The organism is Brasilonema sennae CENA114, from assembly GCF_006968745.1.
GTDB lineage: Bacteria > Cyanobacteriota > Cyanobacteriia > Cyanobacteriales > Nostocaceae > Brasilonema > Brasilonema sennae.
This window is the reverse complement of sequence record NZ_CP030118.1, coordinates 1,474,680-1,532,350: the sequence shown is the minus strand read 5'-3', so window position 1 is coordinate 1,532,350 and position 57,671 is coordinate 1,474,680. Positions and strand designations below refer to the sequence as shown.

The following is a 57,671-nucleotide window of genomic DNA, read 5'->3' as shown; positions in this document are numbered from 1 at the left end:
AGTCTTAGTGAAGGAAGATTTACAGGGTTTTCTAGATTGCAGCGACTTCACTTAAACGCTTTAACTAGCGTATTCATGTTAACAGTTGCCCTGCATTATTGGCTTGCACACTATAAACTTTTGTATTCCCCTCGTGGGGTGATCTATGGTGCTAGTTACACCGATGTTAAGGTGTTGTTGCCAATTTATAGTGGGTTGAGTATTTTGGCAGTGGCGATCGCCATATATCTCCTCTTGCGAATAATTCTTTTATCTAGAACAAAGAAAACAAGTTTTAAACTCATTCTCTATCCACCTCAACTCATTTACGCACTAGGATTATATATATTTGTCGCGGCAATTTCTGGAGAAATTTTACCCTCAGCAGTACAACGCTTTGTTGTCCAACCAAATGAATTGAGTCGTGAACGCCCCTACATTGAGCGTACTATCACCCTCACCAGAGAAGCTTTTAATTTAGATGCTATAGAAGCAAAAATTTTTGATCCGCGAGGTCAACTAACTGCAACTAGTTTGCAAGAAAATGACTTGACGATTCGGAACATTCGGTTGTGGGATACACGCCCTCTTCTAGAAACTAACCGTCAGTTGCAACAAATTCGACCTTACTACAAGTTTACTGGCGCTGACATTGATCGCTACACCTTCAAACCAGATCAAACAAATCAAAAGCAACAGACAATCATCGCAGCGCGAGAACTAGACTACGGTGATGTACCAGATTTAGCACAAACTTGGGTAAACAAACATCTGATCTACACTCACGGCTACGGTTTTACACTCAGCCCCGTAAATCTTGTGGCGCCTGGCGGATTACCTGACTACTACGTCAAAGATATTGGACTTAATACAGGTAACGAGAGTTCCTTGCTGATATCAAATGAATCAGTTCGCTCAAGTATTCCTATTAATCAACCCCGCATTTACTATGGCGAAATCACCAATAATTATGTGATGACGGGGACAAAAACTCAGGAATTAGACTTTCCCAGCGAGAAAGATAACGTTTATAACGTTTACGATGGACGTGGAGGAATTTCAATTGGTGCAATATGGCGGCGCTTGGTGTTTGCGCAATATCTTAAAGATTGGCAGATGCTGTTGACGGGCAATTTTACACCGCAAACAAAGCTGCTGTTTCGTCGCAATATCAAAGAACGAGTGCAGGCGATCGCTCCTTTTTTACGCTACGACAGTGATCCTTATTTAGTTGCTGCAGATGGTGAAGGAACAGATATCAAAGGTGACAAGACTTATCTTTATTGGATGATTGATGCTTATACCACGAGCGATCGCTATCCATATTCTGATCCAGGCAAAAATAAATTTAACTATATTCGTAATTCTGTAAAAGTTGTCATTGATGCCTACAATGGCAGTGTCAATTTCTATGTCGCCGATCCAAGAGATCCAATTATTCAGACTTTAGGGGCTATTTTCCCCAAATTACTAAAACCCTTGGACAAAATGCCAGTTGCTCTTCGCAACCATATTCGGTATCCACAAGACTTTTTTAGTATTCAATCTGAGCGATTGCTAACATATCACATGAGCGATCCACAGGTTTTCTACAATCAAGAAGACTTGTGGCAAATCCCTAATGAGATTTACGGTAGCAAACAGCAGCAGGTACAGCCTTACTACCTGATTACGAAACTACCTCAAGGACAATCGGAAGAATTCATTCTACTACTACCTTTCAAGCCTGTACAACGTGCAAATTTAATTGGTTGGTTAGCAGCACGTTCCGATGGGCAAGAATACGGTAAGTTGCTGCTTTACGAGTTTCCTAAGCAGCAGTTAGTTTACGGAACAGAGCAAATTGAAGCTTTGATTAATCAAGATCCAGTGATTTCTCAGCAAATTTCTCTGTGGAATCGCCAAGGATCTAAAGCAATTCAAGGAAATTTGTTGGTGATTCCGATAGAACGTTCTCTTTTGTATGTTGAACCTCTCTATTTAGAAGCTGAACAAAATAGCTTGCCAACACTTGTAAGGGTGGTTGTTGCTTACAATAACCGGATTGTCATGGCAGAAACTTTGGAACAAGCACTTGCTGCAATATTTAAAAAAAATCAACCAACAACTCCCCCAATTGTGCGTCCCGTTCAGTAAGCAACCTGCTCCTAACGAGAGAAAACCTCACCCTCGCTTGAATCGGCGCTAAAATCTTTCCCTCTCCTTAATAAGGAGAGCCAATGCGTTGCGGTGAATCCAGCGCTGCAGGAGGGTTTCCCGACAGAGGCGACTGGTGAACCCGAAGGGGGGTTCCCAAGGACGGTGCACCTGGCGTTTTCCCTCAGCAGGCGACTGGCGAACCCGGAGGGTTCCGAACGCGAGTGCGTCTCGTAGAGAGCGAATTTTGAGTCATTCGATAACTTGTGTGTACACCGTAGCCCCTACCACAGGCGTGTATTTATATACAAGCCATAAACGCTATGCGGAGCTTATGTCTTTGGCTAAAATAAGTAGATAAGCTAGCTACCACAGTGCATCGACTCTTTAAACGACGATTCCAAGTCAAGATTCCTAGAAGATTTACAGTCAGGGGTAAATAATACCGAAGATGACAACATTCTGGAACTGAGCGTATTATCCGATACTATAGAACTTATAGAAAAAATTGTCACCCGAATTAATCAATCTGCTCAGACAGGTGCTCAAAGCGAAAATACTAAACACAAAGATAGTCTGACAATAAGATCCCTTGAGCTTAACTATACTGAAAGAGCAGAAATGGAAGAGACAATAGAGCTATTGTGCGAGCAAGTAGAAAGTTTCAAGCAACTGCTGTACCACAAAGAATTAGAACTGCAAGAGATACTGCAAGAGTTGCATCAGACAAACGAGGATTTGTTCACTGCACTTAATTCACCGTGCCTAACACTTGATGAAGCGAAAGAATTAGTTAAAGAAATTTTGGTCAGTAAAAAGCCGATAATTGGTGAAACTTTAGCAACAGTCCTTAACACTATTTATAATTCGACTGTCGAACCGCAAGAGTTAGAGCACAAAGAAAAATCAAATTCTCCAAAACTTTTGCTCAGCGCTCCAGGCAATTGTATGGAAACCAAGTATTTGGCGTATCAAACTCATATTACGGCAGTGAGAAAGCAAGCGAGTGAAATTCGGGTGAAATCTCAAATGGTGAGAAAGCAATCGAGTGAAATTCGGGCGAAATCTAGAGAGCTTCAAGCTCAGTTCATGGAACTGGGAACTACATTTATTGGCTCTCAAGCTTCATTCATGCTGCGTGAGCACAATTTTAGGCACACACAAAAGCCGAAAGCAATGGATCTGGCGGACTAACGTCCGCCAGATCCATTGCTCGATTCTGGAGATAGTTCTTGTGAGTCTACTTTTTCTGTGGTAACTAAGATGACTGAGCAGTGAGCGATCGCTTCGCTGCAGCATAGGGGCAGATCGCATCTAAGGGAAGAACGAAATCGACTTTCCCAGTGGAAATGGCAGATTTCGGCATCCCAAAACATTCGCTACTCGCGTCATCCTCGTGAAGTTGAAGCGAAATCTAGACAGCTCAAAGCTCAGTTCATGGAACTGGGAACTAAATTTATTGGCTCTCAAGCTTTATTCATGCTACGTCAGCCTCGTAATTTTATGCACAAACAAAAGCCAAAAGCAATTCATCTGGCGGACGTTAGTCCGCCAGATGAATTGCTCCATTTTGGAGGTAGTTCTTGTGAGACGACTTCTTGTGTCATGGCTAGGCTGACTAAACACTGAGCGATCGCATCTAAAGGAAGAACGAAATCAACTTTCCCAGTGGAAATGGCAGATTTAGGCATACTGAAAGATTCGCTACTCGCCTCATCCTGAACAATCACCGTACCGCCAAACTTTTTGATAGCTAGCACACCCAAAACTCCATCCCCGTCTCCACCAGTGAGGACAACTCCTATCGCTCGACTTTTAAAAGTAGCTGCTGCTGACGCCAACAGTTTATCACCTGCGGGGCGGACAAAGTTTATCTTTGGCCCATCTGAGAGAGAAAGGGTACCATCCGGGTTAACCAGCAGGTGCTTGTTAGGGACAGCAATGTATACTGTCCCTGGACGTAACAATTCGCCTTCCTCTGCCTCCTTCACGTGCAAAGCCGTACGGTGGCTGAGGATTTCTGCCATCTGGCTGGGGTGCTTGGGAGACAAATGCTGTACCAATAGAATGGCTGCTGGAAAGTCGGGTGGTAATGTCGAAAGAATTTGGCTAATGGCTTTTAGCCCACCTCTAGAAGCTGCGATCGCCACTACATTATAAGCAACATTCGGGAAGTGGGAGATAACTCTGTGTCCCAGGTGCGAAATCACGTTTTTCTCTTCTGGTTGATGATTTTGCAAAGTATTTCTTGTACCCTCCCCGAGTATGGGGGGCGACTAGAAGGCTTATGTACGTTAGGTTACAAACAATATTTTACTGTATTTTCTTGAAAATATGTGCGCACGCGTACATAACTTCTTTACAAAGAGTTCATCTTTCGCCAGACGACTTCGACCGATGCCGTGAGTTATCTCATTGAGATACGACTGGCTCAAAGAGGTTCTCTATGTCCGCATCCCAAAACCATCCTAAACAAATTGAAAATCGGCTGTTGGCTTCCCTCCCCAAGGAAGAACAAGAACGCCTCCAGCCTCACCTAGAGCTAATCCCCCTAGTAGAATTCAAGCAATTCCTCTACACACCCAACGAACCGATCCAGTACATCTATTTCCCCAACTCTGGCGTCATCTCTCTAATCACCATTATGCAAAATGGCGATGCGGTGGAAGTGGCTACGATAGGCAATGAAGGAATGGTTGGTCTTCCCATATTGGGAGTCAATACAATTCCTGGTCAGGCTTTGGTGCAGGTTCCAGGCGAAGCTTTAAGAATGAAGGCAGATGTATTCCAACGCGAAGTCACTCCAAAAAGTCCACTTTACAAGCTGCTGCAACGCTATACGCAAGCCCTGTTTAATTCAATCGCCCAACTGGCTGCTTGCAACCGCCTGCACTCCATAGAAGAGCGATTTTGCCGGTGGGTACTCATGAGTCAAGACCGAGTCGGAAAAAACGAGTTTCCCCTCACTCAGGAGTTCTTAGGGCAAATGCTGGGCGTACGTCGCGCCAGTGTGAGTGTGGTTGCCGCTATTATTCATAAGGCAGGGTTCATCATCTATAAACGTGGAAAAATGACGATTCTCGACCGAGAAGGTCTACAGGACGTCACCTGTGAGTGTTATCAAATGATCAAAGACGAGTTTGAAAGCTTGCTGCCCGACAATTAAGCATAATAATGCCAATAATTTCCAACTGAAGCTTGGGAAACCAAAGTACTCAAAACCTATTTTGAAGGTAACCGCCTTAGCTTCTTCGCCGTAAGCCCCCCAAAGCCTCGTGTACTGTCATCATTTTTACTTTTTTATACTCAAAACAGTATTTTTAAGGAGTTAGAAGAGTAAGCATACAAAAAATTCATAAAAAACCTGTATACTTTATCAACAATTTATAAACAAACGATCATAAAATTTACTAATTTTGGATGAGAAAGTAAGTATAATCCGTATCCCTTTGTTGCCTAGATTTCGGATTTTGAAATTTTTTTAGGTAGCAGGTACAGCCTTTGAGCATGGCTACGGGTTTTTGATTAAGTTGTTTTGACACGTTGATACCAGTAGGCTTTCGTTATGCTTAAAAAAATCTTACTCCCGACCGTAGTGATATCAGGCACGCTTTTTGCCTCTTTTATGTTACTTTTAGCCCTGCAAGGGTCTAAGCCTGTGAAAGTCCAACTAGAAGAGCAAGAACTTTTCTATGGGGAACTAAAGGATTTTGTTTCTCCAGGAGTGGGAGCTGCATTCAGTTTTGGACTAGGACTTACGGGTGCTGTATTGTGGACATGGCAAAAATCTTTACGTCAATCTTCTGAGTTAGAAAACCAATTGTCCAATCTCCAAAAGCAAATTTCGGAAAAAGACTCTCAAATTCACACGCTTAAAGTTTCACCATCCAGTCCGATGCTTTCTCAACTGAGATGGTTTCTAGACGAAGACGAGAGTAAAGTTCAAACAGCAGTATCTACTGCAAATACAAGTCCTAAACAGGCTGCGCCAGCGATTTCCACAAAAAATCCAGAGGAAGGTACATTTTCTCAAGCCGTTACCAAACCGTTGGTGATTACTAGCACGGAGTATGAGACTCAACCAATAACAGTGAGTCAATTAACTGCACAAACAGCGACTTCTACATTACCCTCTGCTCAATCTGCTTTGGGATTCACTCAAAGGTATGGTAAGCGCGTTGATGCTTGAAGAATCACAGTGATTCAAGGCACAAGCTGACGAGTTACACACGGAAACGCAAAAAAGTTTCTGTGTGTAATACCATTTGTAGCAACCTGAGAATTAAGTAGTATTAATTAATACAAATAATGTAGAGACGTAGCATGCTACGTCTCTACATTATTCCCGTCTTGATAACGGTTTTGGTCTTACACCAACCGGAGTATGGTATAAATAACGTCTAAATTATGCGTATCCAAACTCTAGCCTGAGAACGATCGCACTTTGCTACTTAATTCAAGTTGCTATGCTGACTTGCCTAGATAAGCCTCCAAAACCTTTGGATGATTCTGAATTTCTTGCGCTGTTCCGTCAGCGAGATTTTGTCCTTCGGCTAGCACCCAAACGCGATCGCACAACGACATGATCACATCCATATTGTGCTCAATGATCAAAAAAGTCATGCCACTGTTGTTCCAGCCGGTAATGCGATCGCATATCTCATCAATCAGTCTCGGATTGACCCCTGCAGCTGGTTCATCCAATAAGATTAACTTAGGCTCAGTCATCAGCGCTCTTCCCATTTCCAGCAACTTACGCTGTCCGCCAGATAACCCTCCAGCGTAATCATATGCTTTGTGTGCCAATCCTACGGACTCTAATAGGAAAAGTGCTCGTTCTTGGAATTCTTTTTGTTCCTTAGCAATTTTGGGTTGTTGGAATTGGACTTGCCAAAATTTCTCGCCTGTTTGTTTTTGTCCTGCTAGCAGCATATTTTCTAGCACCGACAACCGCGAGAGAGTTCGGGCTACCTGAAAGGTGCGAACCATTCCTTTCTGGGCAATTTTGTATGGCTGCAAGCTCTGTATTGGTTCGCCGTCAAACGTGACTCGTCCTTTGTCTGGACGGATGAAACTTGAGAGTAAGTTAAATAATGTCGTTTTACCTGCACCGTTAGGACCAATCAATCCAGTGATACTACCACTTGGTACTTGAATTTCGGCGTTTTCTACAGCCTTAATACCACCAAAGTTTTTACAAAGTCCAGTTGCAGCCAACAGAGGAATTTGGGATGACTCGTTATTTGCCAAGGGTGAGTTCCTCCTTTTTCCCTAAGATACCTTGAGGACGCCAAATCATCAGTACCATCAAGATAAGACCGATGATCATAATCCGCAATGCACTTAAACGGTCTGAATCAAGAGGGATAATTTTATCCAAGTTGCGCGTACCTTCATAGTACATAAAGTAAAGCACTGCACCCAATATTGTACCGAGATTGTTACCAGAACCACCTAAAATGACGATAATCCAAGCAGTGAAAGTTTCTATTGGTTCAAAGTTATTTGGGTAAATTGCGCTAAGTTGCCATGCGATGAAAGCACCTGCAATTCCTGCGATCGCACCTCCAAGCATCAGTGATTGTAGTTTATACCAAAAGACGTTTTTTCCTAATGCTTTGGGAATCTCTTCATCTTCGCGGATAGCTTTGAGAACTCGACCCCAGGGCGATCGCACTAAAATTTCCAACCGCCAGAATACAAAAGCCAATACGATAAGTGATACCAACATCAAACCCGCTGTGGCGCTGTAGTCATACAAGCCAATAACACCAGATATATAAATTGCCACTGTTAACAGTGCTAAAAAAACTCCTATAACGAGGTGTGATATAAATTCTTGCTTACTTACGACTTTCTTGTGTGAATGAGCTGAAGTAGACACTCTAGAAATACCAATCCACCGCCATAACTGCCATAAAGTAATACCAGCAAGTAGCGTTAACAGCCCAATCAACAAAAGTTTGGTGAAGAGATTCGGCGCAAGAGTTGCCAATGGTATAGGATAACTTTGAACACCAAATGCTCCAGGTTTCCACTCATTACCAACTGGTAAATCCTGGTTATTCACCACCAGACGAATCAGTTCACCAACGCCAATAGTCACAATTCCTAGGTAGTCTTCTCGCAAGCGCAAGGTCGAGAAACCAATTATCAATCCTAATAATGCAGCAATCACTGCCCCAATGATTGCTGACAACACCAAAGGAACTCCTTTTAAGGTTAACAATACAGTGGTGTACGCGCCCAGCGTCATAAAGGCAACATGACCAAAGTTAATCAAACCCGTAAAGCCCCACTGTAAGTTCAGGCCCAAACCAAACAATGCAAAAATTGAAGTCGAAATCGTTAAGAAAATGAGATATTGAGCCATACGTCAACCCCTTTGCTTAATTCAAAATTCAAAATCACCGAAGATTTGAGTCTCCTCCGGAGACGCTGCGCGTTCGCCTTGGCGTGCGCTTTGCGCTTACGGAGGAAACCTCCCGCAGTCGCCACAACGGTCAAAGCTCGCCGCTTGGGTTGCTTCCCCCGGCAGACTTTGGGGGAACCCCAACGCCAGATCCCTCTGTCGGGAAACCCTCCTGCAGGACTGGCTCCGCAAGGCGCTGCTCTCCGCTCAAACTTCTCTCAAAATTCAAAATGGAAGACCCCACTGATGAATCCGGGGGCTTGAATAATGTTGCTAAGCTTTTTTCTGTCCATGAGGAAATTCAGGGGCTTGTATCGTTTTGTTGTTCGGTCATGAGTCATAAGTCATTAATCATTAGTTGACATTATGCATTGATAAATGTATAATTACACAATATTTATCTCTACAGAAATTTGTCAAAGTAAGCGTAGCAATATTTTCACGAGCTTAAGAGTGTAAAATAAAATACGTTTCATGGCACTACTAAATGGTTAAGCTTGTTACAATCAACATCTTGTACGACATGGCAGACTGGGAGCAACGGCGAACTCTGTTAGTTGATGGACTTCAGGCAGAACAAGCTGATGTGATTGCTTTACAGGAAGTTAAGCTACCAGAAAACACAGCTGCTTGGCTTGCAAGTGAACTTGGTATGCCATACGTGCATCTAATTCCAGACAGTCGTTCAACAGGTATCAACGACATGGGGGTGGGAAATGCGATTCTTAGTCGTCACCCATTTGTGGAAGAAGCAGTTCTCGATTTACAAACTCAGGGACGAGTTGCTCAATATGTGCAAGTTAATTTGGATAATCAGCCATTGGTGTTTTGCAACGGACATTATTACTGGTATCCCGGTGATCATCCAGAACGTACAAAACAAGTCCAGTTACTCATTGACTGGTTAGGTAAGTTTCCATCGTCCATACCAATCGTCGCAGTGGGTGATTTTAATGGCACACCCCAAACTCCAGCTATCACGCTGATGAAACAACATTTTACATCAGCTTATGTTGAGTACCACGGACAAGAACCAGAATACACCTGCCCTACACCTCTTGCTCGCCGTAGCTGGAAAAAGGCATTGCGCCAACTGATACGGGACTTAATATCTAACCGCACTTTACGACCCTGGCGCGGTACCTTAGACTACATCTTCATCAATCAACATTTGCGGGTACGTTCGTGCAAAGTCATTCTTAACCAGCCTGCACGGGAAAGCCGCACTTTGTACCCTTCCGACCACTTTGGGATTGCTGCTGATTTAGAATTAGTTTAAAAAAACTCTGGGTAGGCAAGAATTATCGGGAACAATCACAATGGTGAAATCAGCGCCCAAACTTTTAACAGTTGATGAATTTATTACCTACTACGGCGATAGCGATAGCTATGAGTTAATTGATGGTGAATTAATCGAGATGGAAGCAACTGGATCACACGAACAGGTATCCGCCTTCATTGGGCGAAAACTGAATGTAGAAATTGACCGCCAGCATGCAAACTATTTTATTCCCCATCGATGCTTGATTAAATTGTTAGGGACAGATACCGCATTTCGTCCCGATCTCATTGTGTTAGACCAAACTCGACTGATCAATGAGCCGTTGTGGCAAAAAGAACCTGTTATTACATTAGGAAATTCAATTAAACTCATTGCTGAAGTCGTGAGTACAAACTGGCAAAACGACTATGCCCGTAAAGTTGAAGATTACGCCACACTAGGGGTACCTGAGTATTGGATAGTCGATTATCTGGGCATTGGTGGTAAGGAATATATTGGTAAACCTAAGCAGCCAACGGTGACAATTTGTACCCTAGTAGAGGATGAGTATAAAAAACAGCTATTTCAAAATAATGACCAACTAGTTTCCTCAACTTTTCCCAACTTACAACTCACGGCAAAACAAGTCTTTGCAGCAGGACAATCTGTTGTTATGTAGTTTATTTGGCAATTAGCCCCTTCTCCTCATCTAAGTTTGTCTGATGAGAAAATTCTGGCGAAGTCATACCTATGCCAGATGTTTAAGATAAAAAATTAAGCCAACACTTAAAACTGTATAAGGTAGACAGGGATTGTTAGCACCTTGGCTTAAACTTGTTTTTGAAAATCACTTTACCTGAGATTCCCCTATGGACGCTACGGCACTTTGGCAACGATACCAGAAATGGTTATATTTCCATAAAGGATTGGGACTATACCTAGATGTGAGCCGGATGCGGTTTGACGACGCCTTTGTAGAGAAGTTGCAGCCAAAGTTTGAAAAAGCTTTTGCAGATATGGCGGAACTTGAGAAGGGGGCGATCGCCAATCCAGATGAAGACCGCATGGTTGGACACTACTGGCTGCGAAATCCTGATTTAGCCCCTACGCCAGAACTCACACAAGAAATCGTAGACAGCATAGAGCAAATCGAAGTATTTGCCGAAAAAGTCCACACGGGTGGAATTCATCCTCCAAAAGCGCCTCGCTTCACTGATATTATCTCTATTGGTATTGGTGGTTCTGCTTTAGGTCCCCAATTTGTTGCGGAAGCGTTAGCCTCAGACTTTCCCTCGCTGGGACTTCACTTCATTGACAATTCCGATCCAGCAGGAATTGACCGTGTTATAAATCATTTGAGAAACCGTCTTGCCAGCACTTTGGTATTGGTGATTTCTAAATCTGGGGGAACGCCAGAACCGCGTAATGGCATGATTGAAGTTAAAAAGGCTTACGCTCGACAGAATTTGGACTTTGCTAATTATGCGATCGCCATAACTATGGCAGGTAGTAAGCTCGACGAACAAGCAAAATCCGAAAATTGGCTGGCAAGATTTCCCATGTTTGACTGGGTGGGAGGACGTACCTCAGAATTGTCTGCTGTCGGGTTATTACCAGCGGCGTTGCAAGGCATTGATATCATCGCCATGCTAGAAGGTGCAAAACAGATGGATGACGCCACTCGCGTCCCCGATATCAAACAGAATCCAGCTGCATTGTTAGCTTTATCTTGGTACTATGCTGGCAATGGACGTGGCGAAAAAGACATGGTTGTCCTACCCTACAAAGACAGCTTACTTCTTTTCAGTCGGTATTTGCAACAGCTGGTGATGGAATCCTTGGGTAAGGAGAAAGACTTAGAAGGCAACGTCGTTCACCAAGGTATCGCCGTTTATGGCAACAAAGGCTCAACCGACCAACACGCTTATGTTCAGCAGTTGCGTGAGGGTGTGCCGAATTTCTTTGCCACATTCATTGAAGTTTTAGAAGACCGCAACGGACCATCTTCAGAACTTGAACCTGGAGTTACAATGGGCGACTATCTGTCTGGTTTTTTGCAAGGAACCCGACAAGCGCTTTATGAAAACCAGCGCGACTCGATTACTGTGACCATTCCCCAAGTGAATGCCCGGATCGTGGGTGCGCTCATTGCTTTATATGATCGCGCTGTAGGCTTATATGCCAGCTTAGTGAATATCAACGCCTACCATCAACCAGGCGTAGAAGCTGGTAAAAAAGCTGCGGCTGAAATTCTGGACTTGCAAAAACAAGTCGTCAAAGTTTTGCAAACAGAAAAAACAGCCCTTTCTATAGAGGAAATTGCTCAAAAAGCAGGTGCAACAGACAAAATCGAGGCAATCTACAAAATTGTGCGTCATTTATACGCAAATCAGCGCGGATTGGTGTTGCAAGGAGACCTAGCACAACCCAGCAGTTTGAAGATTTCTGTTAGCTGATTAAAACAGTGAACAGTGAACAGTAAACAGTGAACAAGGGGTGGACGAGTCTGTTTCCTACCTGATAACTGATAACTGATAACTGATGACTGGTAACTGGTAACTGATGTAATCACATATCATATTTCGTGCAATTTTGTTGCCGAAGTAACAATTTCTTATAATAGAGCATCTAAGATTGAAGGTAAAGCTTCAATTATTACGATGCTCTTTTGGAATACTGATATGAGTAAAACTAAATTCAGGGGAATTGAAATCCGTAGGCTGGAATCCATTAAGGGAGGGATGGTAGAGTTCTTTACAGCTCAAGCCAGTCATGAAACAATGCTGGTACAAATTCCACCCAACACAATAGATGATTTATTTGTTCACAAAACACATACAGATCAATTGCTAGTTGTTAAAGGACAGTTTGTCCTTGCGACATTGCTGGATAAGCAGTACGAGTATATTCCTTTGAGTGAAAACCATTCTGTAGTCGTGACAATTCCGCCGGGAGTTTTGCACGGGGCGATTAATTTGAGTTCAGAACCGTGTGTTTTGGTGAATGCAGTGCTGCGTCACAAACCACCTCAACCACGGGATTACATTCCCCATAAACGACCATTTCCTTATAACTTAGAAGCAGCCCAAGCGGCGTTGAAGAATTTGGAAATCACAAATCAAGTCAAGAATTATGGGGCGACTCCAGTATAGGTTGTTTGAGTCAAGTTGCATTGAGGGTGGGTTAAGTAGCCCACCTTAATTTTTTTGTGTTTTTCTAAATTTGATACTAACTTTGGGATAAGAAATTTTAAGAGAAACGAACCGCCAAGACGCCAAGAACGCAGAGGAAAGAAAGAAAGAAAGAAAGAAAGAAAGAAAGAAAGAAAGAAAGAAAGAAAGAAAGAAAAGAGCTATATTTGAGGAGTTGGTAAGTCGCGCAGGAAGTAAAAGCGATCGCGTCTCCAATCTTCTCCTTTTATTCGCCCGACATAACCTGTTAATGGTGATGAAAGTTCAATCAGGAAATCATTAACTGCTGTATCAGTTAGTTTAGGATTCTGAGTGGCATTATAATGAGCGCGAATCTCTGTTACTGTAAAATTTTGATTGCTAGCTTCTAAACTTTCGTTATCTTGCTCAAAAAGTTGTTTGACTGCTTGGACAATTTGGAAACGCAACTGGATTTGTCTTTTAACTGTTTGAATATACTCATCAATTTTATAATTAATCTCCCCTGGTTCAAGATATTTTTTTAGTTCAATTAAGTCAACAGAACCAGGATATTTTGCTTGTAGTTCAACTAGTTTCTGTAAAGTCATAGCATTGATGATACTGATTTTAGATATTGCAGCCGATTCTTGAAGTTGTTTTGTCGGTTTACCAGGACCAATAATTAACCGAACAGCGTTGATATAATTTTCTTTAAGATGTCTCTTGCCAATTCTGTCTAATTCCTCAACTGTACGATCAGGAATACTTTTACCTGCCTTACATTCGCAAACTAAGGAATACGGTTTTGAACAAAATAAATCTAAGCCTCCAGCACCACCTTTGTAATCAGATTCAACCTTAAATCCTAAAAACTCAAGGCTGCGGCGTGCTATATCTTCAAAGTCTGTACCAGCTTGGTAGTTGCTTTTGCCTTTATCTTGTTCTATGCTGCGATCGCCTAATGCTGCAATGTTGTTTATCCAAGCTAAATCTGGATCGCTTTGCTGGATAAGTTGCTTAGTAGTCCAACCTAAAAATGCTTTGATATCTTGATCTAATTGTTTAGCGGCTGGGTTGGTAATGGCAAGGTAGGCTAAAGCACTTTGCAAATCTTCTAATTCTGGGTGCAGTGGCGGTTGACGTGTTTCTAGTTGGTGTTTGCGGATGGTAAAGATGCGATCGCTCAACACGGGGTTTGCTTGAGAAACTGTCAACTGCTGAGGCAAAGGTACAAAATGACGCTCTTGAGTATACACTGGAACCTCAAGAGGTTCAGGTAGCCGATAGACGCGCAAGTAAGCCAAAAAAATATGAGTTCGTTGCCCAAGTACTTGCTGTAATCCTTCTTTTGTCCAAATGGTTAATTGTGACAAAGCCTCGAATGATTCAGGAATATGCATTTTGCAACCTTCACATCTCGCCCAACCTTTAATTACAACTGTTTTAGAATCTAAGTTGTCTATAACCTGTTGGGCAATTGACAAAAAGCTTGAGCGGTAATGACGCTTAGGAGGTAGAGTGTTAACTGAGGGGTTGGCTGGATAGAGAGCAAATTTCTGCCCCGGATTAATGAATTTCCGAGGCGTTGCGGCAATCATTCGCCCTTGAATTAACGCTTCAACGTCAGGAACTGGTAGACAAAGGGCATTGTAAATCAAAACTGATTCGCTCATGCTTAATTAAACAACTCAGCTAAATCATCCGAGTCATCTGTGTCCTCTATACTCGAGGGGTTAAGGAAGTCGTTTAATAGTTCGTCTCCTTCAATAGTCTCTTCATCTATTTCACCAGAAGGATCGCTCAATATTTCTCGCAACAAAGCATTTTCGGCAGTTAGCGGCTTTGAAAACTCTATAACTTGGTGCTCATTTAGCTGATAAAGCTCGCGCTTGTGATAAACCGAATACAGGTTAATCAGAGATCTGATTTCTTCAGCTTTCAGATACACCCATTCTCCGCCCAGTTCTTGCACAAGTTTATTGAGATATCCGAATGAATCCCAATTCTTACGAATTGTTTTTTCCTTAGACCGAACTAAACAACCTCGCGTTATATCGAATTTTTTGTAGTCAATTAAACGCCACATTCCTGCTCCTACTGACAGTCCATGAGAGTGCTGGAGAACCGCAACGCCTATTTTGAAAATTTTGTCTTTTTCTTTACCAATAACTTTAAAGTTTATCCATCCTTGATTTTTTGATTTTGGCTCAACTTCAGTAACATCTTCGACTTTTACTTCTTTCAAAGTCTCACCTGTCTCTGTCTCTCCCTCTAATGTCTGACCTTTCAATGTCTGAAAGCCAAAACGCAAAGCATCAACAATTAGAGAATTATGCTTTTCATCAAGATAATCTCCAAGCTCTAACTCACTCTCCTTCTTAAAAGCCAGTTCAAATCGCTCAAATGGGTCTTTGGGTAATGTATCTTCATCAATCTTAAAGTTCTCTGCACACCATTTCAAAGCTTCCCTGACAGTTAGTTTGTTTTTACCGTATTTTCTCAGTTCACTTTCTTCAAATGGGTAAAGAGGATGAGGAGGAGTTAAATTTCTTGTATCATAAAACTCTTTCAGCCAAAGGCTGACTAATTCAACTATAGAATCGCCACTAAGAGGTTTTAAATCTATGGGTTTGCGTTGCGTATATTTTGAAATTCGATCTGGTGTTCCACCTGGTATTATATTTACTTTATCTTCCCAGGTATCGGGCATCATTACTGTGAGAATAACAACACCTCGACCGAGTTCAGAGTTTTCGAGAGTATCGTGCAGAATTTTGACTAGGTTAGCAATTACTAATTCTGTTGGCAACCCATCATCTGTAGAGTTGTTTTTAACATCTATTTCGTCAAAACAAATGACGACGGGGTTGTAGTAACTGACTAAATTTAATATTTGCTGAATATTCTTTAGTGCTTCAGCTTCTCTGTCTTGACTAGTTTTGATAGGATTGGGTAATCCTAGAATATCAGCATTAGAGTTTGCTAGCTCATGTCCAGATAACCATTGTCTTGCAAAAGATGCTTGAGTTTCTGAAAGTGTCCACAAAATAGCCCGTAAAATATAGGGATCTACATTTGATTTTGTTCTCAGAAATTGCTTGGTGAGCGTGTTCATCAAACTCTTGTTTTTAGCCGACCAACTAGCAGATACTTTGTCAAATCTGTTGACAAGTTCCTGAGGAGAAAGGGTTGGTGCATTGGGATTAATGGCTTTGAAGCCTTCGTTCGCCATCGCAGCTGCTACTTCTTGCCACTGCATAACCCCTTGACTACCAGTTTTACTCAAACTATCTGCCAAAGTTTGCTGGAATTGGTATTTAACTAGGTTTAAGTCTGTATAGTTATTGACGCCTGCATAGACGAAGAAAGCCCCGCCTTCACGTTCCAGCCGATGGCGAATACGGCTGAGGAGATGAGTTTTACCTACTCCGTATTGAGCAGTTATAGCAATTGATGTCACTTTATCTTGACTGGATGGACTATTACGCACCAGTTCAATTGCCTGAAAAACTGTATCAGAAGCGTAAGCATTTAGGGTAGGAACGTCGGGGAATCCCTTGCCCCAAATATCCTGTTCTTTGACAATCCCAGCGTTAGTAAATGGATTGTGAGTTTGAATGGCGGTGTTGATGTCTTCTATCGGAGAAATAGGAGGATTTTCCATAGTGATTCGGTGTGAGGTAACAAACTACAACGGGGAATTCACGGCAATATTATTAACTCAAGCGCTTGGCGTAGTAGCGCAATCCACCTCCGGGGATGGTGATTGAGTCTTCACGTTTATCCGGCGTAATGTCTGGCATTTCTCCCGCCATTAGCTGAAAAACGTCGTTCTCCTGGATTTCCAACAGCCAATCACTGAAATCAGAACGACTTACGCGATCGCCCACTTCCCTCCTGATCCGATAAATTGGCACCAAATCATTCAGGTTATAGTCCCGGTTCAATTTGTCGTAAACTTCCAACGCGACTTGTTTAAACTCGTCGTAAGATTTAACCTCACTGTTGACCCCATTCGCCGATACAGATGCAGCTACCGCACCATTCATCTGACTGATCCACTTCAGCAGTGCATTAGCTGCCCAAGTTCCGATAATACTTCCTTCAAACCTAAACTCTGGACTTGTCAAACCCTCACCCAGTACTTCTAAACCCACAGGAGATACCAGAGAGTAGCCTTTTTTGGAGATGGCGATCGCCCCTTGTTTCTCCAATTCCTTAAAAATGCCCTCATAATCTGATACCTTCTTATCCTTAGTAACAATTCGCTTACTAAGATCACCTTTCTTCACTTCCTGCTTTGTTCCTCCTAAATCCCACAAAGCCAGAAGAAGACGAGTTTTCAGTTGAGTCTCAATCATATGTAATTTTTCTGACATTACTTTCACGGTTTTTCTCTATAGAATGACTAGTATCATTGTGGCTTAAATATCTGAAAATACGTAAAACTACGGTAAAGTTTCCAGCTCGTATTTGAAGCTCACCTGAACTGAATGTCTTAAACTTTTCCTTGCACGTAGATGTTTCTAGTCAGGTTTCCACCTGCTGTGATACTCTCTCTATAAAATACCCGTATAACTCTAATAAATTTCTTTTCAGTCGAGACATATTTTGGTAATCTATATTTCATCCAAAATAAGCTTCGTTAACGGCTTTACTCGTAAACCAGCGTATAAGTCTGGCATTGCGTGTGCCAGAAAAATCTGGAATTTTACGGTGTAGCCCATATCCTCACTGATAGTACAGTTGGACTAATTGATTCAACTGACATTTTGCAGCATTATCAAGAACGCAACCACGCGATAAGGCGGAGACTGATCGCATGTACGTATCGCCTAAAACTGAAGCTCTTCGCTTATAGCCCAAGTCCATTAAAATGGACTAAAAGCCTTGCTCAGTAAGTATTTAGTCTGATGCGCGAAGACTTTAACTATTAGCCATAGGTTTCTAATCTATGGCAGTTGTTGGCAGGAGTGCAAAATATGAGTTCAAGCAATTCGGTGACTTTGTTTTTTGTTAACGTTCCATCACAAAACACTTGTTAAGGGAGAGTTAACTTTTCTTAGTTTGGTAGCTTAACTATAACCTGAACATTTTTTCAGTCGAGAGTCTCCAGTCCCCCACTTCCATAAGTGGAAGATACAAGATGAAGTTTAAATCCCCATCTTGTGATAACCCTTCGGGTATCTCCTGCGGAGACGCTACGCGTAAGTCCCAAAGGGACACGCTTACGCGTATCTCCGTAGGAGACGCTGCGCGAACGCTCTTAGCGTGCGCTTGCGCTTACGCAGTCGCCTAGGTCGGGAGACCCTCCTACAGCGCTGGCTCACTGATAACTGATAACTGTTTTAACCGTTTCCAACCTCGCACAACTTTATTATTCGTTGTTGAATGTATGAAGTCTTATTTAGCCGCCGCGATTCAAATGACAAGTGTGTCCAATTTACAAAAAAACTTGACACAGGCAGAGGAATTGATTGATTTAGCCGTGCGTCAAGGTGCTGAATTAATTGGTTTGCCAGAAAACTTTGCCTTTATGGGTGAGGAAAATGAAAAAATGGCTCAAGCTGGTGCGATCGCCCAAGAAACAGAAAAGTTTCTCAAAACAATGGCGCAGCGTTTTCAAATCACTATCTTGGGCGGCGGCTTTCCAGTTCCTGTAGATGACACCAGCACTAGAGTCTACAACACTGCCTTGCTTCTTGAGCCTAATGGTCAAGAAGTTGCACGTTACCAAAAGGTACACCTGTTTGATGTGAACGTCCCAGATGGCAACACTTATCGAGAATCCACAACAGTTATGGCAGGTAAGGAATTACCTGCTGTCCATTTCTCGCAAGAACTTGGTAATATAGCACTCTCGGTTTGCTATGATGTTCGCTTTCCCGAACTTTACCGATACATGGCTCACAAAGGTGCAGATGTCATCTTTGTGCCTGCTGCATTTACTGCCTTTACTGGCAAAGATCATTGGCAAGTCCTTTTGCAAGCACGTGCTATTGAAAATACTTCCTATGTGATAGCTCCAGCACAAACTGGCATCAACTACGCTCGTCGTCAGACACACGGACACGCCATGATTATAGATCCTTGGGGAGTGATTTTAGCGGATGCAGGTGAGCAGCCAGGAGTTGCGATCGCCGAAATCAACCCAGCCAGACTAGAACAAGTTCGTCGGCAAATGCCCAGCTTACAACACCGTGTCTTTGTGTAATTTCACTTTTGGCTTCACTAAAATTTTTCCCTCTCCTTTATAAGGAGAGGGATGCCCCACAGGGCAGGGTGAGGTATCGTGTCTTTGTGTAATTTCACTTTTGGCTTCGCTAAAATTTTTCCCTCTCCTTTATAAGGAGAGGGATGCCCCACAGGGCAGGGTGAGGTATCGAGTTTTGAGTCATTCGATGATTTGTGTGTGAAAGTGCCTTTATATGGGGGAAGGTGCCGTTTGCCGTTCGGCGATCGCCGTGGCCGTACCCACTGGGCATAGGCGCATAGGGATAAACCAGGAACTTCACTGGCATCAAAATCAGTCTAATCAACAGAAAAGTTTCGATCTTGACTGAGCTTAAAGCTTAATCAGTCCTTATATTTTTATTAATATTTCTTTATATTTTTATCTCTTATCTTTATAACGAATAGGGAATAAAGTGTAAGCGTTACTCGAACCGACGCCAACGCAGCCCTTACAGAACCCAGGTATTCTAAAAATTAAGTATGAAGCTCATTCCTAATAATCCTATTCTGAATTACATATTTTTTAATTCCCGTTCCCGAAGTATATTTCATACCCTTATTTGTGGATTACTTGCAGTCTCAATCTTTTTACCGCAACTGGCTGTTGCTCGTCGTCGTCCTGTTTCAAAACCTGCTGAGCCTGAGAATGCTCCCACAACAACTGAAGCTTGTAGTAACAATAATAACAATGATATTAGTTTAAATAGTCAAGTTTCTCGTGTAGCGAGCAATTTTGTTTTGGCATCTAGTTGGATGACCAAGCCTAATTGGGGATTAGACAATATTGTAGAAACTGTTGGTCCTTATGTTTATGCTTTCCTCAATCGGACTTCCTGGCCCAACATTAACGAAGTGGCAAAACAGGCAAGAGTGCCCATTCTCATGTATCATGACATTTTGCCAGAAAAACAAGTCTTTTTTGATGTCACCCCAGAAGAATTAGAACAACATTTCCAAACCCTCAAAGAGAATGGCATCACTCCCATTAGTCTTGACCAGCTGATGACTCATTTGCAAACAGGAATGCCACTCCCAGAAAAACCTGTTGTCTTGACATTTGATGATGGTTACGGGGGACATTATCAGTATGTTTATCCATTGCTGAAAAAATACGGTTATCCTGCTGTATTTTCTATTTACACCAAAGGTGTTGGCAACAATGTTGGTCGAACTCATGTCAGTTGGGAACAACTCAAGGAGATGGTGGCTAATCCCTTGGTGACAATTGCATCTCATAGCGTCACTCACCCAGCTGATTTAACAGTTTTGCCACCAGAACAAATTCAAAAAGAAGTTGTTGAGTCTAAGGCAACTTTAGAGGCAAACTTAGGAATTCCTATTCGCTACTTCACCTATCCTGCGGGAAAATATAACGAGCAAGTTGCAAGTTCGGTGCAAGCCGCCGGATATGATCTTGCACTGACAATGAATGATGTGGATGAACGCTTTGCAGGTGCATCAGAGAGTTTATTAGCAATTTCCCGCTTTGGTCAATCTAGGCTACAAGATGTGATAAAGCAAGCTTGGGGAGGTGCCAAATTACCAAGTTGGAAAACAGGCTTTGACTTTGCAAGTCCAGTTCAAAGAACTGACATGACGATCGATAAAATTCCTCTGATCCTAGTTTCGGGTGGTAAACCGATCACTATCCACGCTGATAGTCGTTATACGGTCAAGGAAATTGTAGCTAGAAGTAATACAAATGCTGTTGCTGCTGTAGACGGAGGTTTCTTCTCGCTGAAACTGTTAAATTCTAATGTGATGATTGGACCAGTATACAGCCAGGTGACAAAACAATTCATTCCTGGTAGCACTTGGGACATCCAGAAAATTGCTGCACGTCCTCTGGTATTGATTAGTCCTCATGAAGTGCGCTTCATTCCCTTCGATCCACTCAAGCACAACACTTTAGAGGGAATACAAGCTGAAATGCCTGAGGTGACTGATGCTTTTGTGGCGGCGGCTTGGTTAGTCAAAGATGGTCAACCTCGTGAACCAAGCAGCTTTAACGGGTTGTATGGTTTTGACATAGCACGTTATCGGGCTTTTTGGGGCATTAACAAGAAGAAACAAGCCACCGTAGGCGTTTCTCTAGAATCTGTTGACTCTATATCTTTGGGAAAGGCGCTGGTTAAGGCTGGGTTACAAGATGTTGTGATGGTTGATTCCGGTCAAAGTACTTCTTTAGTTTATCAAGGAGAATCTCTTGTACGTTACCAACCTCGTCCTGTCCCTCATGCAGTTGCACTTTTAGGATCTCCAGCCACGAACACCCCACCCTGTGTTTTGGTGCAAAATAAAACAAAACAGCGAAAAACTTAAATTCTTGACGCACCCAGTTTCTGAACCTTGTACTCTTGCGCTTATAGAATGCATTTTTTTACTTTGAAGAAAACCGTCAAATCCTTTGCCTCATTCTCTGACTCCCTTCGCCCTTCACTCTGTATAGTGCAATTTGTAAGCCTAACAGCTTATTTTATGTACTGATATTTGTCTTCCTATTGCCTGTTCCCTGTTCCCTCAAAATAAAAACCGGGGAACCAAAACATTACCCGGCAAAGTCTCAGCAGCTTATAAATCCTCTGTAATATAGGGACACAGCATTGCTGTATCCCTATTTATTTGTTCTCAAACTTAGACAGCTGCAGCTTTCTTAATCACAGCGTTGAGTTCGCCCTTAGCATACCTAGCGGCAAAGTCTTCGAGTGAAATCTGCTTGATCTTGCTACCATTACCAGCAGTACCAAATTGCTGATAGCGATCAACACAAACCTTCTGCATGTATTTAATAGAAGGCTTGAGGAAGTGACGGGGGTCAAATTCTTTGGGATTTGCAGCCAAAGCTTCACGCACAGCGGCGGTAATAGCCAAACGGTTGTCGGTGTCAATATTTACCTTACGCACACCGCACTTGATACCTTTTTGGATTTCTTCCACAGGTACACCGTAGGTTTCAGGAATAGCACCGCCATACTGGTTAATCAGGGCGAGTAAATCTTCGGGTACAGAGGAGGAACCGTGCATCACCAAGTGAGTGTTAGGCAAACGGCGGTGAATTTCTTCAATGCGGCTGATTGCCAAGATTTCCCCAGTTGGCTTGCGGGTAAACTTGTAAGCACCGTGGCTGGTACCGATCGCAACTGCCAAAGCGTCTACTTGGGTTTGTTCCACAAAGTCCACTGCTTGATCTGGGTCAGTCAGCAGTTGGTCGTGGGAAAGAACGCCTTCCGCACCGTGACCATCTTCTGCTTCACCCATACCAGTTTCCAGAGAACCCAAGCAACCTAGTTCGCCTTCAACGCTGACACCCAAGGAGTGAGCTACTTTCACAACTTCGCGGGTTGTGTCAACGTTGTACTCGTAGCTAGCGGGAGTCTTAGCATCAGCTTCCAGCGAACCATCCATCATCACGCTGGTAAAGCCGTTTTTAATTGCTGAATAGCAGGTAGCAGGTTCATTACCATGATCTTGGTGCATGGTAATGGGAATATTGGGGTAGGTTTCTACCGCTGCCAAAATTAGGTGACGCAGGAAGTTTTCACCAGCATACTTACGAGCGCCACGAGAAGCTTGTAAAATCACGGGGCTATCTGTTTCCTGGGCAGCCTGAACAATAGCTTGAATCTGCTCCAAGTTATTAACGTTGAAAGCAGGGATGCCGTAACCGTTTTCTGCTGCGTGATCCAACAGCAGCCGCAAAGGTACGAGCGCCATAAGTAGTCCTCCTAATATGGTTGTCGGCTAGTCGATGTGAGACAAGCGTAATGGGTACGCTATTCTTAATATTATTTTAAGCTTATAGGAAATTATAACTACTCTTGTGTCCTTTATGTCGAAAAACTTTAAGCAAAGTAAGGTGGACACTACCAACCTTACTCTATCATTCCAATCTGTGAGTTTTGTACCTTGAATTACGAAGCTAAATATAGCCGCGAGTCTCAGTTACAGTTGGGGTTGAAATCCCCAACTCTAGCTACCTTTCATTTGGAATTTTGTTCGCCTTTGGCGTGCCCTTGAGCCATATTTTGAACTTTGAATTGTAAAATGGGTCGCCCGGGATTCGAACCCGGAACTAATCGGTTAAAAGCCGAGTACTCTACCGTTGAGTTAGCGACCCGTTCTTTGAATTTGCAAAACCTAATCAATCATAGCATAACTTCAGAAAGATTTGTAAAGGGGTTTAGAAAAAATTTGCCGTCAAGCGTATAGTTGCTGCATGGGTAGCTTCTGGTTCTAACACACTCAGGTGTTCACCTGTGTTGATAGCATTACGAGCAGCGCTCCAGGGTTCCAAGCAGTAATAGTCTTTGCCTTTAACCGTCCAAAAGACGAGGGTAGAATATGTATCATCGTATTCCAGCGTTAATTTCAACTTGCGGGCATAATCTGTAACTGTAGCTGATTTAGCGCTTAGTTGCTTAAAAGCGACATCAATTTCATCGCGGTTATAGTCAAAATCACCGTTAAATGAGTGAGTTTCCTTGGTGATTTGGTCTTGGTACTCTTGCGAGGGTATTTCAACCTTGAGTTGATTTTTATCCACTGTTAAAAAGTAAGGATGAAAGCCTGTAGAAAAAGGCATTGGTTCAGTGGAAAGATTAGTGTACTTTTGTCTGATTTCTAATGTATTGCCCTGTATTTGATAAGTAAAAGCGACTTGAAAGTCAAAAGGATAAACTGCGCGTGTTTGCTCGTTACTGTTTAAGACCAAAGTCAAGCTGGCTGTTTCTGAAGTTACGTAATCATCTGTAAATTTCCAAGGCAAATCACGGGCAAAGCCGTGTTGTTTGAGAGTGTACTGCTTGTTGTTAAGAGTGTAAGTGTTATTAGGTAAGTTACCGCAGATAGGAAACAAAATTGGAATTCCACCTCTAACACTCAACTCAGGATTAGCAAAACGTTCCTGATCCAGATAAAGAATTTCTTGACCTTGTACGCGCCAGCTTGTGATAATGCCACCTCTTTCTGGTACAACCTCAAGCTGGGACTGATTTGTTTGAATGTGGAGTTTACTCATTGTATTGGTATGATTGGAGTCCGTTTGCAAACAGGTTTTTAGTCCGGAGTATTCAAGTGGTGAGTCTTTTCTTTCCACTTCAATATTCCGGACTGGTGCAGTTTTTATTCGTCTTCCGCAAACACAAAGCGATACAACTCGCTGGCGTTGGGTTCGGGGCTACTTTCAGCGAATTTCACTGCTTCGTCGATTTCTTGCTGGATTTCTCGATCTATTGACTTAAGTTCTTCACTAGAAGCCAAGTTTTGCTCAATCAGATAAGCAGCAAATTTCTTAATTGGATCACGAGCAAACCAAAACTCTTTCTCAGGCTTGGTTCGTAGTTCATCTGGATCAGCCAGAGAGTGACCTCGGAAACGGTAAGTTAGTGCTTCAATTAAGGTAGGACCTTCCCCAGCACGCGCACGGGCTACGGCTTCCTGGGCGACTGCTCGCACCGCCAAGATATCCATACCGTCTACTTCCACACCTGCCATGTTAAAAACACTGGCTTTTCGATAAATCTCTGGTTGGGAAGTCGCCCGTTCGTGAGCCATGCCGATCGCCCACTTGTTATTTTCTACAACAAAGATAATCGGTAGTTTCCACAGCGCTGCCATATTCAACGTCTCGAAAAACTGACCGTTATTTGCAGCACCATCACCAAAAAAACAAGCGCTCACTTGGTCAGCGTTTTGATCGCCTAACGCTTCGCGGCGGTATTTCGTTTGAAATGCTGCACCAGCAGCAACGGGGATACCCTCAGCCACAAAAGCATAACCACCTAGCATCCGATGTTCGCTAGAGAACATATGCATTGAGCCACCACGCCCTTTGCTGCACCCTGTGGCTTTACCAAATAACTCTGCCATCACCTCTTTTGCAGGAACTCCTGCGCTCAGAGCATGAACGTGGTCGCGGTAAGTGCTGGACACGAAATCTTCACCTGGTCGCATCGCTCCCTTAATCACACCGCTAGATACGGCTTCCTGACCGTTGTATAAATGGACAAAACCAAACATTTTGCCCCTGTAGTACATTTCGGCACACTTGTCTTCAAAGGTGCGCCCTAGTACCATGTCCTCGTACAACAGCAATCCTTCTTCTTTGGTTATTTGTACGGTAGCCGCATCAAATTTGGGTAATGTGCGTTCTTGAACCATCTGTTTCTAAGTATTCCTGTTGTAAAACTTAAAGTTACGATTTGAGATCAGTTGCGCTCATGCAGCTTAAATAAAAAGATAGCGTTTAAAGGAGTCAATAATCAAATTCACCTCAACTGCTGTCGTTGATTTTGTTCGACAGCAATTGGTAGTATGCCAACCTTGGTTTATAGATTAGCTACCAAAATAACAAGCTTTCTGCATATTTATTAACAATTTCGGCTCTTATTCCCGAAATTAAGTATTTTTATGTAGATTATTGTACTCAAAGAAGAATTTGTGATAAGCTGTAGGTCGCTGTATACTAGCAAACCTTAAAAGTGGCGCTTTTCTCATCATGTGGTGGGAATGGATCCTCTAAAATCAATTGCAGGGAACATCATGCCATATATCCCATAAACAGAAGGAAAAAATATTCCTGCAAAGAGACGATCATGTATGCTGTTATCCAAAATACTATAGTCAATTGTTTGTTTGTCAAAAAGGTTGGAATTTAGAAAAGCTTAAGAAGAATAGAAATATTCTTAAAAAATTGGATACTTATCAAAATCGACAAAAGACTAATACCATAACAAGATTATACCATAATAATGTGAAAACACGCTCCAAGTTGTAACAAAACATACTTGTAGTCTGAAATTAATAAGTTATTGTTATGGCAGTTTTTTACAAGCCTGGAATGCTTTAGGAAAATTATGTTGATCGTGCTGCAGGGGAAATGAGCCGTGCGAATTCCGCTAGATTACTACAGAATTTTAGGGACACCAATGGCGGCAAGTGAGGAACAGTTGCGGCAGGCATATGGCGATCGCGTTGTGCAATTGCCACGCCGTGAGTATTCCCAAGCAGCAATTACATCTCGAAAAAACTTAATAGAAAAAGCTTACATTGTTCTGTCTAATCCAAAACAGCGTAAAACATACGACCAGCTTTATCTTGCTCATGCTTATGGTTCTGATAGCACTGAAGGTGGGGGAGTCGCTGTTGAAAGTCGTAACCAAGGTCATATTGGTGAGCTTGATTCTCAAGCCCTTAGTATCGATATTTCCCAAGATGAATTCGTTGGTGCTTTATTGATTTTGCAGGAACTTGGGGAATATGAACTTGTTCTAAAACTGGGTCGTCCACACCTAGTAAATAGAAATGGTATAAGCAGTATTCAAAGCGATAGAGACAATATAGAGGAAGTTCCTTTTTCTAGTGAACGTCCAGACGTAGTACTTACGGTTTCCCTGGCTTGTTTAGAACTTGGTCGCGAGGCATGGCAGCAAGCTCACTACGAAAATGCCGCGATTTCCTTAGAAACTGGAGAGGAATTTCTTGCACATGAAGGGTTATTCCCCAGCGTTCGCTCTGAAATTCAGTTTGACTTGTATAGATTGCGACCCTATCGTATTTTGGAATTACTGGCCCTACCTGAAGAACAGACTACCGAACGAAAACAAGGGTTGCAATTATTGCATGAGATTTTAGATGAGCGTGGTGGCATAGATGGTACAGGAAACGACAAATCTGGTCTGAGTACAGATGATTTTCTGAGATTTATTCAGCAACTGCGTAACTACCTGACAGTTACTGAGCAGCACCAACTGTTTGAAGTAGAAAGCAAGCGCCCCTCAGCAGTCGCCACCTATTTAGCAGTCTATGCTTTGATCGCACGCGGGTTCGCTCAACGTCAACCCGCATTAATTCGTCAAGCCAAGCAAATGTTGCTCCGTCTGGGTAGACGTCAAGATGTCCATCTAGAACAGTCGCTGTGTGCGCTTCTGCTGGGGCAAACAGAAGAAGCAAGTCGTGCATTAGAACTCTCACAGGAGTACGAGGCTCTAGCTTTTATTCGCGAAAGTTCTCAAGACTCTCCAGACCTCTTACCAGGACTGTGTTTATACGAGGAACGCTGGTTGGAAAATGAAGTGTTTCCAAACTTTCGAGATTTGGTAGACAAGCCCGCTTCCTTGAAAGATTATTTTGCTAATCAACAAGTGCAAGCTTATTTAGAAGCTTTGTCCACAGAAGTAGAACCCACAGATTCAGCAACTGGAATCAACAGACAGTCTTTCCAAACACACCAAATCACTCGTGAGAGTCGCCGCAATAATTCCCCAAATAATTCCAAAGTGGTTGAGGGGAAATTTGCAACTCAAAATACTCTCAATTCAGAAACACCACCTACATCAACCTTTTCCTCTTCCTCACCCAGTTATACAACATCGTCTTCTTCATCAAGTACTTGGAGTTCACAATCCGAAATACCTGTAGCACCTGTAGCACCTGTAGCACCTGTTAACAGCATAGACGCCACTCCCAGAGGAACTTACCACAACTCGAATCGGCGATCCAAACATCCCACCGCACCCCCTCAAGGACAAACCCAAAGAAAGCGCAAACGCACTGTATCTGCTGCTTCTACTTATCCTCAGCGAATTTTTGCCCGTATTTCTCCAGCACAAATGCGGTTGGTGCGGATTGTGTTTGTTTCGTCCGTGAGTCTATTGGTGCTCTGGTTTTTGATCACAGGAACTTTCGGATTGTTGAAAAATTTGTTTTTCCCTGGACCTTCGTTGAAAGGAGAACAGGTATCAGTTGAGCTAAATCAGCCCCTAGTCTCAATTCCTGACCAAAACAGTAAACCACAATTACCACTAGGAAAACTCACTGAAGCGACAGCAGAGGAAATGATTCAGGCTTGGCTAGACACTAAAGCCGCAGCTTTTGGACCTAACCACGAGATTGATGGTTTGAAGTATATTTTAATGGGTTCAACCTTGACAAAATGGCAGCGATGGGCGCAACAGGAAAAAACTGATAACCAGTATCGAAAATACGAACATAGCGTGAAGGTTGAATCTTTAGAGGCAAATACATCTGATCAGTATCACGCTGCGATAGAAGCTTCAGTGAGTGAAGCTACACAGTATTATACGAATGGTCAGATGAAAAAATCTGGGAAAGAAAAATTACGAGTTAGATATCAACTGGTTCGCGTAGAGGGTTCATGGCGCATCCAGGATATGTCAGTTCTCAACAAAATAGGTATGATTTTTTAGATCGTAATTTTTACCGGTTCTGGATAGCACTAGAGATTTTTGGTTGTCAGGAATAAGCTTTTGTTATCCTTTTACGAAAGTCTTCATACATTTCACTCAACAACTCCTCCCGATAATTCCTTTGTGGATTTTAGTCTTTGCTGAAAGGTTGATCCCAACCCTTCGGCATAGAAAGCAGCGTGTCCAGAGGACATAAGACATAGGACATACCCAGAGGTCTCTCCCGTTAGGCACCGCAGTTTTTCAGTACGAGTGATGAAGCAAATCTAACTTAGTACAGAGTCAAAGATTATGTCATCAAATTTTGACATAATCACGATTAATCAGATGTATAACCTGCTTTTAACAAGCTAAAATGTCATAGAATGATAACTTTATGATCCCCAAAGGCTGATAAATACGTGAAAAGCTGAAAAATGTGTCTGTAACCCCCTTGATCCCAACGCAGGATTATTAGTTAATATTTATTAACAAAGACTCCTCTGCTCCCCAAAAGAAAATGCTGCCACATTGGCATCACAGGGAATCGAGAGGGAGTGATTTGCAATTAAAAAACACATTAAAAAACACAAAACTCGGCAGAACCAGGAGTCAGGAATAAGAAGTTTTTCTGGAGGTCTACGGCTATTTATCAGCCATTTAATAACCAGGGGACATCATGAACCTTTCAAACTACTGGAGGCCAAACTTATGGCAAAAGAACGCCCACCTTTAGAAGAGATGACATTGCGGCAACTACGTAAAGTAGCTAGTGAATATAGCATCTCTCGTTACAGTAGAATGCGTAAATCGCAACTATTGGAATCTGTTCAACAAGCTCAACGCAGCAAAGTTTCTCTCACCCAATCTCGTTCAATGGAGGCACAGGAAACCGTGGAAGCAGCAAAATTTGAGTTGGGTCAAATTGATCGTACTGGCGGTACTCTCGCTGATGTTGATGAAGGACTAGCGGATCTGCCTCAAGGCTATGGAGAAAGCCGTATTGTTCTTATGCCTCGCGACCCTCAGTGGGCTTATACCTACTGGGATGTTTCTAAGGAGCATAAAGAAGAACTACGCCGTCTTGGGGGACAACAGCTGGCACTGCGTATTTATGATGTCACCGACATCAATTTAGAGTACCAAAGCCCCCACAGCATTCAAGAATACCCCTGTGATGAACTTGCACGGGAATGGTATTTGCCAGTTCCAGTGAGCGATCGCGATTATGTCATCGACATTGGTTACCGTTGTGCTGATGGTCGCTGGTTAGTATTAGCTCGTTCTGCACCCGTCCACGTTCCTCCTGTCTATCCTTCCGACTGGATTGAAGATGTCTTCATCACCGTGAATTTTGATGAAGATTTGCGTGAGAAAACTGTTTATGAACTGGTTCCTCCCGCCAAGAAAGTGGCTCCTACTGCTACTGCTACTCCTATTCCTGGTGCTGCTGCCAACGGTAATGCCATCTACGACCAAATCTTTGGTTTGGCAGAATCTGCCGAAGTCATGCGCGTTGCAGGTTCTGTGTTCGGTTCCATGCACCAGGTTCCTGGTTTCGTCACTCCAGAACAAGCCATCAGCTCTTACGTCTTCCCCTCTGGTGTAGGTATGTGGGCAGTTCCAACTACCTCTGGTTTGAACATGTCTGGCGTAGGTATGTCTGGCGCTGGCTTCTCTGGTAACGTGCCAATGCGTCCGCGTAAGTTCTGGTTAATTGCTGATGCTGAGTTGATTGTTTATGGTGCAACAGAACCTGATGCGACTGTCACAATTGGCGGTCGTCCAATTAAACTCAATCCAGACGGTACCTTCCGTTTCCAAATGTCCTTCCAGGATGGTTTGATTGACTATCCAATTATGGCTGTTGCTGCTGATGGTGAACAAACACGGTCAATTCAGATGAAGTTTAATCGTGAGACACCATCTCGGAATACCAATACCAAGGAAGAAGCTGTTTTAGAATGGTTCTCTTAATCTAAAATTTTGAATTTTTGATTTTGGATTAAGCTGATAAACCTCCGTCACAAGATAGCTGTGGCGGAGGTTTTGTTTGTTGGAAAAATTTTGCTTTTGATAAACTTATCCAGACTGTTATATCAAGCCTGTAAGTGGCGAGCGCGAGTTAATAGTTCCAAAAAATACAGACAAATATTTCATGCCTAGATTTTCTGTTTGTAAGGTTTGACCCTTACTGGCTGAACGAGAACATTTCTAAATTTCTCTAGATTTTATTGAGCGGTGAGTCCTGCGCTGCGGGAGGGTATCCCTCGTGCCGGCTCTGGCGAACCCGGAGGGTACAGATCTATAGAAGGGAGACAGAGTGCAGGGAAATAAAACTTTTCGCTTCACCTGTCACCTGTCACCTGTCACCTGTCACCTGTCAACTACTCCTTATCTAGTAGATGAGAGAGTGCGGCGCTTGGTCACCATCTGGAATGCTTCGATGATGTCACCTTCTGCCCAGTCATTGTATTTGTCAATGCCGACACCGCATTCGTAACCTGCGTTAACTTCGCGGGCGTCTTCTTTCATTCGCTTGAGCGAGTCAAGAGGAGCTTCATTATTGATCACCTTACCGTTACGACGCACGCGCACTTTGCAGTTACGCATGAGTTTGCCAGACTGGACGTAACAACCTGCAACGGAACCACGACCAACGGGGAAGACAGCACGCACTTCGGCTTGACCCAAGTGTTCTTCCACCAACTCTGGCTCCAGTAGACCTTCCAAGGCTCCTTGGATGTCTTCTATGAGTTTGTAGATGATGTTGTATTCCCGTACATCTACACCAGCTTCATCAGCAGCTTGTCTTGCGCCACTGGCGTAAGTAGTGTTGAACCCAACGATAACTGCTCCACTGGCTGCGGCTAAGTCGATATCTGTCTGGGTAATTTCACCAGCAGCTGATAACAACAACCGAATCTGTACTTCGTTTTGCGGAATTTGCCTGAGCGATCCCACAATAGCTTCCACTGAACCTTGGACATCTCCTTTCAATATCAGGTTGAGTTCTTTCAACTCGCCTTCCTGAGCCTGAGCCGAGATACTGGTCAGGGTAACACGTCCCTGCATCAGACGCGATTGACGGAGTTTTTCAGCGCGTCCGGCTGCAATTGAGCGTGCTTGTTTTTCGTTGCTAAAGACATCAAACTCGTCGCCTGCTGCTGGTACATCACTTAAACCCAGGACTTCAACGGCGAAGGAAGGAGTCGCTGCTTCGACTCTTCTACCTCTGTCATCCACCATTGCTCGGACTTTACCGAAGGCTGAGCCAGCTACTAACAAATCGCCTATGTGCAGACTACCGTTTTGAATCAGCAAGGTTGCAACTGGTCCCTTTGCTTTGTCCAAGTGAGCTTCAATAACGGTTCCTTTCGCAAGTCGATCTGGGTTAGCAGAAAGTTCTTCTATTTCTGCTACCAAGAGAATCATCTCTAGGAGTGTATCCAGATTTTCGCCCTTTATCGCGCTGACAGGAACCATAATCGTGTCACCGCCCCACTCTTCTGGCACCAAAGCATATTCTGTTAATTCTTGCTTAACACGATCAGGTTGTGCTTCTGGTTTATCGACTTTGTTGATGGCTACTATCATCGGAACTTCAGCGGCTTTAGCATGGCTAATCGCTTCAACGGTCTGAGGACGAACGCCATCATCTGCAGCGACCACCAAAATAGCGATGTCGGTCACTCGCGCTCCCCGCGCGCGCATAGCTGTAAAGGCTTCGTGACCGGGGGTATCAAGGAATACCACTTGCTGCTCTTTACCATCATGTTCTACATCTACGTGGTAAGCACCGATATGCTGCGTAATGCCTCCTGCTTCGCCAGATGCCACTTTTGTTTTGCGGATCGAGTCAAGCAGGGTAGTTTTACCGTGGTCTACGTGACCCATAATTGTCACAACTGGCGGACGCCGATGCAGGTTTTCCAGATCTGCCGCCTCTATCATTTCCGTGACTTTGCGGGCTTCTGCTTCTGGTTCGACGGTTTCAACTGGTATTTCCAACTCGTTGGCTACCAGTGTAATTGTGGGAATATCCAAATTTTGGGTGATACTCACCGCCATGCCTTTCATGAACAGAATTTTCACAATTTCTGTATCAGCCACTACCAAAGCCTCAGACAGTTCTTGCACTGTCATCGGACCTGTGACTTCCAGTATTTCTGGACGATCCGGCTTTTGTTCGGTTTCTTGGCGACGGTTTTGCTCACGAGAGGAAGCAGGTTTTTTCCCTTTCGCAACTGGCGCAACAGCGGTGGGTACTGCTGTTTGTGTCGGCTTGGAAGCCTTAGGTTTCGGTGGACGGGCAATAGAGAGACTGACTTGGATAGTGGCAGGTATTTCCAGTCCCTCTTCATCTAAGAGATCTTCGTCTTCAAACTCATCAACTATTGGCTTGACACGTTTGCCTTTAACAGCTCCCTTTCCGGGCTTAGCAGACTCTTTGATTTCCTCTATCTCTTCTTCCTGCCACTTTTTACCGCCTTTGACTTGACGTGGCGGGGTTGGGCGCTTTAGTTCGATGACCTCTTCAGTCGTTGTTGGTGCATCATCCTCATCTTCTTGCCCAACCTGCGGTTTTGTCAGTGAGACTCGCATTGGTTTTGGAGGCGTAGCGACTGGTAGCGCACCTCCTGGTTGTTCAGCAGGACGTACTATTGGTCTGCTGGGTCGTTGCGACTCTCCGACTTGTACAGGTGCAGAAGGCCTATTTCCTCTTTGCTCAGGTTTTACTGGTGAGGGGGTAGTAGAACGCACAGGTTTTTCAGTTTTTTGCGGCAAAGCAGCCTGTGCTGTTTCCCCTGTTGCCGTTTTATTGACTCTTTGCTGCTTGAGTTGGTCGCGTTCGCCCGCAAAGGTTGGGCTGCCTTCGGGAGCATCGCGTTTTTGAGGTGGGCGCTGTGTGCCATCGCCTGCAAGAGGTCGGCTACCAACGGATGCATCGCGTTTTTGGTCGCGATCGCGTTTGAGAATTATAATCGGTTTCTCGCTCACACTCGGTTCGGCAGCGTCTGTTGGAGAGCTTGGTTGCTCCCCAGCTGGTCTGGTGGGCGGGGCTGCCAGTTGTGGTTTTGGCTGTCTTTCCGGTTTTGATCTTGGTGCAGATGCTTTTTCCGGTTTTTGGGCTGCTACTTTTTCAACCGGCTGGTTTGTATTGGGTACTATGCTTTTATCCGCGTCTGTCACTGCTGGTTGTTCAGGTGTGGTCTCAGACTGATTCCGGGGTACAGATCGAATTGGTGCCGTCGGCTTCATGGGTGAGACAGGGGGAGCGATGGACTTAGGGGGTGAAGGAGGATTGACTTCAGAAGCAACTATATTGGTAGCAACCGACGCCTCTGGGGCGTTAGAGATGGGGTTTTTCAAAACTGTAGGTTTGCGAATCTCCAAAATTTGTTGTTTATTAGGTGCAGCAGGTCGGTTACGTCCACCATCTTGTGGTGAATTTGGTCTATGGCTGTTAATGCCATTTCCTATTCTCGGCGTCACACTTGTCTGAGCTACTTTTTCTGCTTGAACCCGAATGCGTTGGGCTTCGGATTCTGTAATTGTGCTGCTATGGCTTTTGACCGCAATATTGAGCTGGTCGCAAATTGCTAATAGCTCTTTGTTATCCAAATTCAATTCCTTTGATAATTCGTAAATTCTAACTTTGCCGTTGTTCATCCACTCTTCCCCTTTAATTTACAGTTTTAGCGGATGGTTGCCTGGTTGGCGACATCTCCACCCTTCGATTACTGTGTTAGGTTGCCACTGCTAATGAATGCCGGTGCCTCCATTCAGGAAAGAGAGATGTTTCGGTTTATTGCTGGCATCCCCACTAGGATTGATGGTTGACGCCGAACTGCGCTTGGGCGCTACCAGGTTGCCATTCTGTACTGTTTTGTTTTGTTGATTCTGAGTCTTCCACGACACATCGAGTAAAACTTATTAGGAGTCTTGCTTCGCCCCTTTGGATAACCAAGAGCTACGCTAATGACACCCTTTTACTATTTTGGCACTACATGAGCGATAAAACAGACTGTGTTGATAGCACAAATAATTCGGCTGTCACCACAATTTCTTTGGGAATTACCGCCACAACGTAGTTTTGATTAAGTTTGTTTTTGGTTATTCCTTTATTGTAGACGCTGCCATAATGTGTGGTACAGTGCTTCTGGCACTGATGCACGTAGGGCTCGCCCTAATCTATTTTTTTTCTGAGCTGCCAAAAGACAGTTCTGCTGCGGACAAATATAGGCAGAACGCCCCATGCCCTCATCTAATTGTACCTGTCCTGAAGGAAACACGCGGACAATTCGCCAGAACTCTTGTTTTAATCTTGTTTTTCGACAACTAATACAACGCCGATAATTTGGTTTCATAGGCGCGCTCGTTCGTTACTCAGGACGATGTTTACTGATAACTTTACTCTTAGTCGTCATCATTTTCGTCAAAAATTTCATCCTCAAAAAACTCTTCCTGATTTTTATCTTCTAAGTCCTCCTCGTCAGAGTCATCTACTTCTGGTATGTATTTTGCTCTCACATCTGCAAACTTGGCATCTTCTCCTGCGTGGTCATACTTTGCTTTATCTTTAATATCAATTTTCCAACCAGTCAGACGAGCCGCCAAACGAACATTTTGTCCTTCCTTGCCGATCGCCAGACTCAATTGGTCTTCCGCCACCAGTACATGAGTTTGTCTTGTTTCTGGATCCATCAGACGAACCTCATCTACCCGTGCGGGACTCAAAGCGTTGGCAATATAGGTAGCAGGATCTGGAGACCAGCGAATCACATCTATTTTTTCGCCGCGCAGTTCGTTGACGACAACTTGAATTCGTGATCCCCGCGCTCCAATACAAGCACCTACTGGATCTACATCACGATCAAGAGTATCAACAGCAATTTTCGTCCGAGGTCCTACATGACGAGAAGGTGGATTTGCCTCTCGCGCTACAGCGACAATCCGCACGACTTCATCTTCGATTTCTGGCACTTCGTTGGCGAACAAATAAACCACCAAACCTGCATCAGAACGTGAAACCAGTAACTGAGGTCCTCGTTGCTGACCTTGAGAAACTTTTTTCAGATAGACCTTAAACGTGGCATTTGCCCGATAATTATCATTAGGTAATTGTTCACGCTTGGGCAATTCGGCATCCACCTCTGGCTGACCAAAACCACTGCTGACAGCCATAATCACCGATTGTCTTTCAAACCGCAGAACTCTTGCTTGTAGAACCGTTCCTTCTAAGTCTTGGAACTCCTCTTGCACCATCTGGCGTTGTTGATCCCGCAGTTTTTGCGCCAAGACTTGCTTAGTTTGCATTGCTGCCATGCGACCAAATTCTCCTTGGTCGGGGGTAACATCCAGCACAACTTCTTGTCCTAATTGCGCTTCGTCCCCTCCCATGTCTTGAACTTGTTGAAGCGCAATTTCATGATCAGAGTTGGTCACAGCTTCAACGATAGTTTTGGTTGCAACAACGCGGAAGCCTTCATCTTCAACGTCTAGTTGCACATCAAAATTCTCAAAGTAATCTTCATCGAACTGTCTTCGCTCTAAGTTTTGAGCACGACGATAACGTTCGTAACCTTTGAGTAATGCTTCTCTGATCGCTGCTTGAACTGCAACACGAGGTAAATTACGCTCACGACTTATATTTTCGATTAAATCTTTTAATCCAGGTAAAGTTACCATTGACATAAACAATCTCCTTATATAGCTATGCAAAAAATGGTCAGCAGAAAAACAGTGCTAATTGCTGAGTTAGTGATTTGTGGAATTGTTTAAAACCTGACTCAGCAGCGCCGCTTGCTTTGAGCAATAAACCTCACAAGGGACGCTGTCGCTCCTCTAAACTTCGGTACTCACAACTGTTGAATGCTGATAGTTTTTCTATCTGCCCTCATCGAGATCTACCTTAGTAATTGAGGAGCGAGGAATTTGAACAACACGACCTTTTTGATTTAAATAAACTGTTGTCTCATCCCGGCGAATCAACTGACCAATCCACTGTTGCTGTCCTTCATAGGATGGAGCAGTCTGGACAATAACAGGAAATCCTTTGAAGGAAATAAATTCTCGGTCGGTTGTCAGCTGTCGCGAAATACCAGGACTGGATACTTCCAATACATAAGCATCTGGAATTATTTCCACTACATCTAAAGTAGCTTCAAAGGCACGACTCATTCGCTCACAGTCATCTAACCCAGTGTCCTGTTGAGGATTGCGAATGTCTAAGCGTAAAACCGGTGGATTTTGATTGGTGTGAAAAACCACGCCAACAACTTCCAATCCCAGCTTTTCTGCCACTGGTGTCGCCAATTCAATAATCTGTGGAACGAGAGGGTGAGTCATGCGGCTATTCCAACAAAAAAAGTGGGTCATTACCCACTTCCTGCGATAGGGATATCTTCCAAGAAGTCTTCGGGCGAACCTAACAGGTTCGCCTGATTATCTAAGTTTAGCGTATTTTTTTGGGAGCGAGAAGCAAAAACTCGCTTGAATATGGGTATAAGGGTGTAAGGGTGTAAGGAAAAATCTTTCTGCCTTGAAAATAATAGGGGTGTAGGGGAAAGCCAGATTTTCATGGCAAGGTTTGTGGGATTTTCCCGTGATTGGCTGATTTGAAATCAGGCATTATGAGACGTCGTACCACAGAGGAAAATTCCTCCCCTTGTCTTGTTGTCTCCTTGTCTATTTTCCACTGCTGTTACAAATTCACATCAATTTCCTTCTCTACGCACCAGCATAGTAGAGCTTTTATCTTCCACTGGTTGAACTGATGGCTGTGTTCGTAGCTGCTTGGTTTGCTCGATAATTTTCCACATATCTTCTTTTGACAAGCGTTGGACATAATTAAGCTTGACTTCTTCTAAAAAGTCAATAAGTAAGTTCTGAATTTCTGAAAAAACCTGTTTTTTCTGGATTTCTGTCCCCAAAGCTTCGCTAAAGCTTTGCACAAGTTGACTAGAAAGTTTTGCTCCAACTGGATCTTCTGCTGCGCTGACAACTGCATTATAAAGGTTCGTTGTGATTTGGGTTGCGAGTTGCTCACTCAATTGAGTTTGCATCGCATCCAGTCCAGGTAATATTTGTAGGTTGTGATAAATCGGAACTTCTTTAATAGTGCTTTCAATGTTGTGCCGCAAAATCGCTATAATTTCAGGCTGAATTTTTGGCAGTACTTGGTAAAGAATTGTTTTTACCAAAATGGCTCCAATTGCTTCTACTTCATTAATATTATTGATATCTATGTAGGAGTGAGTTTGTTCTTTTTGTGGTAGCCAACGCCTTAGTTCACCCCGTTGAATTGATCCCTGAATTTGGTTAATAACCCGAATAACAACAATTTCTGTCAGTTCTTCGGCAAAATTCGCCACGACTCCTCGATGAATTTGTTGACGTATTGGATTTAGACTCAGCATTCGTGCATGGTCTAGGCGAATAGAAACAGGTATAATTCGCAACCAGCGCCAAAATGGTAGTAAGAAAAACAAATCATACCAGTGCGTAAAAATCGCATTGAAAAAACTCAAACTAGGATACTGACGTTTGATATAGAAGCTGCCTGCTAATAACTCCACACCAAATAAAATGACAAATGGTAAGTCAATTCTCCAAAAATCATCAATGAATTCGCCATTTTCTCCAATATTTCGGTAATAGTTGACAATAATTAAACGGCGAATTTGGTTGTTGAAAAAATCAATTTCTTGCTTCCAACCACCTTTTGATAAATAAGCCTGACTCCAGAATGTAGAAAAGGCTTCCTTGGAAGATTTAACGGCTACGCGATCGCGCATCCGATTTTTGATTTTTTCCAAGGTACCACTTTTATTCACCGCTTCAAACGGATTGCTATCAATCATCTCGCTACTAAGACGGCTAAGTTCCTCAAGTTTTTTTTCCACCTGAGGTGATTGCAACCCTGTTTGACTGACCTGTTCTATAAGTTCGTCTACTGTGTCCAAATAGTTTTCTGTATCTCGATGGGATTCAATCCCTTTAACTGGATCGTATATCTGAGTGATTATGGGGAGATTTCTTTTGTAAAAATCTCGCCAAGGAATATAGCTTAAATCAAATAAAACCAGCCCTAGATTAACAGAGGCAATAATTGCCATCAACCGCTCAAACCATATGTTTCGCTTTGTTAAGGTTTTCACGTTAGTCATTGGCTTTTTAATAAGTAAAGTACAGATTTTGGATACAACATCTCTAAATTACGTGGTTTTAAGTCTTGTCTACCTATACCTGCTGCTTTCAAGCAATATATCTATAGGAATCCGGTTTGGTTTATGTTAGCTTGCGTGGCGGAGCCATACGAACTCGTTGAAGTAGGGAATGCTTAATGCTTAACGCTTAACATACACGCTAACGAAGCTTCGCAAAAATCTGTGGAGGAATCCTATATAGCGAGCTTAGATTATTTCTAATAAAATACTGTAAGAAATCGATAACTAAGTTAAAATTTTACAGTATTTTTTACTAAATTTTAAGTATTTTAGCCATTAGAGCAATTTATACTTAGCCAAAAAAGCACTTTAATTTACTTCAAGATTCTCTCACAGATGATTCCGGATTGCTATATCTAAGATAGATGACATTAGTTTATGAATCTTAACATCCATGTACGATAACTTTAAGTTATCAATAATCATTAATAAAGCGACCAAAAGACTTTACAGAAACTTAAAATGCATCTATCTGTCAACGTCAATATCCGGTTGATTTGACCAAGAGGAGTTTTACTTATGTGGTGTGGGTTTGGAAAATCAAACATTACCGTTGCGACTGCCTGTTTGATCACAGCTAGTGTAGTAATTTCAGATGTCGCTTTTGCTGCACGAACTTATACCCCACGGCAATTTCGCGCTGTGTTACGGGGACTAGGTTACAGCGTCAAGGTATCAGATGCACCTTTGACCACAGCGGATACTAAAAACGCAATTCAAGAATTTCAAAAAGGGCACAAACTAAAACCTGCTGATGGAATAGTAGGACCAAAAACTCAAGATGTTGCTGCAAAAATAGTTGAAACTTTGCAAGCTAATTTAAACTTGGTAGCTAAGCCCAATCCTCTGTTGCCCAGTAATCAATATTATGGTTCTCAAACAGAAGCAGCAGTTAAGCTATATCAGAAAAAACTGGGTTTACAACAAACAGGAATTGCTGACTTAGCATTGAGGCAAAAACTCACCCAACAAGCAAAGAACATCAAGAAAGAACCAACATCCACGCCAACAACAAAGCCACGAAAACCAACAACCTCACCGACTACCCAGCCAACACCAACAGCAAAACCAACTAAAACCCCTACTTCTACACCTAGAACTACGCCAACAGCAAAACCAACCACAACGCCTACTTCTACACCAGAGGCGTTACCCACAGCTACACCTACTTCTACACCAGAAGCGTTGCCGACAGGGAGTCCTACGTCCACACCAGGAGTCTCACCGACAGCAACGCCTACACCAACACCGACAAGATAATAACTTGGCTTAACTCATCTAAGTTGGACCAGGTTCTTCTAATGGTCTACCTTTAGGAGTTGGTAAAATGGGGCGGCGGTCATCGTAGGGCATGGGAATATACTGTACACTGGGCCGTCCGCCTTGTGGTTGTGGATACAAATCCATAAGATCGTAAATAACATTGGGTAGTCCGACTGTTACGGGTAGCCCCATTTCTGTTGCTTCTTCAACAGTGATTGGGTAGTCGTGAGTCACGCGCCCAGTCGTTAGGGCATCGATTATACTCTCAATGTTTTCTGGCTTCACTTTCTGTGTAGGTACTGTATCTTTCAGCAGGGTTCGTACAAAGCGCTGCACTTGCTCGATCGCTTTGCGTGATAGATCAGCCATAATCAAAGTCTGGTCGTCAACTTCACCAATAGGTTTGTGTTCAACAACTTTCAAGATGCTAGCTGCAGGGAAATTACCCAGTTGTGGATCAACAGGTCCAAGAACAGCGTTAGCATCCATGACAATTTCATCAGAAGCTAAGGCAAGCATTGTACCACCACTCATGGCGTAGTGAGGGACAAAGACAGTTACTTTGGAAGGATGGCGAATTAATGCTCTCGCTATTTGTTCTGTTGCTAAAACCAAACCACCAGGAGTATGTAAAATCAAGTCAATGGGAACCTCTGGCGGGGTAAGCCGAATTGCCCGCAGTATCTGTTCTGAGTCTTCGATGGTGATATATCGCGAGACAGGAATTCCCAAAAAGCTGATAGACTCTTGGCGGTGAATGAGCAAAATCACTCGGCTTTTGCGTTGTTGCTGAAATTCCTGTAGGGCGCGGATACGCCGATATTCTACCTGACGTTTCTGCCATAGGGGTTGCAGGGAAGAAAGCAGGAGGAAAATCCAGAATAAATCTCCAATACCAAAGCCCATATGCAATTCCAAATGAAAACACAATAACAATTAATTTCCTAACTCAGGCAAGCATCTGATCTGTGTGCTTTGTGTAAAAGCGTCTCAGCTAAGATAGATTGCCAAAATTAAGGTTACCCTGATTATTGTTTCAATTTTTGGAAAATATCGAGTCTATCTAGAGAGTTAGAAGAATTTAACCGCATGAAGTTATGGTTTAGTGTCAAGGTAATTTTACATTTGCTCATAGGCAGCTAAAAATTCCTCTCGCGAGATACTTGCTTGAGTACATATGGATCTCAACGTTGAACCCTTAATATAAGAGTGGTTAGGCATAGTTAATGGAGTTCGCGTTCCATCATTATTTTGTCGTACCATGACAATATGCTCCCTTTCCCGGATAATGCTAAATCCAAGTAATTCCAATGTTTTAATAACTCTGGCTTTGGACGCATCTACAGGAAACTTAGCCATTAGACGGAAACCTCAGCTTCAGCGACAAAGGCTTCTAAAACAGGTGATTCCTCTTCTAAAACGTCTTGACCAAATATCTCAATATGGCAGCGAATAGCAGATTTCACATCAGCTAAAGCTTCTTCATAACTGTCTCCCTGACCAACAACAACCCCTTTAATACCAAGGGGATAAGCAACATAACCATCGGAATGTTTTTCTACTATAAGTTTGATGTGTTTCATGAGTTTCTTGAGTAGCAGATATTTTTGTAAGCAACAATCAATACATTAATAGTAAGTGCATTACCAAAATTAGGAATAGCATCGCCAAATTTTGATCGTATCGTCATCACTACCACTTACAATAGTCTGTCCATCTGGACTAAAGGCAACAGATCTGACGTAATTAGAATGACCATGAAGAGTGTAAATTTCACTACCTGTCCTTATCTGCCAGATTTTAATAGTTTTGTCCCAACTACCGCTAACAAGAAGCTGTGCATTCGGGCTAAAAGTGACTGAACACACCGCATCGGAATGACCTGTAAAAGTGTGAATTTTTTTCCCTGTACTGACTTGCCAAAGTTTAATAGTGCCATCAGCACTGGCACTTACCAAAAGTCGCCCATCTGGGCTGAAGGTAACAAAATTAACAAAGAAGGAATGACCTCTAAAAGTGTGAATTTCTCTACCTGTACTTACTTGCCAAAGCTTGATTGTACTATCAGCGCTACCACTAGCTAGAAGTTCTCCATCCGGACTGAAAGCAACTGACCATACTGAGTCCGAATGACCTGTGAAAGTGCTAATTTCTATGCCTGTACTTACTATCCATAACTTAACAGTGCTATCAGCGCCACCACTCGCTAAAATCCACCTTCCCATGTAAGTTTCTTCTTGTTGATAAGAAAATTTCAGAGGTATTGGATTAAAGGCTACAGAATTGATCCAGCTGCCATGAGTGGTTAATGTACGAATTTCTTTTCCTCTACTGACTTGCCACAACTTAATAGTTTCATCCCAGCTTCCACTAGCAACTAACTGTCCATCGGGACTAAAAGCGACAGTATGAACAATGCTGGAATGACCAGAAAACCAACCACCAAGGCTACGCAAAAGTTTACCAGTTTCTAGTTGCCAGAGTTTAATTGTATGATCATTGCTAGCACTAGCGATCGCCTGTCCATCTGAGCTGATAGCAACAGCAAGAACCATGCTGGAATGACCTCTGAGGGTATGTACGCATTGCCAGTTTCCAGAAGTGCCAACAGATGGTATGATTCGCTGTTGATTTTGGGGTGGAGACTGATTATTCGGAAGTACTGGGCGGTGTACGATTACCTGTGTGGGCGGTTCCTCGCGAATCTCAACATCCAATAAATCCACCCACTCCTGTACGGACTGCGGGCGGAGACTGGGTTGCAAATCCATCCCCCTGATGATAGCTTGATTGACCTTGTCACTAATATTACGATTGAAGTGTTTTGGTGGTTCTAGAGGAATGTTATGTCGTCTGTCATCAGCGTTCCTTGGTGTCACTCCAGTGATTAAACTATACAAGGTGGCAGCTAGTGCATAGACATCAATATATTCTCCCCGTGGTGCTTCCAATTCATACTGTTCTGGGGGGGCAAAACCTGGTGTACGATACACTGTATGCCTTTGGATAACATTGGGAATAAATTCTCTGGCAATACCAAAATCAATCAGCACAGCTTCTGATTTGCCCGCGCGAAGCATGATGTTACGTGGTTTGATATCCCTATGCAGCAAACCTCTACTGTGAATCACCTTTAAAGCATCGCCAATTTGCCGGATGTACAAAAGCGCTTCAGCTTCTGGTAAGACTTTCATTCGCCGAAGGCGGTTGCCTAAGTCTTCACCATCGATGTACTCTATCACCATGCAAGGCAAATCGCCTTCATCAAAAATATTTTCTATTTGCACTATATGAGGATGGCGACACAAGGCAAGCCGAACAGCTTCATCGCGGAAGTCTTGCTTTAATTTGCTTTGATGCGGTTTCCAGGTATCCTCATTAAGGATGTCAACTCTTAGAGTTTTAATGACCCGCAGTTCATTTCGTTCATTTCCGACGAGATAGGTGATACCAATTCCACCTTCGCCTAATTTTCTTTCAATGATGTAGCGTCCCCCAAGCAACGCCTGTCCTGGATTCCAGACCATTATATTAGTAACTCTCCCCATGCTATTTATTTTGGCACGGTATTAAAGCTGGGTAAGGATTCAGGGGAAAATTTTGAAATTCTAAATTTGTGTCTCCTACACGGGAGTTGCACGCTAAGCTTAACGTGTAAGGTATATTTGGAACTAAGTTATCTCTTAGTCTTATTCTGGCACTGTCAACAGTCTAGGACTCAACTTAACAAACAGGCTATTAGCAAATGAGTAGTATCTTAATATTTTTTTAAAATTTTTAGTTTCAGGCTGTTATGCTCTATTTTCTAAATTAGGAGATATTTTTTTGAAAAACCGGAATTTGATCAATGTAGTATTTTTTCAAAAAATGACTTCTAAGATTTATTCATGAACTTAATCATGAAGTAAAAATTGATATTCATCTATTTTTTGACAAATTCGTGTACGTAATCCGGAATACGACAAAGTTATTTTGTAATCATCTACATTGTCAGTTATTTATGCTTAGTCTGTCCATATAATGGTTAAGACATGCCTTTAATTATTTGCTCATTGTAGTATTATCTTCACATGATATAAAATGATGTTAAAAAACTTAAAATTGAGACAAAAATTTACAATTTTGCTAGTCGTCATTCTTGTAGTCGGTCTAAGCTTTAGTGGATTGGCTCTTTCTGCTTTGCTAAGACAGAATGCTGAAAATGAAATTGCCTCACGAGCTTTAACACTCATCGATACAATGACTTCTGTTCGTGAGTACACACTTACCCAAATCTATCCAGAACTTGCTGATAAACTGGAAGAAAAGTTTTTGCCACAAGTGGTATCTGCATATTCAGCACGAGAAATCTTTGAAATTTTCAGAAAAAAACCAGAATATCGAGATTTATTTTATAAAGAAGCAGCAACTAATCCCACTAATCTTCGGGATAAGGCTGACAGTTTTGAGACGGGAATTTTAGAGGGTTTCCAAAAAGATAAAAATTTAAAAGAGGTGAGGGGATTTCGCTCGGTTCCGGGAGGCGATATATTTTATATTGCTCGTCCGCTAACCATTAGCAAAGAAAGTTGTCTGACATGTCATAGCACGCCTGAAGTCGCACCAAAAACTATGATTGAGCGTTTCGGTGCAGTTAATGGATTTAATTGGCAGTTGAATCAAATTGTGGCGGCTCAATTTATTTCACTACCGGCGAGTAAAGTGATTGAAAAAGCTAATCAATCTTCTTTGAAGATAATAGGACTTGTATCTACTGTTTTTATAGTGGTTATTCTTTTAGTGAATGTCTTTTTGCATCGACAAGTTATTATTCCCCTCAAGCGGATAACTCGTGTCGCGGAAGAAGTTAGCACAGGGCATTTAGAAGTTGATTTTGATCAGATTTCTAATGATGAAATTGGTAATCTTGCCAAAGCTTTTAAACGGATGAAATTAAGTTTAGAAATGGCAATGAAAAGAATTAGACGTACTCATGGAGGAAATACTGGAGGAACAGCAGGAAATTAAGCTGCAACTCAAATAAGTCACAACTATATTTTTGACCAAGAAAGAATTCAGAACTCAGAACTCAGAACTCAGAATATTAAACGCGTTTTCTCGTTATGAGTTAAGAGTTCTGGTTCGGTGAGAACTGGTTCCAAGAAAGCGGATTTCTCCGTGGAGAAAAAGAAAGTTTTTCGCACTGAAATTCCCCGGATTCTATCCGTGGGGATATTCTGATTACTGCGTTCTGTGTTCTGCGTTCTTCTTAAAGTTTCTCTTTTCAAAGAAGGCACTTGGATGAGTTGGTTCCCCCGAAACACTCATGAAAATAGGTGTTTTCTAAATTCAACACCTGCTGATGCATCAGGAATTTCCCTGGCTAAAAATTCAATAAATTGGTAAGGCGAAATTTGAGGAGTTTGCTCTAGAATCTCTTCCACAACTAGACTTGCTATTGGTCCAATGTAGTAAGCTAGTTCTTGCTGACAGCGTTGTATGAAAGCTGGATTGAGTGAAGATTGTTGCGGTTGTGGTTGTGGTTGTGGCTCAATAACAGGGTATTGCTGCTGACTATATGAACTTCTAGCCGAACTTGCTGTAGTCTGTGGATATTGGTAGTGTGGCTGTCGTGTGGTGAATGTAGGTTGAGATTTCTGTTCTATAACTGTGCTAGGGAAATCAAGAACAGTTGATGATCCCATTACTTGAAACTGTCCAAGACGTTCTAAATCTGTGAGAACTTCCTTTGAGGATTGGTATCGCTGCTTTGGTGTATCTGCTAGCAATTTTTCAAGTACTCTGGCAAAATCATTGGTGACCTTGGTGTAAGAACGCCATCTCCACTCCAAAGAGTACTGATCCATAAGAAAAGATGGATCTCTACCTGTTAGTAAGACAACTGCAGTCACGCCCAAGGCATAAAGATCACTGGAGGGAGAACACAACCCCAAGCTAATTTGCTCACGAGGAGCATATCCCACTTTCCCCACAAGGGACATTTTACCAACAAAACTCATGTGGTCAGGAGTGGTGTTTTCATTCAGGTTAGCTATCTGTTTTCCCACACCAAAATCAATCAGCACTGGTAAATTTTCGCCATCAGGTAACATGATGTTGTCAGGAGAAATATCTCGATGGATGATGTTGTGCTGATGAATATATCCCAATACAGGTAACAAACTTTTTAGCCACTGTATAACTTCAATTTCCGAAAAAGTTTCTTCCAAATCTTGCCGTTCTCGCAACACAAATGAATAGGTTTTACCATCCACAAACTCTTGTACTAAAAACAGCCGACCATCTCCTTCAAAACAAGCCAAGAAACGAGGAATTTGAGGGTGTGCCAACTGGTGAAGAATTCTTGCTTCTCTTTTAAATAAATTGCGACATTTTTCTAAAGCATTCTCCCCTGAACCCGTGGGTGCAAATTCTTTCAGGACGCATGCTTCGTTAAACCGACGAGTATCATACGCCAAGTATGTTCTTCCTAAGCCCCCCTGTCCCAAAAGTTTTTGAATAATATAACGATTATCAATCATCGTCCCAGAGGGAATTTCTGCTTTTATTATGTAAGACTGAGACATAAGGTGACACTCCTAGCTCTGTAAGCTCTTTTCTTTATAAGTAATTTGGTATTTTTCAAAACAAAGTCTATAAACCCAAGTTGCTAGTTATCAAAAAGTGCCTAATTTTAAGTACAAAGTCTCAAATTATAGTACTTAGCAATACTAAAAAAGTCATTTATTGTATTCTTTAATACCGTTTATACACACTAACTAGCAACTTACGTTATTAGGTAAAAATTTTAATAGATTTATCCTATCAGGGTTGTCTATGATAACTACAGCATCAAACACAGTATTTTCAGCAAAAAAATCTGTTTGGTAGATAACTCATATTATACTAAGTTGATTACTCCTCACTCTAACCGGATCAGAGCTTAATTAAGTATCGGCAGATTTTTCCAAAAAAAACGCGAAACAATGATTAACTTTTATGAATTTTTCTGAAGTAGTCTTTTGTTAATCACTTGTCCATTAACCCTCTATTACGTCATAGTGGAAGTAAAACACCATTCAAAATCAGTGAAAAGCTTGTGGTATATTCATTTGGAATGTGTTAGCAGCGTCAGGTAGCGAATTTCTCATTCTGCGAATTCCCCGTTGCAAGACCGCAGTGGCTCCGCTTGTGACGAGGGCGGTACTATGGAGTGGTAGATTTTTGATTGAGTAAAACGGCGGGTGTTTTCTTGACTTGCTCTTCTAAAGGTTTGACTTTATCTACTAATTTTATAAATTGATCGTAGCTAGGTACTTTGGCTACAGGGACGTAACCTGCATCTGCTACGATATCCCCAGGTGCTTGGTTCATTGCTTTTTGAATCTGCTGCTGTTGATTCCGTTCTACAGTTGGTGCTAGTAAAACAACCGCAGGAGGAATTGATCGGCTAGTGTGTAAAATCCGAAACTTGGTTGTACTAAATTCTCGCTGATGAAGCTCAAAATCTGTTTGAGATAGTGCGCCAGCATCAACGCTACCTTCACTGATCCACTGCAATACTGTTTTGGGAGTAGGAGCGAAACGGATTTTAGCAAGGGTTAAACCGTACAAATCGTACAGAGGAACATAATAGCCAGCTGCAGAACCTGCTGTTTCCAAAGCAACAGTTTTATTCGCCAGGTCTGCTATTGTTTTTATTGGTTTATCATCTCGAACTATCAGTAAAGAGCGTTGTCTACCACGTGTTCCCTCCATCGAGAACAAAGGAATATAAAGTTCCTTGCTGATCGCTATTGCTGCTAAACCAGGAGGCGCAAAAACAATTTTCCAATTTTGGCGTTGAATTTGCTCTAAAGCTTGCAATTCGTTGTAAGCTGGTTCCAGTTCTACAATTGATTGAGTTTGTTTTGCTATGTAGTCTTTGAAGCGCTCGTATTTTTCTAAAGAAACAGTTCCTTCGCCGTAGCTGACCACACCGACAGTTAGTTTTTCCGAGTTGATGTCTTGTTGTTTATCATCGCATCCAGTTGCTAGTAATCCTATAAGTATCAGGAGATTAATCAACAAAAAATATCGTGAAATAATGGTTTTCATTCTTCAATGACAATTTCCGGAAAATTATCTAACATGGAGACATATTGATTATCGCTATTTCAAGTACAACATAATAGCAATTAATCTCAAAAATTAATTTTTCCTAAAACTTGTGTTGCTATTTGAAAATATGAGCGGGCAAACAAATATTGTTTCCTCCATCCTTAGAAACAACAGCTAGTTAAATAATTTGATGAATGGCAGATTTGAACAAGCCACGCTTGCCGCTTCTCAACGTTAAATAGAATTCCATAAATGGGCGATACTGGATTTGAACCAGTGACCCCTTCCGTGTGAAGGAAGTGCGCTACCACTGTGCTAATCGCCCAATTTAGTCTATAATAGCACAAATGGCAGTAAGTTCCAAAGTTCAAAAATGGAATGAAGACATTAGTGTTTTAGAATTTACAGTGGCACGAGCGTACCTACAAAGCTTCTCAAAGTCCTTTGGCACAAAGTCCAAAAGCTCAAAAAAGTAGTAATGGGTTTAAGTTGTTATATCTTGTGTATCACTCTACATGTTCACGATTACAAAGCACAAGACCCGCTGAACACCGCTATGCTAGTAAGTTTGAAACGCAATGATTTAGGGCTATGCTCCGTTCGCGTAGCGTGTCCGGAGGACACAGGGAGCCGCCCCTTTGGGGCGATTGCCTACGGCAGAGCTACGCATAACGCCTGAATGCGAAACTGTTGCTGTTAATGAATTGCTAATAATTGAGGATTACACCAACCTTATCCACCTTGTCAGCAACATCAAAGGTAGCTTAAAATCTGATTGTAGCGTGCTTGAGTTGATTCGAGCCATGTTCCTTTGTTGGCACGTTCACAGGTTGTCCTAAAGTCCGCTGGCTCAAAATGATTGAAGAACTAGAACCAATGCGCTGTAGTTTGTTCTTCTGTAATTTAGAGCTATTCAGTAATGAACGGCAATCTGCATGGACAAAGGGGAAAACTTTCGTATGCGCTGCACGCACTTCGTGTTAGTATATGCTGCATTCTAACAGAGGCAAGCTACGTACAAAGTAGGGTATAGTTTGGAGTCTTCTATGTCCTTAAGGACACACTAAGTGCGATTCGTAAGCTTCTCCACAAGAGCCACGCGCTCCAGCGCAAGCCCCTGCTGCTACTTATGTTGGCCAGGTGCTGCTTGCTCTTAACTTTGGGGTTTTTGGGATTTTTAGCAAAAATTTTGACGAAATGCGTCCTTTGTCGTCAAAATGTTTCTCTTCAACTGCAAAAATATATATATTCATCCCTTAGTATTAAATGAACTTAGACAACTCGGAAACTTACATCAATCATCCAACTTGGGGTTTGCTCTATAGGATTTGTATGGTAGACGAGAACCAAGAGTTGTTCACAACACTGTATGCCCAACGCTTATTCTTCATAGTAACAACTGATGTCAAAGGTATGAAGTTTCAGCCCACTGGACGCACTGAGGCTAGAATGATGATTGAAAATCGCTTGCGTAGTCTGCGTCGTACAGGGCAATCTCAGGAGTACGATCAACTTCAGACTGTTTTCCAACGTACTTTCCAATGAGCAGTTCGATTAGCGAACGTATTATTACCCTTGGTTCCTCTCTACCAGATTCAGTCCGGTTGATTGCTGTTAGCAAGCAAGTCTCTGCTGAAATCATACGCTGTGCTTACGCCGCAGGAATTCGAGATTTTGGCGAGAGTCGCATCCAAGAAGCAGCGAGCAAACAAGCTGTGTTGCAAGACTTAAGCGACATAACTTGGCACTTTATTGGACATTTGCAAAATAACAAAGCCAAAAAAGCCATTGAACAATTTCAGTGGATTCACTCCGTAGATAATTTAAAGCTTGCCCAACGCTTAAATCAACTGGCACAAGAGTTAAAAATCAGTCCTCAGATTTGTCTGCAAGTCAAAATACGACCCGATCCAAACAAGTCAGGTTGGAGTCCATCACAACTATTGGCTGACTTAGCTGCTCTAGATCAATGTGAAAATTTACAAATTCAGGGCTTAATGACAATTCCACCTTTGGGATTAAATGATTCTGAAGCTCTCAACGTATTCAATAGTACCAGTAAATTAGCAAAAGAAATTCAAGAACAAAACTGGTCTAATGTTCAAATGCATCATCTTTCAATGGGAATGTCAGGGGATTACAAATTGGCAGTGCAAGCAGGCGCAACAATGGTAAGGTTAGGAACTATCTTGTTTGGAGAACGTCCTGTTTAATATTGGTTTTCAAAGTATAATCACGGAATAACAAGGTATTTAATCGTACGATTAAATACCTTGTTTCAGTATATTTTGTGCTCCGACACTCTTTATAAAACTTTGTTGGTAAAAACTTCATGAAACACTGGTTCAATCGGTGACAAAAGATATAGTATTGACAAAAGCAAAAGTTAATATAATATCAGATGAAAATCACTTCCCTAAACCGACCGGTTAAGATATAATCTTGACTCATTGTTACCTAAAAAACATATACAGACTTTCTATTCGCGTTTGTTCAAACAAAAACCCCTAGTGGGTAGAACAAATATGAATAGAACAGCGCAAAAATCTCCCCTTTACAAGGGTAAAAATTGATTTCATCATCAGTTTTTGGCATATCCTTACGAGTGAATAGCCCTAGGAGCGTAAACCATGAATAATATATTTTCCAAACTTAGAGACTTCGTCGGTTTAAACGAGCAAGTAGAATATGAGTACTATGAAGAAGAACCAGAAACAGAAAGTTACCGAAATCTGTATCAGGAACAAAATGCTCAACAACCAGTAGCACAAGAACCTCCAGAGCCAAATCGACGCTGGCGGGAACCCGTGCCTACAATGGGAGATGTAAGTGCCGCAGGATCAAAGCCGATGAGCAATGTGATTGGTATGCCTGGAGTAATTAATGGAATATCAGAAGTCTTGGTGCTAGAACCACGCACCTTTGAAGAAATGCCTCAAGCAATTCAAGCATTGCGAGAACGGAAGTCAATAGTATTAAATTTAACAATAATGGATCCCGATCAAGCGCAACGGGCAGTAGATTTTGTCGCTGGTGGTACCTACGCGCTTGATGGGCATCAAGAACGGATAGGCGAAAGTATATTTTTGTTCACTCCAAGCTGTGTGCAAGTCAGTACCCAGTCAGGAATTATTCATGAAGTACCTCAACCTGCAGTACGTCCCTCACGTTCCACTGGACCTAACCCAGCTTGGGGAAACGAAGTTAACAGAATGGCACAATAAACGTAAAATGAGTGATTAGTCCAAAGTCCTTTGTCGAAAGTTCTTTGTCTAAATACTAATGAGTCATAAGTCATGACTCATGACTTATGACTAATGAAAAATGATTATTAAATTCGGCTTAATTGGTGGCGGGGTAATGGGAGAGGCCCTGTTATCCCGCCTTATTGCTCGTAAAATTTATCAACGCTCAGAAGTCCTAGTTAGCGAACCACAAACCTCACGCCAAGGTTTTCTAGAAGACGAATATGGTGTTAATGTGACAGCCGATAATCGTCTGGTTTTCACACCAACAACAGAAGTCGTATTTTTGGCAATAAAACCTCAAGTGTTTAGTGCGATCGCCCAAGAATTGGCAGATGTGATCGATACAGTTTCAAAACCACTGGTGATATCCATCTTGGCAGGCGTGACATTAAATCAGTTGGAAGCAGCTTTTCCCCAGTTGCCAGTCATTCGAGCAATGCCTAATACTCCAGCAACTGTGGGAGCAGGAATCACCGCCATATGTCCAGGGGCGTACACCAACGCAAACCACCACGAAACCGCCAAGAAACTTTTTTCAGCGGTGGGAGAAGTCGTAGAAATTTCAGAAAACCTGATGGATGCCGTGACAGGACTATCAGGATCGGGTCCGGCATACGTAGCACTTGCTATAGAAGCACTTGCTGATGGAGGAGTCGCAGCAGGTTTACCAAGGACAATTGCCAATCAACTTGCCTTGCAAACTGTCTTTGGAACAGCCAAGCTTTTAAATGAAACAAAAATACACCCGGCAGAACTCAAAGACCGCGTCACCAGTCCAGGTGGTACTACAATTGCTGGTATAGCTCAGTTAGAACGAGCTGGGTTTCGCTCAGCTTTAATTGAAGCAGTCAAAGCAGCAACAGCCCGTTCACAAGAATTGGGAAAATAGTTGTTTGTTTTTTATTCAAAACTAATGACTAATGACCGATGACTAATGACTCATAACTAAGTTGACAAAAGAGTCGTTACCATAGTAAACAGTTTTGGTTGCAAATGTGATTGAGTGAATTACCCTGCGCTGTCTCCAGAACTTGAACCAAGTTCGATATTTCCATTTGAATTGGATCAGTTCCAAAAGGATGCAATCGCTTCCTTGAATGCCGGACGTTCCGTTGTTGTATGTGCGCCCACAGGTTCGGGCAAAACATTGGTGGGGGAATACGCTATATATCGCGCCCTATCGCGTGGAAAAAGAGTATTTTATACCACTCCCCTAAAAGCGCTCTCCAATCAGAAACTACGTGACTTTCGGGAAAAATTCGGCTTTGACCATGTTGGACTGTTAACTGGAGATGCCTCCATTAACCGAGATGCCTCGATTCTGGTGATGACCACAGAAATTTTCCGGAATATGCTCTATGGCACACCCATCGGGCAAATTGGCATTTCATTAGTAGACGTAGAGGCTATGGTGCTGGATGAGTGCCACTACATGAATGATCGCCAACGGGGAACAGTTTGGGAAGAATCGATCATCTACTGCCCCCGTGAAATTCAACTCGTAGCGCTCTCAGCAACTGTTGCTAATAGTGATGAACTGACCGACTGGTTAAATCAAGTTCATGGTCCGACTGACCTCATATACTCCGATCATCGCCCAGTTCCTTTGGAATTTCACTTTGGTAACATCAAAGGGTTATTCCCCCTACTGAATGATGACAAAACCCAAATTAACCAGCGCCTGCTAAGAAAGAAGAAAAAAGGAGAGAAAAACAAAAGCAAAGCTAATGTCAGAGCTGAAGCCCCCAGCATGATTCAAGTTCTGGGCGAGCTACACGAACGAGATATGCTGCCAGCAATTTACTTCATCTTCAGTCGTCGGGGATGTGATAAGGCGGTGGCGGAGGTGGGCAGCGATATGTGGTTAGTGGATCAGGAAGAAGCGCAGCAATTGCGCTGGCAGATTGACGAATTTTTAAGCCGTAATCCGGAAGCTGGACGTTCCGGACACGTTGGACCGCTTTACCGAGGAATAGCCGCACACCATGCTGGAATTTTACCTGCGTGGAAAGTCCTTGTTGAAGAGCTTTTTCAGCAGGGGTTAATTAAAGTTGTCTTTGCCACCGAAACCTTGGCAGCTGGAATTAATATGCCAGCCCGGACAACGGTGATTTCTACTCTTTCTAAGCGTACTGATAGTGGACATCGGCTGTTGAATGCCTCCGAATTTCTGCAAATGGCAGGTCGGGCAGGTCGCCGGGGAATGGATGAACGGGGTCACGTTGTGACGTTACAAACTCCCTTTGAGGGAGCCAAAGAAGCAGCGTACTTGGCAACATCCCAAAGCGACCCTCTAGTGAGTCAATTTACACCAAGTTACGGCATGGTGCTGAACTTGCTGCAAACTCATACTTTGGAAGAAGCCAAGGAATTGGTAGAACGCAGCTTTGGGCAGTACTCGGCAAACTTGCACCTGCGACCGCAACACGAATACATCACCCACTTACAAACAGAACTTGCTCAACTTCAAGCACAAATCGCTGCTATTGACGAAGCAGAACTGGCTGTTTATGAAAAATTGCGGCAACGCTTGCGAGTAGAACGCTTAAACTTGAAAATGCTGCAAGAGCAAGCGCAGGAAGCCCGACAACAGGAATTGGGGATGATGTTGGACTTTGCAGTGTCGGGAACACTGTTGAGTCTCAAAAGTAAAAACTTCACAATGCCTGCGCCCATAACAGCAGTGTTAGTAGGGAAAACACTAGGTTCGAGTCAAACTTGTTACTTGGTATGCTTGGGGCGAGATAACCGCTGGTATGTAGCGACAGCCTCTGATGTTATAGATTTGTTTGCAGAACTACCGCGAATTGACATACCTGCTGAGTTGCTACCACCACCAGAAATGCCATTGAAACGGGGACAGTCGCTTGTTGGTGATGAGCAAACCGCAATCATAACTCAACAAATTCCTGAGCCAAGCGAAGCTGTATTTATGCCTCCAGAAGTCCTAGAACAACTTCGTCGCGTCACTGCTGTGCAAGAGCAATTAGAGGCTCATCCCTTACATCAATCAGGCGACGCTGTCAGTGTTTTCAAACGCAGAACACAGGTTGTTGAACTTGAAGCTGAAATTGAATTAATGCAGGGACAAATACAGCAACAATCTCAGCGTCATTGGGAAGAGTTTCTCAATCTTATTGAGATTTTGCAGCAGTTTCAATGTCTGGAGAATCTAGTTCCCACAAGGTTAGGACAAATGGCTGCAGCCATTCGAGGAGAAAATGAGTTGTGGCTGGGCTTAGCACTTGAGGGTGGAGAATTGGACAACTTAGATCCACACCACTTAGCAGCAGCGATCGCAGCTTTGGTGACAGAAACCCCACGTCCAGATAGCATGGTTCGCTTTGACTTGAGTGAAGCAGTGGCAGAAGCTTTATCAAAATTGCGAGGGATTCGTCGCAAGATCTTCCAACTGCAACGTCGTTATAATGTAGCCTTACCAATATGGTTAGAGTTTGAGTTAATAGCCCTTGTGGAGCAGTGGGCGCTTGGTATGGAGTGGATAGAACTTTGTGAAAATACGAGTTTGGATGAAGGTGATGTGGTGCGAATTTTACGTCGTACGTTAGATCTATTATCGCAAATTCCCCACGTACCCTATTTGTCACAATCCTTGCAGCGCAATGCCCATCGTGCTATGCAGCTTATTGATAGGTTCCCAGTTAACGAGGTAGGGGGATAAGTTAGGAGTTAGGAATTGGGAGTTTGAAGTCCTAAGTCCTAAGTCCTAATATACTGAACTCTCACTCAAAAGTTGCACTCCTCGCGAAATAGGAAAGTCTTAATACGTGAGGTTCCCAGTCCCCTGCAAGTTGCGTAAAGAGTTTATACAAGCTGGACAGTCACAGCCAAATAACTGAATCGCACGATCACTTTCTTCTTCTGTAAATGCAACCGTTGCAATATTCTTAGCAGCCTGCCCTGTAGTCACGCTTGATGTCGGTGTAGAAGGAGATTGTTGCTTCCTCTGTGAATCCTTGATACACACTAACTTGTTGACAGCGTGAGGACTGGCTATACAGGTCTGATCATTTTTGTGGATTAATCCCTGCTTAGCAGCAGCGTGTGCGGGATAAATGGCTCCCAAAGTAGACATCAGCGAGACAAAAATAGAGGAACTAGACAATAAATTAAGTATAAGTTTTTTGTTCATGGGTTTTTCTAACCAATTTTGCTGACTGCTAAGATAATCTAATTACTTGTTACAGGTCAATAGAGTTTTTATCAGGAATACCAAGAATTTTTTATATTTGTTTTTACCCAAGAAATCTTTATGAAATAGCACAAAACAAGCTAGATTTTTTGCTAAACTTTTGTCAGGTGAAAAGTAACAAAATAATCATAACCATAATTTTTTTTGCTTTTCATCTTTAGTGCTTATAAAGCACTCTTAAAAAAGTGATTCTTTATCCCCAAAAGCCAGCAATATAACAATCCTAAATTATAAGTCCTATGGGCACCCTACGCAGGAACGTGAAGAATAAGATTCTTGACTTCGAGCGAGAAGTTAGGAATCTGAACCAATAGATTGTCAGCCAATTTTGGATTTTGGATTTTGGATTTTAGATTGACTCCACCCTAAAGGTGAGGAGCTTAAAAACTGGAGTTTAGACTAAAGGCAGGCGATCGGTAAACAAAGGAAAGCATGTGTTGTTGGTATAAAATTTTGGGAAAGGCAGTCTGTGATTAACACAGACCCCCTTGGGCAGAAGATGAGAGAAGAACCACCAACTCTCACCTGCCAATATGAAACTTGTCAAACTTCAAGAATTTCGTCAAGCCGCTTACAAGCTTTTAGGCAAAGCCCATGATGCTACCTTTGAATTGACTGATGCAATACTACTGACCCGTAATGCCTACAGCTTGGCGGGGGTCTAACACGTAAAAAAATCAGGCAGCCTTTGTTTGGTTAATTAGTGTTCCAAGACGAGTACTCGTAGTAGTAAGGCTGCCTGATTTTTTAGGGGACAATGGGTCGGCAGATTTATCTGTGTCTCCAATTTTTCGACGCAAGTGGCCAAGTATTTACGTTCGCGTAAGCGCAAGCGCACGCCCAGAGGGCGAACGCGCAGCGTGTCGCCTTGCGACTCAGCGTGTCCCCTTGGGACTCAGCGTTACAAGACAGTAGACCACAGCGACAGAAATTGATGCAGTTATATATCAAACAGATGCCGATTGTTGGTCGTCCTTTGCTTGCTGGTGACCACACTGCTTGGTCTCGTCCTGATGCTGTAACTCTACAGGAAAGGACAATTGAGCATAGCAGCACTGCTGTACGAGGAAATAAACCAATTACCATTGGTCAGGGATATAGTACTATTGCTTGGGTGCCAGAATCGAATGGCAGTTGGGCATTACCCTTGAGGCATGAGCGAATCACTAGGCAGGGATTGCCCCATAGAGAAAGCAGCTTGGCAACTACAACAAGTGTGTGAGCATTTATCCACTAGACCAATTTCGGTTTGGGATAGTGAGTATGGGTGTGCCCCTTTTATGTTGAAGACTGCCAACATTCGAGCAGATATTCTTGTCCGTTTGCGTTCAAATCTTTGTTTGTGGGGCGCACCTCCACTATACTCTGGCAAAGGTCGTCCCAGAAAACATGGTGATAAGTTCAAGCTCAATGAACCTTCTACTTGGGGTGAAGCCACTCAAAGTTTGGAGATGAACGATCTCAAACTGGGGCGGGTAAGGGTTAGCTTATGGAAAAATTTAGACTTCCGTAAAACGGCTACGCGCCCAATGTCATTAATCAGGGTTGAGCGTCTTGACCAAAAAGGTTGCGCTAGAGTGTCAAAACCCTTATGGTTGGCTTGGGTAGGAGAAGAAATGCCTCCACTATCGGAAGTTTGGCTACTTTATTTGCGTCGCTTTACCGTTGACCACTGGTATCGTTTTTTGAAGCAACGCCTGCACTGGACACTTCCTAAACTAAGTACCCCAAAACAGTGTGAGCGCTGGAGTGATTTGATGCCAATGATTACTTGGGAGTTATGGTTAGCCCGTGATAAAGTTGGCTGATAATCCCCTACCTTGGCAAAAGTCAATGGACAAATTGACTCCTGGAAGAGTTGCTCAAGCTATGGGAGGAATTTTAGCGGTTCGCAGCGCGTTGCGGTGAGACCAGTGCTGCAGGAGGGTTTCCCTCCGTAGGCATCTGGCGAACCCGAAGGGGGGTTCCCCCCGTTGTAGCGACTGCGAACCCGAAGGGCGATTAGTACTCCTGCACGATCCCCTCAACCACGCGGAAAGTCGCCAGGCTGGAAACCAGCACAACCTCGACAACGTAGAATTCGCTATCCTATCGTCACAAAAAGCACAATAAGCCTCGCAAAGAACAACCCAAATCGGCTTAATATCAAAGATTTTCTTGCTTAAAGCTTGTGTTTTATCAACTCATATCATGTCCGGCTAATTAGTTGTGATTACAAAATCTGTGCAAAAACCGGGAAATCCTCTTTCTCCCTGCTAAGAGCCCCCTGCTAAGAGC

Annotated in this window: 45 protein-coding genes and 2 tRNA genes (1 of these 47 only partly in view); 23 read left to right on the top strand and 24 right to left on the bottom strand. The window is 42.8% G+C overall.

Annotated elements, in window-relative coordinates:
- Together DP114_RS06550 and DP114_RS06545 are read left to right on the top strand one after the other, a co-directional pair.
- Positions 1–2,115 carry the 3' portion of a UPF0182 family protein gene (locus tag DP114_RS06550; RefSeq protein WP_171975735.1) on the top strand. It extends 852 nt beyond the left edge of the window, so the window shows 2,115 of its 2,967 coding nt (coding positions 853–2,967); the start codon falls outside the window, past its left edge; its stop codon occupies positions 2,113–2,115.
- A 621-nt stretch (positions 2,116–2,736) separates the two neighbouring features.
- Positions 2,737–3,309 (top strand): hypothetical protein, encoded by a 573-nt coding sequence (locus tag DP114_RS06545; protein ID WP_171975734.1) that lies wholly within the window; start codon positions 2,737–2,739, stop codon positions 3,307–3,309.
- A 64-nt stretch (positions 3,310–3,373) separates the two neighbouring features.
- Here the strand turns inward: DP114_RS06545 and DP114_RS34780 are convergent, their stop codons facing one another.
- Both DP114_RS34780 and DP114_RS06535 read right to left on the bottom strand, forming a co-directional pair.
- The gene (locus tag DP114_RS34780; RefSeq protein WP_171978129.1) at positions 3,374–3,529 is read right to left on the bottom strand and encodes a chemotaxis protein CheB; all 156 of its coding nucleotides are present in this window, start codon (positions 3,527–3,529) and stop codon (positions 3,374–3,376) included.
- Between the two features lie 115 nt (positions 3,530–3,644).
- A complete protein-coding gene (locus tag DP114_RS06535) occupies positions 3,645–4,313 on the bottom strand; it encodes a chemotaxis protein CheB (RefSeq protein WP_169268759.1) in 669 nt (222 codons plus the stop codon).
- Between the two features lie 248 nt (positions 4,314–4,561).
- Between DP114_RS06535 and DP114_RS06530 the strand changes: the two genes are divergently transcribed.
- Together DP114_RS06530 and DP114_RS06525 are read left to right on the top strand one after the other, a co-directional pair.
- Entirely contained in the window at positions 4,562–5,281 is a 720-nt protein-coding gene (locus DP114_RS06530) for a Crp/Fnr family transcriptional regulator (protein WP_169268757.1), read from the top strand.
- A 459-nt stretch (positions 5,282–5,740) separates the two neighbouring features.
- On the top strand, positions 5,741–6,304 hold the full coding sequence (locus tag DP114_RS06525; RefSeq protein ID WP_169268756.1) for a hypothetical protein: 564 nt from the start codon (positions 5,741–5,743) through the stop codon (positions 6,302–6,304).
- A 275-nt stretch (positions 6,305–6,579) separates the two neighbouring features.
- Here the strand turns inward: DP114_RS06525 and DP114_RS06520 are convergent, their stop codons facing one another.
- Both DP114_RS06520 and DP114_RS06515 read right to left on the bottom strand, forming a co-directional pair.
- On the bottom strand, positions 6,580–7,365 hold the full coding sequence (locus DP114_RS06520) for an ABC transporter ATP-binding protein (RefSeq protein ID WP_171975733.1): 786 nt from the start codon (positions 7,363–7,365) through the stop codon (positions 6,580–6,582).
- Positions 7,355–8,488 carry a branched-chain amino acid ABC transporter permease gene (locus DP114_RS06515; protein WP_171975732.1) on the bottom strand — a complete coding sequence of 378 codons (1,134 nt, stop codon included), beginning with the start codon at positions 8,486–8,488 and terminating at the stop codon, positions 7,355–7,357. Before DP114_RS06515 ends, DP114_RS06520 begins: the two co-directional genes overlap by 11 nt.
- A gap of 526 nt (positions 8,489–9,014) precedes the next feature.
- Here DP114_RS06515 and DP114_RS06510 point away from each other — a divergent pair.
- The 4 genes from DP114_RS06510 to DP114_RS06495 all read left to right on the top strand — a co-directional run bounded on the left by DP114_RS06510 (position 9,015) and on the right by DP114_RS06495 (position 12,940).
- Positions 9,015–9,806 (top strand): endonuclease/exonuclease/phosphatase family protein, encoded by a 792-nt coding sequence (locus DP114_RS06510; protein WP_171975731.1) that lies wholly within the window; start codon positions 9,015–9,017, stop codon positions 9,804–9,806.
- A 40-nt stretch (positions 9,807–9,846) separates the two neighbouring features.
- Complete coding sequence (locus tag DP114_RS06505; RefSeq protein ID WP_169268919.1) at positions 9,847–10,467, top strand: Uma2 family endonuclease; 621 nt, start codon at positions 9,847–9,849, stop codon at positions 10,465–10,467.
- Positions 10,468–10,657: 190 nt separating this feature from the next.
- Complete coding sequence (locus tag DP114_RS06500) at positions 10,658–12,244, top strand: glucose-6-phosphate isomerase (RefSeq protein ID WP_171975730.1); 1,587 nt, start codon at positions 10,658–10,660, stop codon at positions 12,242–12,244.
- Positions 12,245–12,469: 225 nt separating this feature from the next.
- Positions 12,470–12,940 carry a cupin domain-containing protein gene (locus tag DP114_RS06495; protein WP_169268802.1) on the top strand — a complete coding sequence of 157 codons (471 nt, stop codon included), beginning with the start codon at positions 12,470–12,472 and terminating at the stop codon, positions 12,938–12,940.
- A 200-nt stretch (positions 12,941–13,140) separates the two neighbouring features.
- Here DP114_RS06495 and DP114_RS06490 read toward each other — a convergent pair whose 3' ends face one another.
- From DP114_RS06490 to DP114_RS06480, 3 genes are read right to left on the bottom strand one after another with little or no spacing between them, the layout of a single operon-like run.
- Entirely contained in the window at positions 13,141–14,613 is a 1,473-nt protein-coding gene (locus DP114_RS06490) for a DUF1802 family protein (protein WP_169268803.1), read from the bottom strand.
- Positions 14,614–14,615: 2 nt separating this feature from the next.
- A complete protein-coding gene (locus DP114_RS06485) occupies positions 14,616–16,604 on the bottom strand; it encodes a P-loop NTPase fold protein (RefSeq protein WP_169268804.1) in 1,989 nt (662 codons plus the stop codon).
- A gap of 52 nt (positions 16,605–16,656) precedes the next feature.
- Positions 16,657–17,301 carry a hypothetical protein gene (locus tag DP114_RS06480; RefSeq protein WP_216669972.1) on the bottom strand — a complete coding sequence of 215 codons (645 nt, stop codon included), beginning with the start codon at positions 17,299–17,301 and terminating at the stop codon, positions 16,657–16,659.
- 1,034 nt (positions 17,302–18,335) lie between these two features.
- Between DP114_RS06480 and DP114_RS06475 the strand changes: the two genes are divergently transcribed.
- Positions 18,336–19,154 carry a carbon-nitrogen hydrolase family protein gene (locus DP114_RS06475; RefSeq protein ID WP_169264427.1) on the top strand — a complete coding sequence of 273 codons (819 nt, stop codon included), beginning with the start codon at positions 18,336–18,338 and terminating at the stop codon, positions 19,152–19,154.
- A gap of 500 nt (positions 19,155–19,654) precedes the next feature.
- On the top strand, positions 19,655–21,496 hold the full coding sequence (locus DP114_RS06470; protein WP_171975728.1) for a polysaccharide deacetylase family protein: 1,842 nt from the start codon (positions 19,655–19,657) through the stop codon (positions 21,494–21,496).
- Positions 21,497–21,808: 312 nt separating this feature from the next.
- Here the strand turns inward: DP114_RS06470 and fba are convergent, their stop codons facing one another.
- The 4 genes from fba to pdhA form a co-directional block, all read right to left on the bottom strand.
- The gene (gene fba / locus DP114_RS06465) at positions 21,809–22,888 is read right to left on the bottom strand and encodes a class II fructose-bisphosphate aldolase (protein WP_169264429.1); all 1,080 of its coding nucleotides are present in this window, start codon (positions 22,886–22,888) and stop codon (positions 21,809–21,811) included.
- A 331-nt stretch (positions 22,889–23,219) separates the two neighbouring features.
- Positions 23,220–23,291, bottom strand: a tRNA-Lys gene (locus DP114_RS06460).
- A 63-nt stretch (positions 23,292–23,354) separates the two neighbouring features.
- Positions 23,355–24,191, bottom strand: a complete 837-nt coding sequence (locus DP114_RS06455) for an aldose epimerase family protein (protein WP_171975727.1) — start codon at positions 24,189–24,191, stop codon at positions 23,355–23,357.
- Between the two features lie 104 nt (positions 24,192–24,295).
- The gene (pdhA, locus tag DP114_RS06450) at positions 24,296–25,333 is read right to left on the bottom strand and encodes a pyruvate dehydrogenase (acetyl-transferring) E1 component subunit alpha (RefSeq protein WP_169264431.1); all 1,038 of its coding nucleotides are present in this window, start codon (positions 25,331–25,333) and stop codon (positions 24,296–24,298) included.
- 725 nt (positions 25,334–26,058) lie between these two features.
- Here pdhA and DP114_RS06445 point away from each other — a divergent pair.
- A complete protein-coding gene (locus DP114_RS06445) occupies positions 26,059–28,380 on the top strand; it encodes an ARC6/PARC6 family protein (RefSeq protein WP_171975726.1) in 2,322 nt (773 codons plus the stop codon).
- A gap of 690 nt (positions 28,381–29,070) precedes the next feature.
- Positions 29,071–30,336 carry a DUF4912 domain-containing protein gene (locus DP114_RS06440; protein WP_169264433.1) on the top strand — a complete coding sequence of 422 codons (1,266 nt, stop codon included), beginning with the start codon at positions 29,071–29,073 and terminating at the stop codon, positions 30,334–30,336.
- Positions 30,337–30,753: 417 nt separating this feature from the next.
- Here the strand turns inward: DP114_RS06440 and infB are convergent, their stop codons facing one another.
- The 5 genes from infB to DP114_RS06415 form a co-directional block, all read right to left on the bottom strand.
- Complete coding sequence (gene infB, locus DP114_RS06435) at positions 30,754–34,032, bottom strand: translation initiation factor IF-2 (protein ID WP_171975725.1); 3,279 nt, start codon at positions 34,030–34,032, stop codon at positions 30,754–30,756.
- 452 nt (positions 34,033–34,484) lie between these two features.
- Positions 34,485–34,730, bottom strand: coding sequence for a YlxR family protein (locus DP114_RS06430; protein ID WP_169264435.1), 246 nt, complete (start codon positions 34,728–34,730; stop codon positions 34,485–34,487).
- A 49-nt stretch (positions 34,731–34,779) separates the two neighbouring features.
- Positions 34,780–36,051 (bottom strand): transcription termination factor NusA, encoded by a 1,272-nt coding sequence (nusA, locus tag DP114_RS06425; RefSeq protein ID WP_169264452.1) that lies wholly within the window; start codon positions 36,049–36,051, stop codon positions 34,780–34,782.
- A gap of 198 nt (positions 36,052–36,249) precedes the next feature.
- Entirely contained in the window at positions 36,250–36,711 is a 462-nt protein-coding gene (gene rimP, locus DP114_RS06420; protein WP_169264436.1) for a ribosome maturation factor RimP, read from the bottom strand.
- Positions 36,712–37,079: 368 nt separating this feature from the next.
- Positions 37,080–38,531, bottom strand: a complete 1,452-nt coding sequence (locus DP114_RS06415; protein WP_171975724.1) for a hypothetical protein — start codon at positions 38,529–38,531, stop codon at positions 37,080–37,082.
- Between the two features lie 579 nt (positions 38,532–39,110).
- On the opposite strand from DP114_RS06415, the gene DP114_RS06410 reads away from it, so the two are divergent.
- A complete protein-coding gene (locus DP114_RS06410) occupies positions 39,111–39,851 on the top strand; it encodes a peptidoglycan-binding domain-containing protein (protein WP_169264437.1) in 741 nt (246 codons plus the stop codon).
- 18 nt (positions 39,852–39,869) lie between these two features.
- Here DP114_RS06410 and DP114_RS06405 read toward each other — a convergent pair whose 3' ends face one another.
- The 4 genes from DP114_RS06405 to DP114_RS06390 form a co-directional block, all read right to left on the bottom strand.
- Positions 39,870–40,760, bottom strand: coding sequence for an SDH family Clp fold serine proteinase (locus DP114_RS06405; RefSeq protein WP_171975723.1), 891 nt, complete (start codon positions 40,758–40,760; stop codon positions 39,870–39,872).
- A gap of 213 nt (positions 40,761–40,973) precedes the next feature.
- Positions 40,974–41,213, bottom strand: a complete 240-nt coding sequence (locus DP114_RS06400; protein WP_169264439.1) for a type II toxin-antitoxin system HicA family toxin — start codon at positions 41,211–41,213, stop codon at positions 40,974–40,976.
- A complete protein-coding gene (locus DP114_RS06395) occupies positions 41,213–41,437 on the bottom strand; it encodes a type II toxin-antitoxin system HicB family antitoxin (protein ID WP_169155193.1) in 225 nt (74 codons plus the stop codon). The genes DP114_RS06400 and DP114_RS06395 overlap by 1 nt, the downstream gene beginning before the upstream one ends.
- A 69-nt stretch (positions 41,438–41,506) precedes the next feature.
- On the bottom strand, positions 41,507–43,381 hold the full coding sequence (locus tag DP114_RS06390; protein ID WP_171975722.1) for a serine/threonine-protein kinase: 1,875 nt from the start codon (positions 43,379–43,381) through the stop codon (positions 41,507–41,509).
- 556 nt (positions 43,382–43,937) lie between these two features.
- On the opposite strand from DP114_RS06390, the gene DP114_RS06385 reads away from it, so the two are divergent.
- A complete protein-coding gene (locus tag DP114_RS06385; protein WP_169264454.1) occupies positions 43,938–44,861 on the top strand; it encodes a c-type heme family protein in 924 nt (307 codons plus the stop codon).
- Positions 44,862–45,157: 296 nt separating this feature from the next.
- On the opposite strand, the gene DP114_RS06380 is transcribed toward DP114_RS06385, so the two are convergent.
- From DP114_RS06380 to DP114_RS06370, 3 genes are all read right to left on the bottom strand, one after another.
- The gene (locus tag DP114_RS06380) at positions 45,158–46,420 is read right to left on the bottom strand and encodes a serine/threonine-protein kinase (protein ID WP_171975721.1); all 1,263 of its coding nucleotides are present in this window, start codon (positions 46,418–46,420) and stop codon (positions 45,158–45,160) included.
- A gap of 619 nt (positions 46,421–47,039) precedes the next feature.
- Complete coding sequence (locus tag DP114_RS06375) at positions 47,040–47,930, bottom strand: phosphate/phosphite/phosphonate ABC transporter substrate-binding protein (protein WP_169264442.1); 891 nt, start codon at positions 47,928–47,930, stop codon at positions 47,040–47,042.
- Between the two features lie 256 nt (positions 47,931–48,186).
- Positions 48,187–48,258: transfer RNA gene (locus tag DP114_RS06370), tRNA-Val, on the bottom strand.
- A 313-nt stretch (positions 48,259–48,571) separates the two neighbouring features.
- Here DP114_RS06370 and DP114_RS34775 point away from each other — a divergent pair.
- From DP114_RS34775 to DP114_RS06340, 6 genes are all read left to right on the top strand, one after another.
- On the top strand, positions 48,572–48,772 hold the full coding sequence (locus DP114_RS34775) for a chorismate-binding protein (protein WP_318284410.1): 201 nt from the start codon (positions 48,572–48,574) through the stop codon (positions 48,770–48,772).
- A gap of 427 nt (positions 48,773–49,199) precedes the next feature.
- Entirely contained in the window at positions 49,200–49,478 is a 279-nt protein-coding gene (gene pipX, locus DP114_RS06360) for a transcriptional coactivator PipX (protein ID WP_169264443.1), read from the top strand.
- Positions 49,475–50,146: a YggS family pyridoxal phosphate-dependent enzyme gene (locus DP114_RS06355; RefSeq protein WP_169264444.1), complete on the top strand. Its 672-nt coding sequence runs from the start codon at positions 49,475–49,477 to the stop codon at positions 50,144–50,146. Before pipX ends, DP114_RS06355 begins: the two co-directional genes overlap by 4 nt.
- Positions 50,147–50,563: 417 nt before the next feature.
- Positions 50,564–51,157, top strand: a complete 594-nt coding sequence (locus tag DP114_RS06350; protein ID WP_169264445.1) for a cell division protein SepF — start codon at positions 50,564–50,566, stop codon at positions 51,155–51,157.
- A 100-nt stretch (positions 51,158–51,257) separates the two neighbouring features.
- A complete protein-coding gene (proC, locus tag DP114_RS06345) occupies positions 51,258–52,070 on the top strand; it encodes a pyrroline-5-carboxylate reductase (RefSeq protein ID WP_169264446.1) in 813 nt (270 codons plus the stop codon).
- A 114-nt stretch (positions 52,071–52,184) separates the two neighbouring features.
- On the top strand, positions 52,185–54,863 hold the full coding sequence (locus tag DP114_RS06340) for a DEAD/DEAH box helicase (RefSeq protein WP_169264447.1): 2,679 nt from the start codon (positions 52,185–52,187) through the stop codon (positions 54,861–54,863).
- Between the two features lie 99 nt (positions 54,864–54,962).
- Here the strand turns inward: DP114_RS06340 and DP114_RS06335 are convergent, their stop codons facing one another.
- Entirely contained in the window at positions 54,963–55,334 is a 372-nt protein-coding gene (locus tag DP114_RS06335) for a hypothetical protein (protein ID WP_171975720.1), read from the bottom strand.
- Positions 55,335–55,927: 593 nt separating this feature from the next.
- Here DP114_RS06335 and DP114_RS35700 point away from each other — a divergent pair.
- The 3 genes from DP114_RS35700 to DP114_RS06330 all read left to right on the top strand — a co-directional run bounded on the left by DP114_RS35700 (position 55,928) and on the right by DP114_RS06330 (position 57,202).
- On the top strand, positions 55,928–56,059 hold the full coding sequence (locus tag DP114_RS35700) for a hypothetical protein (RefSeq protein WP_256379346.1): 132 nt from the start codon (positions 55,928–55,930) through the stop codon (positions 56,057–56,059).
- 215 nt (positions 56,060–56,274) lie between these two features.
- On the top strand, positions 56,275–56,616 hold the full coding sequence (locus tag DP114_RS34770) for a hypothetical protein (RefSeq protein ID WP_339379319.1): 342 nt from the start codon (positions 56,275–56,277) through the stop codon (positions 56,614–56,616).
- Positions 56,549–57,202 carry a transposase gene (locus DP114_RS06330; RefSeq protein WP_246163076.1) on the top strand — a complete coding sequence of 218 codons (654 nt, stop codon included), beginning with the start codon at positions 56,549–56,551 and terminating at the stop codon, positions 57,200–57,202. Before DP114_RS34770 ends, DP114_RS06330 begins: the two co-directional genes overlap by 68 nt.
- The last annotated feature ends 469 nt before the right edge of the window (positions 57,203–57,671 follow it).

Coding starts and splice junctions, on each gene's coding strand:
- DP114_RS06545 (WP_171975734.1), top strand. CDS start 2,737: ATGGAAGAGACAATAGAGCTATTGTGCGAGCAAGTAGAAAGTTTCAAG.
- DP114_RS06530 (WP_169268757.1), top strand. CDS start 4,562: ATGTCCGCATCCCAAAACCATCCTAAACAAATTGAAAATCGGCTGTTG.
- DP114_RS06525 (WP_169268756.1), top strand. CDS start 5,741: ATGTTACTTTTAGCCCTGCAAGGGTCTAAGCCTGTGAAAGTCCAACTA.
- DP114_RS06515 (WP_171975732.1), bottom strand. CDS start 8,488: ATGGCTCAATATCTCATTTTCTTAACGATTTCGACTTCAATTTTTGCA.
- DP114_RS06510 (WP_171975731.1), top strand. CDS start 9,015: ATGGTTAAGCTTGTTACAATCAACATCTTGTACGACATGGCAGACTGG.
- DP114_RS06505 (WP_169268919.1), top strand. CDS start 9,847: ATGGTGAAATCAGCGCCCAAACTTTTAACAGTTGATGAATTTATTACC.
- DP114_RS06500 (WP_171975730.1), top strand. CDS start 10,658: ATGGACGCTACGGCACTTTGGCAACGATACCAGAAATGGTTATATTTC.
- DP114_RS06495 (WP_169268802.1), top strand. CDS start 12,470: ATGAGTAAAACTAAATTCAGGGGAATTGAAATCCGTAGGCTGGAATCC.
- DP114_RS06490 (WP_169268803.1), bottom strand. CDS start 14,613: ATGAGCGAATCAGTTTTGATTTACAATGCCCTTTGTCTACCAGTTCCT.
- DP114_RS06485 (WP_169268804.1), bottom strand. CDS start 16,604: ATGGAAAATCCTCCTATTTCTCCGATAGAAGACATCAACACCGCCATT.
- DP114_RS06480 (WP_216669972.1), bottom strand. CDS start 17,301: ATGATTGAGACTCAACTGAAAACTCGTCTTCTTCTGGCTTTGTGGGAT.
- DP114_RS06475 (WP_169264427.1), top strand. CDS start 18,336: ATGAAGTCTTATTTAGCCGCCGCGATTCAAATGACAAGTGTGTCCAAT.
- DP114_RS06470 (WP_171975728.1), top strand. CDS start 19,655: ATGAAGCTCATTCCTAATAATCCTATTCTGAATTACATATTTTTTAAT.
- fba (WP_169264429.1), bottom strand. CDS start 22,888: ATGGCGCTCGTACCTTTGCGGCTGCTGTTGGATCACGCAGCAGAAAAC.
- DP114_RS06455 (WP_171975727.1), bottom strand. CDS start 24,191: ATGAGTAAACTCCACATTCAAACAAATCAGTCCCAGCTTGAGGTTGTA.
- pdhA (WP_169264431.1), bottom strand. CDS start 25,333: ATGGTTCAAGAACGCACATTACCCAAATTTGATGCGGCTACCGTACAA.
- DP114_RS06440 (WP_169264433.1), top strand. CDS start 29,071: ATGGCAAAAGAACGCCCACCTTTAGAAGAGATGACATTGCGGCAACTA.
- infB (WP_171975725.1), bottom strand. CDS start 34,032: ATGAACAACGGCAAAGTTAGAATTTACGAATTATCAAAGGAATTGAAT.
- DP114_RS06430 (WP_169264435.1), bottom strand. CDS start 34,730: ATGAAACCAAATTATCGGCGTTGTATTAGTTGTCGAAAAACAAGATTA.
- nusA (WP_169264452.1), bottom strand. CDS start 36,051: ATGGTAACTTTACCTGGATTAAAAGATTTAATCGAAAATATAAGTCGT.
- rimP (WP_169264436.1), bottom strand. CDS start 36,711: ATGACTCACCCTCTCGTTCCACAGATTATTGAATTGGCGACACCAGTG.
- DP114_RS06415 (WP_171975724.1), bottom strand. CDS start 38,531: ATGACTAACGTGAAAACCTTAACAAAGCGAAACATATGGTTTGAGCGG.
- DP114_RS06410 (WP_169264437.1), top strand. CDS start 39,111: ATGTGGTGTGGGTTTGGAAAATCAAACATTACCGTTGCGACTGCCTGT.
- DP114_RS06405 (WP_171975723.1), bottom strand. CDS start 40,760: ATGGGCTTTGGTATTGGAGATTTATTCTGGATTTTCCTCCTGCTTTCT.
- DP114_RS06400 (WP_169264439.1), bottom strand. CDS start 41,213: ATGGCTAAGTTTCCTGTAGATGCGTCCAAAGCCAGAGTTATTAAAACA.
- DP114_RS06395 (WP_169155193.1), bottom strand. CDS start 41,437: ATGAAACACATCAAACTTATAGTAGAAAAACATTCCGATGGTTATGTT.
- DP114_RS06390 (WP_171975722.1), bottom strand. CDS start 43,381: ATGGTCTGGAATCCAGGACAGGCGTTGCTTGGGGGACGCTACATCATT.
- DP114_RS06385 (WP_169264454.1), top strand. CDS start 43,938: ATGTTAAAAAACTTAAAATTGAGACAAAAATTTACAATTTTGCTAGTC.
- DP114_RS06380 (WP_171975721.1), bottom strand. CDS start 46,420: ATGTCTCAGTCTTACATAATAAAAGCAGAAATTCCCTCTGGGACGATG.
- DP114_RS06375 (WP_169264442.1), bottom strand. CDS start 47,930: ATGAAAACCATTATTTCACGATATTTTTTGTTGATTAATCTCCTGATA.
- pipX (WP_169264443.1), top strand. CDS start 49,200: ATGAACTTAGACAACTCGGAAACTTACATCAATCATCCAACTTGGGGT.
- DP114_RS06355 (WP_169264444.1), top strand. CDS start 49,475: ATGAGCAGTTCGATTAGCGAACGTATTATTACCCTTGGTTCCTCTCTA.
- DP114_RS06350 (WP_169264445.1), top strand. CDS start 50,564: ATGAATAATATATTTTCCAAACTTAGAGACTTCGTCGGTTTAAACGAG.
- proC (WP_169264446.1), top strand. CDS start 51,258: ATGATTATTAAATTCGGCTTAATTGGTGGCGGGGTAATGGGAGAGGCC.
- DP114_RS06335 (WP_171975720.1), bottom strand. CDS start 55,334: ATGAACAAAAAACTTATACTTAATTTATTGTCTAGTTCCTCTATTTTT.
- DP114_RS35700 (WP_256379346.1), top strand. CDS start 55,928: ATGAAACTTGTCAAACTTCAAGAATTTCGTCAAGCCGCTTACAAGCTT.
- DP114_RS06330 (WP_246163076.1), top strand. CDS start 56,549: ATGAGCGAATCACTAGGCAGGGATTGCCCCATAGAGAAAGCAGCTTGG.